Source organism: Curtobacterium sp. MCSS17_006 (assembly GCF_003234215.1).
Lineage (GTDB): Bacteria > Actinomycetota > Actinomycetes > Actinomycetales > Microbacteriaceae > Curtobacterium > Curtobacterium flaccumfaciens.
Genome location: NZ_QKSO01000014.1, coordinates 1 through 55,038 on the forward strand (window position 1 = coordinate 1; position 55,038 = coordinate 55,038).

The 55,038-nt window shown below is 71.9% G+C and carries 55 protein-coding genes, 1 pseudogene and 1 riboswitch (1 of these 57 only partly in view); of the genes and pseudogenes, 33 read left to right on the top strand and 23 right to left on the bottom strand.

The window, feature by feature from the left end; translation table 11 throughout:
- Positions 1-107 precede the first annotated feature (107 nt).
- Positions 108-203: riboswitch (TPP riboswitch) on the top strand.
- The 3 genes from thiM to thiD all read left to right on the top strand — a co-directional run bounded on the left by thiM (position 192) and on the right by thiD (position 3,312).
- Complete coding sequence (gene thiM, locus DEJ21_RS13405) at positions 192-1,055, top strand: hydroxyethylthiazole kinase (RefSeq protein ID WP_181435889.1); 864 nt, start codon at positions 192-194, stop codon at positions 1,053-1,055. Its footprint overlaps the riboswitch before it by 12 nt.
- Positions 1,052-1,801: a thiamine phosphate synthase gene (gene thiE, locus DEJ21_RS13410; protein ID WP_111224906.1), complete on the top strand. Its 750-nt coding sequence runs from the start codon at positions 1,052-1,054 to the stop codon at positions 1,799-1,801. Before thiM ends, thiE begins: the two co-directional genes overlap by 4 nt.
- A complete protein-coding gene (gene thiD, locus DEJ21_RS13415) occupies positions 1,798-3,312 on the top strand; it encodes a bifunctional hydroxymethylpyrimidine kinase/phosphomethylpyrimidine kinase (protein WP_111224907.1) in 1,515 nt (504 codons plus the stop codon). The genes thiE and thiD overlap by 4 nt, the downstream gene beginning before the upstream one ends.
- Here the strand turns inward: thiD and DEJ21_RS13420 are convergent.
- From DEJ21_RS13420 to DEJ21_RS13435, 4 genes are all read right to left on the bottom strand, one after another.
- Positions 3,309-3,818, bottom strand: a complete 510-nt coding sequence (locus DEJ21_RS13420) for a metallophosphoesterase (protein ID WP_111224908.1) — start codon at positions 3,816-3,818, stop codon at positions 3,309-3,311. The genes thiD and DEJ21_RS13420 overlap by 4 nt on opposite strands.
- Positions 3,815-4,285 carry a MarR family winged helix-turn-helix transcriptional regulator gene (locus DEJ21_RS13425; protein ID WP_051596672.1) on the bottom strand — a complete coding sequence of 157 codons (471 nt, stop codon included), beginning with the start codon at positions 4,283-4,285 and terminating at the stop codon, positions 3,815-3,817. The genes DEJ21_RS13420 and DEJ21_RS13425 overlap by 4 nt, the downstream gene beginning before the upstream one ends.
- Positions 4,286-4,368: 83 nt before the next feature.
- Entirely contained in the window at positions 4,369-4,830 is a 462-nt protein-coding gene (locus DEJ21_RS13430) for a VOC family protein (protein ID WP_111224909.1), read from the bottom strand.
- A gap of 21 nt (positions 4,831-4,851) precedes the next feature.
- Positions 4,852-5,148 carry a GNAT family N-acetyltransferase gene (locus DEJ21_RS13435; protein ID WP_111023751.1) on the bottom strand — a complete coding sequence of 99 codons (297 nt, stop codon included), beginning with the start codon at positions 5,146-5,148 and terminating at the stop codon, positions 4,852-4,854.
- Between the two features lie 75 nt (positions 5,149-5,223).
- Between DEJ21_RS13435 and DEJ21_RS13440 the strand changes: the two genes are divergently transcribed.
- Together DEJ21_RS13440 and DEJ21_RS13445 are read left to right on the top strand one after the other, a co-directional pair.
- Positions 5,224-5,859 (top strand): NADPH-dependent F420 reductase, encoded by a 636-nt coding sequence (locus DEJ21_RS13440; RefSeq protein ID WP_071405392.1) that lies wholly within the window; start codon positions 5,224-5,226, stop codon positions 5,857-5,859.
- Between the two features lie 304 nt (positions 5,860-6,163).
- Positions 6,164-7,390 carry a hypothetical protein gene (locus tag DEJ21_RS13445; RefSeq protein ID WP_146247777.1) on the top strand — a complete coding sequence of 409 codons (1,227 nt, stop codon included), beginning with the start codon at positions 6,164-6,166 and terminating at the stop codon, positions 7,388-7,390.
- Positions 7,391-7,557: 167 nt separating this feature from the next.
- Here DEJ21_RS13445 and DEJ21_RS13450 read toward each other — a convergent pair whose 3' ends face one another.
- Positions 7,558-8,415: a LysR substrate-binding domain-containing protein gene (locus DEJ21_RS13450; RefSeq protein ID WP_111224911.1), complete on the bottom strand. Its 858-nt coding sequence runs from the start codon at positions 8,413-8,415 to the stop codon at positions 7,558-7,560.
- Between the two features lie 136 nt (positions 8,416-8,551).
- Here DEJ21_RS13450 and DEJ21_RS13455 point away from each other — a divergent pair, with 136 nt between their 5' ends.
- The gene (locus DEJ21_RS13455) at positions 8,552-9,874 is read left to right on the top strand and encodes an MFS transporter (protein ID WP_110865086.1); all 1,323 of its coding nucleotides are present in this window, start codon (positions 8,552-8,554) and stop codon (positions 9,872-9,874) included.
- A gap of 179 nt (positions 9,875-10,053) precedes the next feature.
- Here the strand turns inward: DEJ21_RS13455 and DEJ21_RS13460 are convergent, their stop codons facing one another.
- Positions 10,054-10,701: an NAD(P)-dependent oxidoreductase gene (locus DEJ21_RS13460; RefSeq protein WP_111224912.1), complete on the bottom strand. Its 648-nt coding sequence runs from the start codon at positions 10,699-10,701 to the stop codon at positions 10,054-10,056.
- Between the two features lie 271 nt (positions 10,702-10,972).
- Between DEJ21_RS13460 and DEJ21_RS18685 the strand changes: the two genes are divergently transcribed.
- Both DEJ21_RS18685 and DEJ21_RS13470 read left to right on the top strand, forming a co-directional pair.
- Positions 10,973-11,173, top strand: a complete 201-nt coding sequence (locus tag DEJ21_RS18685; RefSeq protein WP_309146991.1) for a helix-turn-helix domain-containing protein — start codon at positions 10,973-10,975, stop codon at positions 11,171-11,173.
- Between the two features lie 50 nt (positions 11,174-11,223).
- Positions 11,224-12,255: an NADPH:quinone reductase gene (locus DEJ21_RS13470; RefSeq protein WP_111224913.1), complete on the top strand. Its 1,032-nt coding sequence runs from the start codon at positions 11,224-11,226 to the stop codon at positions 12,253-12,255.
- A gap of 121 nt (positions 12,256-12,376) precedes the next feature.
- On the opposite strand, the gene DEJ21_RS13475 is transcribed toward DEJ21_RS13470, so the two are convergent.
- On the bottom strand, positions 12,377-12,562 hold the full coding sequence (locus DEJ21_RS13475; RefSeq protein ID WP_111093138.1) for a hypothetical protein: 186 nt from the start codon (positions 12,560-12,562) through the stop codon (positions 12,377-12,379).
- A 41-nt stretch (positions 12,563-12,603) separates the two neighbouring features.
- Positions 12,604-13,413: a GAF domain-containing protein gene (locus tag DEJ21_RS13480; protein WP_146247778.1), complete on the bottom strand. Its 810-nt coding sequence runs from the start codon at positions 13,411-13,413 to the stop codon at positions 12,604-12,606.
- A gap of 113 nt (positions 13,414-13,526) precedes the next feature.
- On the opposite strand from DEJ21_RS13480, the gene DEJ21_RS13485 reads away from it, so the two are divergent.
- Positions 13,527-14,423: a patatin-like phospholipase family protein gene (locus DEJ21_RS13485; RefSeq protein WP_111104663.1), complete on the top strand. Its 897-nt coding sequence runs from the start codon at positions 13,527-13,529 to the stop codon at positions 14,421-14,423.
- Positions 14,420-16,486, top strand: coding sequence for an alpha/beta fold hydrolase (locus tag DEJ21_RS13490; RefSeq protein WP_111224915.1), 2,067 nt, complete (start codon positions 14,420-14,422; stop codon positions 16,484-16,486). Before DEJ21_RS13485 ends, DEJ21_RS13490 begins: the two co-directional genes overlap by 4 nt.
- Before the next feature lie 21 nt (positions 16,487-16,507).
- Here the strand turns inward: DEJ21_RS13490 and DEJ21_RS13495 are convergent, their stop codons facing one another.
- Positions 16,508-17,689 carry an acyl-CoA dehydrogenase family protein gene (locus tag DEJ21_RS13495; RefSeq protein ID WP_071405382.1) on the bottom strand — a complete coding sequence of 394 codons (1,182 nt, stop codon included), beginning with the start codon at positions 17,687-17,689 and terminating at the stop codon, positions 16,508-16,510.
- A gap of 59 nt (positions 17,690-17,748) precedes the next feature.
- Between DEJ21_RS13495 and DEJ21_RS13500 the strand changes: the two genes are divergently transcribed.
- Together DEJ21_RS13500 and DEJ21_RS13505 are read left to right on the top strand one after the other, a co-directional pair.
- Entirely contained in the window at positions 17,749-18,357 is a 609-nt protein-coding gene (locus DEJ21_RS13500; RefSeq protein WP_071247243.1) for a QsdR family transcriptional regulator, read from the top strand.
- Entirely contained in the window at positions 18,354-18,797 is a 444-nt protein-coding gene (locus DEJ21_RS13505) for a thioesterase family protein (protein WP_111039501.1), read from the top strand. Before DEJ21_RS13500 ends, DEJ21_RS13505 begins: the two co-directional genes overlap by 4 nt.
- A gap of 5 nt (positions 18,798-18,802) precedes the next feature.
- Here the strand turns inward: DEJ21_RS13505 and DEJ21_RS13510 are convergent, their stop codons facing one another.
- Complete coding sequence (locus DEJ21_RS13510) at positions 18,803-19,243, bottom strand: VOC family protein (protein ID WP_111224916.1); 441 nt, start codon at positions 19,241-19,243, stop codon at positions 18,803-18,805.
- A 224-nt stretch (positions 19,244-19,467) separates the two neighbouring features.
- Entirely contained in the window at positions 19,468-22,932 is a 3,465-nt protein-coding gene (locus DEJ21_RS13515; RefSeq protein ID WP_111224917.1) for a bifunctional proline dehydrogenase/L-glutamate gamma-semialdehyde dehydrogenase, read from the bottom strand.
- A gap of 105 nt (positions 22,933-23,037) precedes the next feature.
- Here DEJ21_RS13515 and DEJ21_RS13520 point away from each other — a divergent pair, with 105 nt between their 5' ends.
- The 4 genes from DEJ21_RS13520 to DEJ21_RS13535 all read left to right on the top strand — a co-directional run bounded on the left by DEJ21_RS13520 (position 23,038) and on the right by DEJ21_RS13535 (position 28,614).
- A complete protein-coding gene (locus tag DEJ21_RS13520) occupies positions 23,038-23,940 on the top strand; it encodes a LysR substrate-binding domain-containing protein (protein ID WP_071405378.1) in 903 nt (300 codons plus the stop codon).
- 190 nt (positions 23,941-24,130) lie between these two features.
- Positions 24,131-25,981, top strand: a complete 1,851-nt coding sequence (locus DEJ21_RS13525) for a hypothetical protein (RefSeq protein WP_111224918.1) — start codon at positions 24,131-24,133, stop codon at positions 25,979-25,981.
- Positions 25,982-26,235: 254 nt separating this feature from the next.
- Positions 26,236-27,840 (top strand): putative Ig domain-containing protein, encoded by a 1,605-nt coding sequence (locus DEJ21_RS13530; protein ID WP_111224919.1) that lies wholly within the window; start codon positions 26,236-26,238, stop codon positions 27,838-27,840.
- Between the two features lie 141 nt (positions 27,841-27,981).
- Positions 27,982-28,614: an FMN-dependent NADH-azoreductase gene (locus tag DEJ21_RS13535; RefSeq protein ID WP_111224920.1), complete on the top strand. Its 633-nt coding sequence runs from the start codon at positions 27,982-27,984 to the stop codon at positions 28,612-28,614.
- A 21-nt stretch (positions 28,615-28,635) separates the two neighbouring features.
- Here the strand turns inward: DEJ21_RS13535 and DEJ21_RS13540 are convergent, their stop codons facing one another.
- The gene (locus DEJ21_RS13540; protein WP_181435890.1) at positions 28,636-29,679 is read right to left on the bottom strand and encodes an MBL fold metallo-hydrolase; all 1,044 of its coding nucleotides are present in this window, start codon (positions 29,677-29,679) and stop codon (positions 28,636-28,638) included.
- Between the two features lie 108 nt (positions 29,680-29,787).
- Between DEJ21_RS13540 and DEJ21_RS13545 the strand changes: the two genes are divergently transcribed.
- From DEJ21_RS13545 to DEJ21_RS18300, 4 genes are all read left to right on the top strand, one after another.
- Entirely contained in the window at positions 29,788-30,279 is a 492-nt protein-coding gene (locus DEJ21_RS13545) for a hypothetical protein (protein WP_111224922.1), read from the top strand.
- A 161-nt stretch (positions 30,280-30,440) separates the two neighbouring features.
- Complete coding sequence (locus tag DEJ21_RS13550) at positions 30,441-31,484, top strand: ATP-dependent DNA ligase (RefSeq protein WP_111224923.1); 1,044 nt, start codon at positions 30,441-30,443, stop codon at positions 31,482-31,484.
- A gap of 143 nt (positions 31,485-31,627) precedes the next feature.
- Positions 31,628-31,789, top strand: a complete 162-nt coding sequence (locus tag DEJ21_RS18295; RefSeq protein WP_163343780.1) for a hypothetical protein — start codon at positions 31,628-31,630, stop codon at positions 31,787-31,789.
- The gene (locus DEJ21_RS18300; RefSeq protein ID WP_155896788.1) at positions 31,786-31,929 is read left to right on the top strand and encodes a hypothetical protein; all 144 of its coding nucleotides are present in this window, start codon (positions 31,786-31,788) and stop codon (positions 31,927-31,929) included. The genes DEJ21_RS18295 and DEJ21_RS18300 overlap by 4 nt, the downstream gene beginning before the upstream one ends.
- 55 nt (positions 31,930-31,984) lie before the next feature.
- On the opposite strand, the gene ligD is transcribed toward DEJ21_RS18300, so the two are convergent.
- Positions 31,985-33,007, bottom strand: a complete 1,023-nt coding sequence (gene ligD, locus DEJ21_RS13555) for a non-homologous end-joining DNA ligase (RefSeq protein ID WP_111224924.1) — start codon at positions 33,005-33,007, stop codon at positions 31,985-31,987.
- 77 nt (positions 33,008-33,084) lie between these two features.
- On the opposite strand from ligD, the gene DEJ21_RS13560 reads away from it, so the two are divergent.
- The 3 genes from DEJ21_RS13560 to DEJ21_RS13570 are packed head-to-tail and all read left to right on the top strand — an operon-like array spanning position 33,085 to position 35,741.
- Positions 33,085-33,921: a DUF429 domain-containing protein gene (locus tag DEJ21_RS13560; RefSeq protein ID WP_111224925.1), complete on the top strand. Its 837-nt coding sequence runs from the start codon at positions 33,085-33,087 to the stop codon at positions 33,919-33,921.
- A gap of 9 nt (positions 33,922-33,930) precedes the next feature.
- Positions 33,931-35,133 (top strand): glycosyltransferase, encoded by a 1,203-nt coding sequence (locus DEJ21_RS13565; protein ID WP_111224926.1) that lies wholly within the window; start codon positions 33,931-33,933, stop codon positions 35,131-35,133.
- A complete protein-coding gene (locus tag DEJ21_RS13570; RefSeq protein WP_111224927.1) occupies positions 35,130-35,741 on the top strand; it encodes a uracil-DNA glycosylase in 612 nt (203 codons plus the stop codon). Before DEJ21_RS13565 ends, DEJ21_RS13570 begins: the two co-directional genes overlap by 4 nt.
- 49 nt (positions 35,742-35,790) lie before the next feature.
- Here DEJ21_RS13570 and DEJ21_RS13575 read toward each other — a convergent pair whose 3' ends face one another.
- Entirely contained in the window at positions 35,791-36,219 is a 429-nt protein-coding gene (locus tag DEJ21_RS13575; RefSeq protein ID WP_052481637.1) for a DUF6892 domain-containing protein, read from the bottom strand.
- Positions 36,220-36,316: 97 nt separating this feature from the next.
- Here DEJ21_RS13575 and DEJ21_RS13580 point away from each other — a divergent pair, with 97 nt between their 5' ends.
- The 3 genes from DEJ21_RS13580 (at position 36,317) to DEJ21_RS13585 (ending at position 38,704) form a co-directional block, all read left to right on the top strand.
- Positions 36,317-37,771 (top strand): APC family permease, encoded by a 1,455-nt coding sequence (locus tag DEJ21_RS13580; RefSeq protein ID WP_071404196.1) that lies wholly within the window; start codon positions 36,317-36,319, stop codon positions 37,769-37,771.
- Positions 37,771-37,893, top strand: coding sequence for a hypothetical protein (locus DEJ21_RS18605; protein WP_258372851.1), 123 nt, complete (start codon positions 37,771-37,773; stop codon positions 37,891-37,893). The genes DEJ21_RS13580 and DEJ21_RS18605 overlap by 1 nt, the downstream gene beginning before the upstream one ends.
- A gap of 190 nt (positions 37,894-38,083) precedes the next feature.
- A complete protein-coding gene (locus DEJ21_RS13585; RefSeq protein ID WP_111224928.1) occupies positions 38,084-38,704 on the top strand; it encodes a hypothetical protein in 621 nt (206 codons plus the stop codon).
- A gap of 4 nt (positions 38,705-38,708) precedes the next feature.
- Here DEJ21_RS13585 and DEJ21_RS13590 read toward each other — a convergent pair whose 3' ends face one another.
- The 3 genes and pseudogenes from DEJ21_RS13590 to DEJ21_RS18610 all read right to left on the bottom strand — a co-directional run bounded on the left by DEJ21_RS13590 (position 38,709) and on the right by DEJ21_RS18610 (position 40,089).
- A complete protein-coding gene (locus DEJ21_RS13590) occupies positions 38,709-39,143 on the bottom strand; it encodes a hypothetical protein (RefSeq protein ID WP_071404198.1) in 435 nt (144 codons plus the stop codon).
- Positions 39,144-39,238: 95 nt separating this feature from the next.
- Positions 39,239-39,742: pseudogene (locus DEJ21_RS18485) on the bottom strand (DUF6264 family protein); the annotation flags it as partial.
- Entirely contained in the window at positions 39,709-40,089 is a 381-nt protein-coding gene (locus tag DEJ21_RS18610) for a hypothetical protein (protein WP_071404200.1), read from the bottom strand. The pseudogene DEJ21_RS18485 and the gene DEJ21_RS18610, both read right to left, overlap by 34 nt.
- Before the next feature lie 90 nt (positions 40,090-40,179).
- Between DEJ21_RS18610 and DEJ21_RS13605 the strand changes: the two genes are divergently transcribed.
- On the top strand, positions 40,180-40,512 hold the full coding sequence (locus DEJ21_RS13605; RefSeq protein WP_128779638.1) for a hypothetical protein: 333 nt from the start codon (positions 40,180-40,182) through the stop codon (positions 40,510-40,512).
- Positions 40,513-40,605: 93 nt separating this feature from the next.
- On the opposite strand, the gene DEJ21_RS13610 is transcribed toward DEJ21_RS13605, so the two are convergent.
- Positions 40,606-41,106 (bottom strand): DUF427 domain-containing protein, encoded by a 501-nt coding sequence (locus DEJ21_RS13610; protein ID WP_071247210.1) that lies wholly within the window; start codon positions 41,104-41,106, stop codon positions 40,606-40,608.
- Between the two features lie 185 nt (positions 41,107-41,291).
- Between DEJ21_RS13610 and DEJ21_RS13615 the strand changes: the two genes are divergently transcribed.
- On the top strand, positions 41,292-42,704 hold the full coding sequence (locus tag DEJ21_RS13615; RefSeq protein ID WP_110865115.1) for an amino acid permease: 1,413 nt from the start codon (positions 41,292-41,294) through the stop codon (positions 42,702-42,704).
- A gap of 40 nt (positions 42,705-42,744) precedes the next feature.
- Here the strand turns inward: DEJ21_RS13615 and DEJ21_RS13620 are convergent, their stop codons facing one another.
- Entirely contained in the window at positions 42,745-43,746 is a 1,002-nt protein-coding gene (locus DEJ21_RS13620; protein WP_146247780.1) for an AraC family transcriptional regulator, read from the bottom strand.
- Positions 43,747-43,862: 116 nt separating this feature from the next.
- Complete coding sequence (locus DEJ21_RS18615; protein WP_258375068.1) at positions 43,863-43,991, bottom strand: hypothetical protein; 129 nt, start codon at positions 43,989-43,991, stop codon at positions 43,863-43,865.
- A 191-nt stretch (positions 43,992-44,182) separates the two neighbouring features.
- Between DEJ21_RS18615 and DEJ21_RS13630 the strand changes: the two genes are divergently transcribed.
- The 5 genes from DEJ21_RS13630 (at position 44,183) to DEJ21_RS13650 (ending at position 50,698) form a co-directional block, all read left to right on the top strand.
- The gene (locus DEJ21_RS13630; RefSeq protein WP_146247781.1) at positions 44,183-47,611 is read left to right on the top strand and encodes a DEAD/DEAH box helicase; all 3,429 of its coding nucleotides are present in this window, start codon (positions 44,183-44,185) and stop codon (positions 47,609-47,611) included.
- A gap of 70 nt (positions 47,612-47,681) precedes the next feature.
- A complete protein-coding gene (locus tag DEJ21_RS13635; RefSeq protein WP_220036579.1) occupies positions 47,682-48,473 on the top strand; it encodes an HNH endonuclease family protein in 792 nt (263 codons plus the stop codon).
- A 77-nt stretch (positions 48,474-48,550) separates the two neighbouring features.
- Positions 48,551-49,216 (top strand): GPP34 family phosphoprotein, encoded by a 666-nt coding sequence (locus DEJ21_RS13640; RefSeq protein ID WP_111224932.1) that lies wholly within the window; start codon positions 48,551-48,553, stop codon positions 49,214-49,216.
- 157 nt (positions 49,217-49,373) lie between these two features.
- A complete protein-coding gene (locus DEJ21_RS13645) occupies positions 49,374-50,177 on the top strand; it encodes an SDR family oxidoreductase (protein ID WP_111224933.1) in 804 nt (267 codons plus the stop codon).
- Positions 50,178-50,272: 95 nt separating this feature from the next.
- On the top strand, positions 50,273-50,698 hold the full coding sequence (locus DEJ21_RS13650) for an SseB family protein (RefSeq protein WP_146247782.1): 426 nt from the start codon (positions 50,273-50,275) through the stop codon (positions 50,696-50,698).
- Positions 50,699-50,729: 31 nt separating this feature from the next.
- On the opposite strand, the gene DEJ21_RS13655 is transcribed toward DEJ21_RS13650, so the two are convergent.
- The 3 genes from DEJ21_RS13655 to DEJ21_RS13665 form a co-directional block, all read right to left on the bottom strand.
- Entirely contained in the window at positions 50,730-51,587 is an 858-nt protein-coding gene (locus tag DEJ21_RS13655; RefSeq protein ID WP_111224935.1) for a nuclease-related domain-containing protein, read from the bottom strand.
- A gap of 148 nt (positions 51,588-51,735) precedes the next feature.
- The gene (locus tag DEJ21_RS13660; protein WP_111224936.1) at positions 51,736-51,945 is read right to left on the bottom strand and encodes a hypothetical protein; all 210 of its coding nucleotides are present in this window, start codon (positions 51,943-51,945) and stop codon (positions 51,736-51,738) included.
- A gap of 17 nt (positions 51,946-51,962) precedes the next feature.
- On the bottom strand, positions 51,963-55,038 hold the 3' portion of the coding sequence (locus tag DEJ21_RS13665; protein ID WP_111224937.1) for a TM0106 family RecB-like putative nuclease. It continues 434 nt past the right edge of the window; only the last 3,076 of its 3,510 coding nucleotides appear in the window; the start codon falls outside the window, past its right edge; it ends in the stop codon at positions 51,963-51,965.

Sequence of the window (55,038 nt, forward strand, 5' to 3'; positions counted from 1 at the left end):
AGACAGGGGTGGGGGCCCGGGGGGCGTTGCATCTGGCACGGTCCAACCCTGGCACACGGTGCCCGGAGCGGGCCTCGAAGTGGTCACCGGGCGTCGTGTACGGTGTCGCTCGAGACACGGGGTGCCGCATCCAGCGGCTGAGATCACACCCGTCGAACCTGCTCGAGCTCGTACTCGCGAAGGGATCGTCCATGGAGACCGTTGCGCCCTCCCCTGCCTGGGCCCACCGAACCGCCGAACTGCTCGAGGCCGTGCGTGCCCGGGCGCCGCTGGTGCAGTGCATCACGAACACCGTCGTGCAGAACGTCACGGCGAACGTGCTGCTCGCACTCGGGGCCTCGCCCGCGATGGTCGACGTGCCGACCGAGGCGGGGCCGTTCGCCCGCGTCGCCGATGCCCTGCTGGTGAACACCGGTACCCCGCACGCCGAGCCGCGGGTCGCCGCGCTCGAGGCCGTGCACGCTGCCCGTGACGCGGGGACCCCGTGGGTCCTCGACCCGGTGGCGGTCGGCTCGCTGCCGGTGCGCACCGCCCTGGCGCGCGATCTGCTCGCGCTGCACCCGACGGTGCTGCGGGGCAACGCGTCCGAGGTGCTCGCCCTGCTCGGCGATTCGGCCGGTGGCCGCGGGGTCGACAGCACGGTGGGCACGGAGGACGCCCGGGTCGCGTCCGTCGCTGCTTCGGACGGGAGGCTCGTGGCCGCGGTGGCCGTGTCGGGTGCGGTCGACCTGCTGGTCGCGCCGGGCATCGGTGTGGTCCGGGTGGCGAACGGGACCGACCTGCTGACACGCATCACCGGTGGTGGGTGTGCGCTCGGCGCGGTCGTGGCCGCGTTCACGTCGGTCGCGCCGGAGGACGCGGGTGCCGCTGCCGTCGCCGCCACCGCCGTGCACACGATCGCCGCGGAGCTCGCGGCGCGGGATGCCGGTGGGCCGGGGACCTTCCAGCCGCTGTTCCTCGACCGGTTGGCGTCGCTGACCCCGGAGGACGTCGTCCGCGAGGCCCGGATCACGGTCGAGACCGCTCCTGTCGGTGCCCGGGCGGTGTCGGCATGAGCGGGCTGCAGTCCGCCGGGTTCGGCGTCTACCTGGTGACCGACGGTGCCCTGGCCGACCGGCACGGCATCGGGGTGCTCGGGGTCGTCCGTGCCGCCGTGCACGCCGGGGTCCGGATCGTGCAGGTACGGGACAAGGGCGCCTCGGCGCGTGACCTGCTGGCACTCACCGCGGCGGTCGCCGACGCCGTCGGGGACCGTGCAACGGTGGTGGTCGACGACCGGCTCGACGTCGCCCTCGCCGCACGGCACGCGGGACACCGGGTCGCGGGCGTGCACCTCGGCCAGTCCGACGTCCCCGTCACCGCCGCCCGTGCCCTGCTCGGCGCGGACGCCCACGTCGGCCTCACCGCGAACACGCTCGCGCACCTGGCTGCCGTCGAACGGCTCCCCCGCGGCACCGTGGACCTGCTCGGCGTCGGGGTCGTGCATCCCACGACGACGAAGGCGGACCACCCGCCGGCGCTGGGCCACGACGGGTTCGCCCGGCTGGCCGCCGCGACCGACGTGCCGTGCGTGGCGATCGGCGGGGTGACCCTCGACGACGTCGTGCCGCTCCGGGCTGCCGGTGCCGCGGGGGTGGCGATCGTCTCGGGCATCTGTGCCGCGGCCGACCCCGGATCCGCGGCGGCAGCCTACGTGGCCGCGTGGGGCCCTGGACCCGGCCACGGGGCGGAGGCGGGGCCGTCAGGTGCTGGCAATCCGTCCCTCCAGGCCGACATCACGCACCACGGGGCGGACGCATGAGCGTCCCACGGGTGCTGAGCATCGCCGGGACCGACCCGACGGGCGGGGCCGGGATGCAGGCGGACCTCAAGGCGATCGCCGCGCACGACGGGTACGGGATGGGGGTCGTGACGTCGCTCGTCGCGCAGAACACGCACGGGGTGCGGTCGGTGCACGTGCCGGACGTCGGGTTCCTGCGGGAGCAGCTCGACGCGGTGTCGGACGACGTCGTGGTCGACGCGGTGAAGATCGGGATGCTCGGCACCGCCGACGTCGTGCGGGTCGTGACGGACTGGCTGCGGGAGCACCGGCCGCCGGTGGTCGTCGTCGACCCGGTGATGGTGGCGACGAGCGGGGACCGGCTGCTCGACGAGGACGCGGCCGCAGCCATGGGGGCGCTGTTCGCGCTCGCCGACCTGGTGACGCCGAACCGGGCCGAGCTCGTGGTGCTGGCGGAGCTGGCCGGGTCCGGTGTGCCCGGTCGTGGTGCGTCGGCGTCGGCTTCGTCGCTGGCGGCGGCGCGTGCGGTGGCGGCGCGCTGGGATGTCCTGGTGCTGGCGAAGGGCGGGCACGACGAGGGGCCGACCTCGGACGACGTGCTCGTGGCACCGGACGGCACCGTGCGGGTGTTCACCGGTCCCCGGGTCACGACGACGAACACGCACGGCACCGGGTGCTCGCTCTCCAGTGCGGTCGCGACGCTCGCCGCGCGGCACGGCGACTGGGAGCTCGCGGTCGGGGTGGCGAAGGAGTGGCTGACGGCGGCGCTGCGCGGGGCCGACGCTCTGGCGGTCGGGAGCGGCAACGGTCCGGTGGACCACGGGGCGCAGACGCGGGCAGCCCTGCCGGCGCTGTCGTACACGGACGTGTGGTGGGCGGATGCGGCATCGGTGCTGCAGGAGACGATCGACTGCGCGTTCCTGGTGGGACTCCGGGACGGGACGCTCGAGCCGGAGGTGTTCGCGGGCTACCTGGCGCAGGACGTCCACTACCTGCGGGCGTACGAGCGGCACCTGGCGGCGCTCGGGGTCGGTGCTGGTGCTGGCGCTGCTGCTGGCGCTGGCGCTGGCGCTGGCGCTGGCGCTGGTGATGCTGCTGCGTTCTGGGCGGCGGCTGCGCAGGGGTGTGCCGACGAGGCGCGCGACCTGCACCACCGCCGGCTGACCGGTTCGCACGCCGACGATCCCGTGCACCCCACGTGCGCCGGGTACCTCGCGCACCTGCAGGAGGCCGCCGACTCCGGCTCCCGTGCGGTGCTCGCCGCCGCGGTGCTGCCGTGCTTCCGGGTCTACGCCTGGGTCGGGTCGCAGCTCGGGGTCGCTCCGGACGGGCACGCCTTCGCGGACTGGATCACGGCGTACGGGGACCCGGGGTTCGCGGCGTCGAGCGCCGAGGCGACCCGGCTCGTCGAGGAGGCAGCCCGTGCGGCGACACCCGACGAGCGCGGGAGGATGGCGCGGGCGTTCCGGCATTCGACGGAGTGGGAGCTCGCGTTCTTCCGGATGCCGACACAGGCCGACGACCGGGGCTAGCGGGCGACCGGCGCCAGCCGCACGAGTTCGACGGACAGCTCGGCACCGGTGACCGTGCCGCGCATCCACGTGTGGTCGGGCTGGCGACGGCGGTCGGTCGGCGAACCGGGGTTGAGCAGGCGCATCCCCGACGGCGCCACGGTGTCCCACGGGATGTGCGAGTGGCCGAAGACGAGCACGTCGGTGTCCGGGTACTCGGCGTCCATCCGGCGCTCCCGACCGGTCGACGCCCCGGTCTCGTGCACCAGGGCGAAGCGCAGGTCCTCGACACCGAACCGGGCGACGAGCGGCAGCCGGTCGTCGAACTCCGGACCGTCGTTGTTGCCCCGCACGCCCTCGAACCGGCGGGACCGCGCCTGCACGGCGTCGAGGGTGGCCAGGTCGACCCAGTCCCCCGCGTGCACCACGAGGTCGGCCGCGTCGACGTCGGCCCACAGCCCGGGCGGCAGGTCCTTCGCGCGCTTCGGCAGGTGCGTGTCGGACAGCAGGACGAACGACGTCGTCACGACTCGGTGGGTGCCGGCATCGGGAGCCCGGCCTCGTCCGAGGCGCCGAGGCGCTCCAGCAGCCCGGCGAGCAGCGCGATGTCGTCGTCCGACCAGTCGGCGAGCCGTTCGTCGAGCGCGTCGCGGTGCAGCTGCACCGAGCGCTCGAGCGCTGCACGGCCGGCGTCGGTCGCCTCGAGCGGCTTCGCGTTGCCGCTGCCACCGTCGGTCGTCCGCACCAGCCCGGTCGCGAGGAGCCCGGACAGCTGCCGCGAGATCGTCGACCGGTTCAGCCGCAGGTAGCGGGCGATGTCGATGGCCATGCAGCCCGGGTGCTGGACGACGAAGTCGACGAGGGACTGGTCGACGACGCTCAACACCTGGTCCGAGCCCCGGGCACGGATGCTCGCCCGACGGGTGATGCGGGCGAGCTCGGTGTACGCCCGGCTGATGTCGCTGTTGCGGACCCTCGAACTCGGGTGGTCCATGGTGGCTCCAGCCTGTCTGTGCCGGCGCCGGCCGGCGGTCTTCTCGTCCGGTCACACTACCGGCGGGTCCGCGGAGAGTGGGGTCAGCGACCGGAGGCCGCGGCCTGCAGCGCGGGGATGTCCAGCTTGACCATCTGCATCATGGCCTCGAACACGCGGGCGTTGGCCTCCGGATCACCCGATCCGCTCATCAGCTCCCCCAGCATCGACGGGGTCACCTGCCACGCCAGACCCCAGCGGTCGGTCAACCAGCCGCACGCCATCGGGCTCCCGCCGTCGGCGAGCAGTGCGTCCCACAGCCGGTCGAGCTCGTCCTGCGTGTCCACGTCGATCTGGAACGAGACCGCGTCGGTGTGCGGGTGCCCGGGGCCGCCGTTCATCGCGCGGTACGGGGCGCCGAGCAACGTGAACTCCACGACCAGGGCACGGCCGTCGGGCATCCGCCTGACGCTGTCGACGCGACTGTCGGGGAACAGTCCGACGTAGTACTCGGCCGCTTGCTCGGCCTGGTCGTCGTACCAGAGGAACGGGGTGATGGTGGGCACGGGAGCCCCTTCGTTCGGTGCTCAGTCCGCGGCGCTGCGGCTGAGCAGGTCGGCTTTCTCGGGGTGTTCGTCGAACCACTTGCCGACGAACCAGCACATCGGGACGATGCGTTTCGTGGTCGACGACTCGACGTCGGCGACGGCGTACTCGACGAGTTGCGCCGCGTAGCCGTGGCCGCGGTGCTTCGGGACCGTGTACGTGTGCGGGAACGCCACCGCGTCACCGTTCACCCGGTAGTCGAGCACGCTCACGAGCTCGCCGCCGACGTACATCGCGTAGCGGTCCTGGTCGGTCTCGTCACGGAACTCGGGGTCCATGCCGCCATCATGCTCCCGGCGGGGCGTTCGTGCCCCCGGGGAATGCACGACGGCGGGCAGCGTTGCAGGGACACCATGACAACCATCGGAATCATCGGCGCCGGCAACATCGGATCCCAGCTCGCTCGACTCGCGGTACGGAACGGCCACCAGGTCGTCATCGCGAACTCCCGCGGCCCGGAGACCCTGACCGACCTGGTCACGGAACTCGGCGACGGCGCACGCGCAGCGACCCGCGACGAGGCAGCCGCAGCGGGCGAGATCGTCGTCGTGACGGTGCCGCTCGCCGCGATCGAGACGATCCCCGTCGAGCCCCTCGTCGGCAAGGTCGTCATCGACACGAACAACTACTACTGGGAGCGCGACGGCCACATCGCCGCCCTCGACGACCAGTCCACGACCACCGCCGAGATGCTGCAGGACCACCTGCCCGGCGCCCGTGTCGTGAAGGCGTTCAACCACATCGGCGCCGACGACCTGACCGGCCACGCGACGCCCGCCGGCACCCCTGATCGTCGTGCCCTCGTCATCGCCGGCGACGACGACTCCGCCAAGCAGACCGTCGCCGAGCTCATCGACGCGTTCGGCTTCGACGTCGTCGACGCCGGGCCGCTCGCCGAGGGCTGGCGCATCCAGCGGGACACCCCCGGCTACGGCCCGCGGATGACCGCCGCCGAGCTGCGCGACGCCTTGGCCGCCGCGACGCGCTAGCGCCGCGCCGCCGCTGGCGCCGCGCCGCCGCACCGCCGCACCGCCGCTGTACCGCGCCGCCGACGCCGTTTCGCGCTGAGCGACGCCCCACGGGCTCCGCTGCCCGTGACCTGTCGCTCAGCGCGAAACAACCGGGCGCGAAACGAGCCGACCCGGCGCGAAGGCCCGCTCAGGCCCGGTCGAAGATCGTCGTCATGTCGGTGATGTCGTCCTCGGTCGGCGGCGACCCCGAACTGGGGCTGCGATCCGCCCAGCGGTTGCCGCTACAACTGAGCATGGATCAGTCGACGGAAGGAGCGCCGCAGTGGCAGCGCATCGCATGCCCGAATCGGACCGGCCCCGTCGGCCCGTCCCGGCCTGGGTGACCGCGCCGCCCGTCGACGAGGTCGCGCCCGAAAGGGTCGCCGCCGCCGGTCACGTGAACGCCTCAGGCCGGGAGGCCCGCCCCACCCCCGCCTTGTCACGCGCCGCCCACGCGGCGCCGGTCCCACCGACCACGGTCGCCCCGGCAGGGAACGCCGCGGCTGAGCAGGCACCCGCGGCGCACGCTCCGACGTCCGAGCCGGCGTCGATCGCCGCCCTGGTCGAGGCCGACGCCCCGGTACCCGACTTCCCGCCGCAGCAGGAACTGTTGCCCCCGGCCCCGACATCACCGAACGTGCACACCGTGCCGTTCGAGACGCCCGCGGTGCCGCCGTCGTCGGTCGTCCCCGCCTCCGGGCTCGTGGTGCCGGTCTCCCCGGTCGCCGCCGCACCCGCGTCGGCGGACGCCGCACCACTCGTCGCAGCACCGCTCACCACCCCCTCGCCGGAGGCCTCCCCGGCACCACCGACCGCCGTGCCCGTCGCCGGACAGCCCCGGTTCTCGGTGCCCGGCCTCGAACACGTGGTCGTCGAGGGCACCGAACCCGAGCCCGTCGGCCCGATCGGCTACCGGACACCCCGACGTTTCGCCCACCAGCAGGCCGCCGCACGGTCGGCAGCACCCACACCCGCAGCCGCGGGGTCGTTCGACGCCGTGCTGCACGCGGCGCCCACCACCGCCGCTCCCGGCGGCACCGCCGTCGCGACCCCGAAAGCCCGGGCGACCACGGCCCTGGTCGCACCCACCCCGGTGCCGCAGGGTGCTGGCGGGGGCGAGGCGGGCCTCCCGACCGAACTGCTCGACCAGCCCGTGACCGCAGGCGCCGTGCCGGGGCCACGCCGTGCGCTCGGCGCGACCGCCGGTGCGGTGCTCGGTGCCGTCGCCGGGATCGCGACGATCGGTCTGGCGGCCTGGTGGTTCACCGCTCCGGCGACCGTGCACGGCGTCGGCGTGGTGCTCGGACTGCTCGCGTTGGTGCTCTCGATCGTGACACTGCGCGACCGCACGGCCACGTGGCAGCGACCGGTCGCGCTGCTCGGTGCGGTGCTCGGCGGTGTCGGCACGGTCGTGCTGCTGTGGGCGGTCGCGGCGGCGTTGCTGCCGCTCGCGGGCGTGACGCTGCCGGACGTCACCGGCACCGGCACGACCCCGACGCTCGCCCCGTAGCGCGGCGAGCGCTCAGACGCCGTCGTCTCGGCAGGACGCCGCGTCGACGTCGAGACGCCCCGAAAGTCGCGGCGTCTCGACGGCTCGGCGGTGTCGAGACAACACGCCGGCGTCTTGCTGCGGACACCAGCCCGAACACGCCGGCGTCTCGCCGCCGATGCACGCGCTCAGACGGCGCGGACGACCCCGCGGGACAGGATCGCGTTCGTCAGCGCGTCGATCAGTTCCCGCTGCACCGTCGGGTTCGCGATGAGGACGTAGTCCACCGCAGGCAGGTCCGGCAGCCCGAGCCGCTGCGACACCTTCACCAGGTCGGCCGGGATCAGCGAGTGCGGGAACACCGCGACGCCGATGCCCGCGCGCACCGCGGCGAGCACCCCGTTGACGTCGCGGGTGTTGCAGGTGATCCGCCAGGTGCGGCCCGCGGCCTCGAGGGCGTCGATCGCCATCTGCCGGCTGATGCTCGGCGCCTGGTACGCGATGAGCGGGACGGGTTCGCCGGGTTCCAGGGCGATGCCGTCCTGCGCCATCCACACCATCTGGTCGGTGGCGACCCGGGTGCCCTCGGCGGACTCCCCCGCCGTCTGCTTGATGAACACCAGGTCGAGCTGGCCGGCGTGCACCCGGCGGAGCAGCGGTGACGACTGGTTCACCGTGAGCTCGAGGTTCACCTGCGGGTGCAGCCGTCGGAAGTCCCGCAGGATCCGCGGCAGCTGGGTGATGGCGAGGTCGTCCGCCGCCCCGAACCGCAGCCGCCCGCGGGTGGCCGCGCCGGAGAAGTAGGCGTCGGCGGTGGCGTGCGCGGCGAGGATCGTCCGTGCGAACCCGGCCATCGCGTCCCCGTTGTCGGTCAGGGCGACGCCGCGGGTGTCCCGGGCGACCAGGGTGCGCGCCACCGCGGTCTCGAGGCGCCGGACGTGCTGCGACACCGTCGGCTGGCTGATGCCGAGCCGGGTCCCGGCCTGCGTGAAGCTGCCGGTCTCCGCCACGGCCAGGAACGTCTGCAACAGGACCGGATCGAGCACGTCGCGCCTTCCGTCGGTGCGACCTCATTCGACATCGCAATGGAGTGATAGCCACCATAGGGGTATCGAATGGCCCGGCGCCACGTAGTTTCGTTGGGGTACCAGATCCACACCGACGTCCGGAGAACCCCGCACCGTGAGCGCGTCACCGACGACCCTCCCCCCGCCCACCGAACCGCTCCCGATCCAGGCCACGCGACCGCCGTGGCGCCACACGCTGATCGCCCTGTCCGTGCCGAACTTCCGGCTGTTCACGGCGACGAACCTGGTGGCGATGACCGCCGGCTGGATGCAGCGCATCGCACAGGACTGGCTCGTGCTGCAGCTGACCGGGTCGGTCGCGCAGGTCGGCATCACGGTCGCCTGCCAGTTCGCGCCGATGCTGCTGTTCGGGCTGCTCGGGGGCGTCCTGGTCGACCGGTTCTCGAAGCGCGCGCTCATGATGATCACCCAGGGAGCCTTCGCGGTGCTGTCCGCGCTGCTCGCCGTCCTGACGCTCGCCGGCGTCGTCGAAGCGTGGCACATCTGGGTGATCGCGTTCCTGGTCGGCATGGTCACCGTCATCGACAACCCGGCACGGCAGGTGTTCGTCACCGAGATCGTCGGGCACAAGCACCTGCGGAACGCCATCAGCGTGAACTCGTCGGTGTTCCAGCTGGGCGGCATGATCGGTCCGGCGCTGTCCGGGGCCCTGCTCGTCGCGGTCGGTGCGGGGTGGTCGTTCGGGGTGAACGCGATCGCCTGCGTCGCCGTCGTCGTGACGCTCGGGTTCCTGAAGGTCTCCGAACTGCACCGCACACCACCGGCGCCCCGCGGCAAGGGGCAGCTCGTGGAGGGCCTCCGCTACGCCGTGCACAAGCCGACGATCATCGTGCCGGTGATCCTCGTGGCGTTCTTCTCGGTGTTCGCACTGACCATGCCCGTGCTGCTGTCCGCCTTCGCGTCACAGGTCTACGACGTCGGTGCGGGCGGCTACGGGGTCTTCAACTCCGCCGTGGCGATCGGCGCCCTGGTCGGTGCACTGCTCTCCACCCGGAGGGCCGTCGTCCGGCTCCGCACCATCGTCGGCGGGGTGTTCTGGACGGGCGTGCTGCTCGTCGTCTCGGGGTCGATCCCGGCGATCGCACCGTTCACCGTCGCGCTGGTTGCTGTCGGGATGTCGCAGCTGCTGTTCCAGACCGCGTCGAACTCGCTCGTGCAGCTGTCGTCGAACGTGGCGATCCGCGGCCGGGTGATGTCGCTCTACGTCCTGGTGCTGCTCGGTGGACAGGCGATCGGCGGGCCGCTGATGGGCCAGATCGTCGACCGCTTCGGTGCGCACGTGGGGATGATGGTCGCCGGAGGCGTGCCGGCCGCGGCCGCCGCCGTGATCGCGCTCGTGCTCGCCCGCCGGGGCGGCCTGCACCTGGCGGTGCGGATGCGCCACCACCTGCCGGTGCCGGCGATCGTCGCGCACTGACGCGGGGGCCCTGGCGGTGACCATCCGCCGGCCTGGAGGCTCGTGGCGGCTCCGTCCCGCGCCTCCCGTCCGCCCGTTGGTCGCGCCCGGCGGTGCGCAAGACACCGGTGTTCACGCTCGACGCCGCGGGATCCCGCGGTGCGTTGCGTGAACACCGGTGCCTTGCGAGGGGCAGTGCCTCAGTAGGCGACGCCGAAACGCGTCTGGTGGTGCGCCGGGGTGACGATCTCGTCGACGAACGCGATCGCGTAGTCGGCGCCGGAGATGTCCGAGTTGCCCTCGGCGTCGGCGAGTAGAACCTCGTCCGAGGCGCGGTAGGTGCCGCGACGCTCGCCCGGGTTGTAGCCGCCGAAGGCCGCGGCGGGGCTCACGTAGAACCAGTCGACCTCGGTGTCCGACGCACGGAGGGCGTCGAGGATCTGCGCGTGGCTCTTCGCCTCGCCCTTGAAGGCGTCCGGGAAGCCGTCGGTGTCGAAGAGGCGGGGGCCGTCCTCGGACACGCGCATCGAGCCGGCACCGCCGACGATGCCGAGCCGCGCACCGGCCGCAGCGGCGGCGTCGACGAAGTGCTGGAACTTGTCCTTCAGCTCGCTGCCGTCGGCCTGCACGGCGTGGAGCGAGACGATGACGACGTCGGCACCCTTGGTGACCTCGGACACGAAGTCGGCGTCGAACGCGTCACCCTGCGCCAGGGTCAGGCCCTCGGCCGGCTCGAGCTTGCTCGTGTCGCGGGCGACCGCGGTGACGGTGATGCCGCGGGACAGTGCCTCGTGGGTGATGGCGGAGCCGGCGTAGCCGGTGCCTCCGAAGACGACGATGTTGGTCATGGTGTTCCCTTCGTGGACGTGCTGGGCGTCAGTGACGTTGACAGTCACCGTACAAGAGTTACTCTCTTTGAGTAAGTAGGCACCTGGCGGTGCGTGACGGAGGACACCATGTCAGCACTCGAGTACAGCCCCTACGCGGCGGACTGCCCCAGTCGGCAGCTGCTCGACCGCATCGGCGACCGCTGGAGCGTGCTGACGATCGGCGCCCTCGCCGACGGTCCCGCACGGTACTCGGCGGTGGCGGCCCGGGTGCAGGGGGGTCTCCCAGAAGATGCTCACCCAGACGCTGCGGGCCCTCGAGCGCGACGGCATGGTGACGCGGACGGTGTTCCCCGAGATCCCGCCGCACGTGGAGTACGAACTGACCGAGCTCGGGCGATCGCTGCGCACGGTGCTCGTGCCGCTGGAGGACTGGGCCACCTCGCACATGCCCGACGTCGCCGAGGCGCGCGAGGGGTACGACGCGCGCTGAGCGACCCCGCACTCGGAATCCCCGACGGCGACGAGTGGTTGCCTGGGGACATGCGATCGATCGTCTACACGAAGCCCGGTGCCAGCAGCGTCCTCGAACTCGTCGAGCGGGAGGTCCCGGAGCCCGGTGCCGGTGAGGTCCGCGTCCGCGTCGTCGTCTCCGGCGTCAACCCGACCGACTGGAAGGCCCGTGCCGGCGGCACGTACGGCGACGGACTGCCCTTCCCCGAGATCACGCCGAACCAGGACGGGGCAGGTGTCGTCGACGCCGTCGGCCCCGGAGTCGACGGGTTGACCGTCGGTGACCGCGTGTGGCTCTTCATGGCGGCGGCGTCACGGCCGACCGGCACGGCACAGGAGTACACGGTCGTGCCCGAGTCGCGCGTGGTCCCGCTGCCCGACGGCGTCTCGTTCGACGTCGGCGCCTCGCTCGGCGTCCCCGCGATGACGGCGCACCGGGCCCTCACCACCCACGAGGACGGCCCCGCACGCCTGGGGCCCGGAGCCCTCGACGGCTTCACCGTGCTCGTCGCCGGCGGCGCCGGTGCCGTGGGGCACGCCGCCATCCAGCTCGCCCGCTGGGCCGGAGCGACCGTCATCACGACGATCAGCTCGGACGCGAAGGCAGCCCTTGCCACGGCAGCCGGCGCCCACCAGGTCGTGAACTACCGCGAGGAGGGCGCCGCCGAGCGCATCCGGGCGATCGCGCCGGACGGTGTCGACATCGTCGTCGAGGTGTCGATCCCGCAGAACGCCGCGCTGGTCGCCGACGTGCTGGCGAACCACGGAGTCGTGTCGATCTACGCGAACAACGGCGGCGACGAGGCGAGCCTGCCGATCCGCCCGAACATGAGCGTGAACGCCCGCTACCAGTTCCTGCTGCTCTACACGATCGGCGACGAGGCGCTGTCCGCGGCGGCCGAGGACGTCACCGAGGCGCTGCACGACGGTGTACTGCCGGTCGGCGAGGACGCCGGACTCCCGCTCACCCGCTTCACGCTCGGGCAGACCGCCCAGGCGCACGACGCGGTCGAGCAGGACACGGTCGGCAAGGTGCTCATCGACGTGACCGAGGCGCCGTAGCTGCGACAACTGATCCGGCTCGGGCTCCGGCTCCGGCTCCGGCTCCGGCTCCGGCTCCGGCTAAAACGAACGGCTCCCACGCACGCGTGGGAGCCGTTCGTCGTGGACGTTGCGGGAGGGGTCAGCGACCCAGTCGCGCGGCGATCGCTGCGGTGACCCGGAGCCGGGCTGCAGCGCGCTCGCGTTCGATGTTGGCGGCGATGACGTCGAGGTCTTCGTAGTCGGCGTCGGTGGTGGTGTCGTTCCAGTTCGGCGAGGAGATCCGGGCACGCCCGAACGACGGCGGAGCAGGGTTCACGGTCGTCATGGGGGCATCGTACGTCGAGCGTCCGACAGAGCGTGTGAGCATCACGGGCCTTTCCTTGGATTGCGGTCGCGCTCGGGGAACGAGTAGGTCAGCGAGAACGCGACGGCCATGAACGACGCCATCATCGCGATGTTCTTGGCGTCGAGTTCGGTGAAGGCGTCGGGGACCGGAGAGTCGACGGTGAGCATGCCGAACGAGTACTGGTCCGACCGGATCACCACCGAGACGTACGAGGTGTACCGCGGCTCGAAGCCCGGCAGGTCCTGGTCGACGTCGACGTCGGCCGAGCGGTCACCGACGATCCGGGGTGATCCGCCGACCAGCACCCACTCGAGGTTGCGGTCGCCGTAGGGCGTGCCGGCGCGGAAGACCCCGGCGGTGTCGCCGGCCCCACCGTGACCGATCGGCTCGAGCGCCCGCAGATCGGTGGACAGCTGGTACACGTTGGCGCGGACGTCGGGCACCTTCGGCAGCAGGTAGAACGCCAGGGCCACGGCGACGCGGTCGGCGACGACCGAGAGTTCGCCGTGGCGCTCGGACCGGGGCAGCTCGGTGAACCGGACGAGCCGGGTGGCGATCTGGCCGAACGCGTACCGGACCGCCGTCGACTGCTCGAGCTCCGCCGCGGTGGCGTTGTCCTCGGCCACCAACCGAGCGGCGTCGCTGCGCCGGGTCCGGACCACCTGCACGGTCACGGCGCCGACGAGCACGACGAGCCCGAACGCGACGAGCGACAGTCGGACCGCCGGCGTGACGAACAGGTTCGGCAGCTGGAACGCCGCGGTGGGCGCAGCAGCCACCACGATCGGCCAAACGACCGTGCCGACCCGTCCTGAACGCTGGTTCCCCATGACCACGACGCTAGGTCACGCCACCGACGCGGACGGAGTTGTCCACAGGCGGGTTCTCCACAGGATCCATCGGCCTCCACCGGCCCGTCGCACGCAGCTGGTAAGCAGGACCCATGACCGACGTCAGCACGCCCGTTCCCGGATCCAGAGCCCTCGTCCTCGGTGGCGGAGGTGTCGCCGGCATCGCGTGGGAAGTCGGCGTCCTCGTCGCGCTGCAGGAAGCCGGCGTCGACCTCGACGCCGCCGACCTCGTCGTCGGCACCAGCGCCGGCAGCGTCGTCGGCGCGTTCGTCCGGAACGGTGCCGTCCAGCAGGCCTACGACCAGCAGCACACCCCGGCGCCGACCACCTACGAAGAGCCGGCCCCCATCGACGTCGAGGCCGTGCAGCAGCACATCGGCGCAGCACTGCAGGGTGCGACCGGCGAGCAGGACGCCCGGGCTCGACTCGGCCAGGCCGCCCAGCAGGTCGTCGGTGGTCAGAGCGACGACGAGCGCACGGCGACCTTCGGCGAGACGCTCCCGTCCACCGAGTGGCCGGAGAAGCCGCTCGCCGTCACCGCGGTCGACGCCACCGACGGCACCTTCCGCCTGCTGACGGCGGCCGACGGCGTACCGCTCCCCCGTGCGGTCGCGGCCAGCTGCTCGGTGCCCTTCGTCTGGACCCCGGTCACCATCGACGGCCGCCCGTACGTCGACGGTGGTGTCCGCTCGGGCACCAACGCCGACGCCGCCGCCGGGTACGAGCGCGTGCTCGTCATCGCCTGCGGCCCCGAGGGCCCGTCCCCGTGCGGGCCGTGGCTCGACGTCGCCGTCGAGGCCCTGCGCGCCGGTGGTTCGTCGGTCGAGGTCGTGGTGGCGGACAGCGCGTCCCAGCAGGCCTTCGGCACGAACTCGCTCTCGCTCGCCACCCAGGCACCGTCGGCCGAGGCCGGCCACGCCCAGGGCACCGCGGTCGCCGAGCAGGTCGCCGCCTTCTGGGCCGAGGACCTGGCGAGCGTGCACGCATGAGCACCCCGTTCTCCGACCTCGACCAGTACGTCGCGCTCCCCCGCGTCGACGGCATCGACATCAGCCCCGACGGCACCCGCGTCGCCCTGACGGTCAGTGCCCTCGACCCCGACGGCACCGGGTACCGCCGGTCGATCTGGCAGGTACCAGCAGCCGCGGCCGAGGACGCGGACGACGCCGGCACACCCGCCGCACGCCCGGTCCGCCTCACGCGCTCCGCCAAGGGCGAGGGCGGCATCGCCTTCACCCGCACCGGCGACCTGCTCTTCGTCTCCGCCCGGCCCGACGCCGACGCCACCGACCTCGAGACAGCCCAGCTCTGGGTGCTGCCCGCGACCGGTGGCGAGGCCCGTCCGCTCACCCGCCTGGCCGGCGGCGTCGGTGGGGTCCTGGCCACCGCGGCCTCGTCGGACGTCGTGGCGCTGACCGCCGACCTGCTGCCGGGGGCCGGCTCCGACCCCGCGACCGTGCTCGAGGCCGACGCGGAGCTCCGGAAGAGCCGGAAGGACAAGCAGGTCCGCGCGATCCTGCACGAGACCTACCCGGTCCGGTACTGGGACCACGACCTCGGGCCGGCCCAGACGCACGTGCTGACGCTCGACACGGCCGACACCGGCAGCGACGCCGTCGGCGCCAGCGCCGAGCCCGTCCAGCCCGTCGACCGCACACCGGCCCCCGGTCGCTCGCTCGACCACGTCAGCGGGGCGCTCACGCCCGACGGCTCGGTCCTGCTGGCATCCGTCGGCGTCCGGGAGGCCCGTGGGGACCGCTCGACGCTCGTCACCGTCGACCTGTCCAGCGGCCACCGCACGGTGCTGTTCGACGACGTCGACGTCGACCACGAGATGCCGGCGCTCAGCCACGACGGCAGGACGATCGCCTGGGTCCGCACCGTCCGCTCCACCCCGGCCGGCGCGAACCAGCAGGAGGTCTGGGTCGCCCGCATCGACGGCTCCGACGCCCGCCGCGTCGCGACCAACTGGGACCGCTGGCCGAGCGAGCTCGTGTTCGAACACGGCGACCGCGCGCTCCTGGCGGTCGCCGACCAGGACGGCCGCGCGCCGGTCTTCCGCATCCCCCTCGACGGCGGCGCCGTCGAGCAGCTGACGCACGACGACTGGGCGTACTCGAGCCTGCGCGTGGCGGCGGCGACGGGCGTGGTCGTGGCGCTCCGGGCCTCCTGGGCGGCCCCGCTGCACCCGGTGCGGATCGCGACGGACGGCACGGTGACCGCGCTGGCGACGCCGGCGCCCCTGCCGGACGTGCCCGCCCACCTGGAAGAGGTCGAGACGACCGCTGCCGACGGTGCCCGTGTGCGCGGCTGGCTGGTCGTACCCGAAGGCGACGGGCCGCACCCGCTCGTCCTGTGGATCCACGGCGGACCGCTCAACTCGTGGAACCAGTGGTCCTGGCGCTGGAACCCGATGCTGCTCGCAGCCCGCGGGTACGCCGTGCTGCTGCCGGACCCCGCGCTGTCCACCGGCTACGGGCTCGACTTCGTGAACCGTGGCTGGAACGCCTGGGGCCAGGCGCCGTACACCGACCTGGTGGCGATCACCGACGTGGTCGAGGCGCGGGCGGACATCGACGCGACCCGCACCGCCGCGATGGGCGGGTCGTTCGGCGGGTACATGGCGAACTGGGTCGCCGGGCACACCGACCGGTTCCGCGCGATCGTCACCCACGCGAGCCTGTGGGCGCTCGACCAGTTCAACGGCACGACGGACTCGTCGCAGTACTGGTCGTCGATCTTCGACGCCGAGGGGATCGCGGCGAACGACCCGCACCGGTTCGTGGCCGACATCACGTCACCGATGCTCGTCATCCACGGCGACAAGGACTACCGGGTGCCGATCGGCGAGGGGCTGCGGCTCTGGTCCGAACTCGCGGAGCACCACGCGGCACCGGACGGCTCGATGCCGCACCGGTTCCTGTACTTCCCGGACGAGAACCACTGGGTGCTCGCTCCGCAGCACGCGGTGGTCTGGTACGAGACGGTGTTCGCGTTCCTCGGGCAGCACGTGCTCGACCAGGAGTGGGAGCGGCCGGCGCTGCTCGGGTAGCGCGGCGGGCCGGGCTGGCCGCTAGACGAACGCGGCCTGCCCGGTGATCGCCCGCCCGACGATCAGGGTGTTGACCTCGCGCGTGCCCTCGTACGAGTAGATCGCCTCGGCATCGGCGAAGAACCGGGCCACGCCCTTGTCGAGCACGATGCCGTTGCCGCCCTGTACTTCGCGGCACCAGGCGACGGTCTCCCGCATCTTCGCGGTGGCGAACGCCTTGGCCATCGCCGAGTGCTCGTCGCCACCGACCCCGGCGTCCTGCATGGCCGAGGCCTGCGTGCACAGTGCGATCGAGGCCGTGATGTTCGACAGCGACTTGACGAGCAGGTCCTGCACGAGCTGGTGGGCGGCGATCGGCTTGCCGAACTGGATCCGCTCGCGGGCGTAGGCCAGCGCGGCCTCGTACGCACCGACCGCGATGCCGACGGCCTGCCAGGCGACCTCGGTGCGGGTCAGTCGGAGCACCTCGGCGGTCGAGCGGAACGACGTCGCGTTCTGCAGCCGACGCGACTCGGGCACCCGGACGTCCTGCATGACGATGTCGGCGTTCTGCACGCCGCGCAGCGCGATCTTGTCCTCGATCTTCGTCGCGGTGAAGCCCGCGGTGTCGGTGGTGACGAGGAAGCCCTTGACCTGACCGTCGGCGACGTCCTTCGCCCAGATCACGACGACGTCGGCGAACGTGGCGTTGCCGATCCAGCGCTTCTCGCCGTCGAGCACCCACTCGTCGCCCTCGCGCCGGGCGGTGGTGCGCAGACCCTTCGCGGAGTCGCTGCCCGAGTACGGCTCGGTGAGCCCGAACGCCCCGACGATCTCACCCGCAGCCATGCGGGGCAGCCACTCGCGCTGCTGTTCGTCACTGCCGGCGACCGCGATCGAGTTCATCGCCAGGCCGGACTGCACGCCGATGAAGGTGGCGACGCTCGCGTCCACGCGTCCGAGTTCGAGGGCCGCCCAGCCGCGGTACACGGCCGAGTTCTCGAACTGCCGCACGAGCGGGACGCCGGGCCCGTACATGCCGAGCTCGGCGAGCGGCGCGATCACCTGCATCGGGAACTCGGCGCGCGCCCAGTACGCGTCGGCGATGGGCGCGACCTCGCGCTCGAGGTACTGCCGGAGCTGCCCGAGCGACGCGCGCTCCTGCTCGGTGAGCTGTTGCTGGAAGCCGTAGAAGTCCGATTCGAGCAGGGGCGTCGCGGGCATCGTCGTTGACATGGGAACCACGATGCATCATTCTCGAAAACGTTGCAAGAGAGGATCGCGTGTACACATCAGACTCTGCGCTGCGCGCCTTCCGGGAGGCCCGTCACACCTTCATCGCCGGCTCGCGGATCGACATGGGGGCGTTGGCTGCCGCACTCGGCGTCGACCGCACGTCGCTGTTCCGCTGGGTCGGCAACCGTGACCGGTTGCTGTCCGAGATCCTGTGGTCCCTCGCAGTCCCGACCCTCGACGGGGCCACCCACGCCGCCGACGAGATCGGGGCGACCGGAGCAGCCCGGCTCGTCGTCGTGCTCGACCGGTTCACCGCCGACCTGATCGACGCCCCGTACTTCCGGGCGTTCCTGACGCGCGAACCCGCTCGGGCGATGCGTCTGCTCACCACCTCGGACAGCGACGTGCAGAGCCGCTTCGTCGCCCGGGTGACCGCTCTCATCGAGCAGCAGGAGTCGTCCGGTACGTTCGATCCGGCACCGTTGTCGGCTGAGGAGCTCGCACGGCTGCTCGTCCGGATCTCCGAGTCGTTCACCTACGCCGAGTTCATCTCCGGTGAGACCCCTGATCCCGACCGGGCCCGTGCGGCGTTCGAGTACGTCCTGCGGCCCGACGCGGTGCACGCCACACCCGCACCACCGATCGGAGACCGATGACCATCGACGAGTACCCGTTCCGCCGCTCCTACCCCACCCGGTGGAACGACAACGACATGTTCGGGCACGTCAACAACACGATCTACTACTCGGCGATGGACAACGCGTCGACGTACTGGTTCCGCGAGGCCGCCGGGCTCGACCCGTTCTCGTCGGAGTGGATCGCCGTGCTGGTGTCGTCGAGCTGCCGGTTCGTCGAGTCCGCCGTCTGGCCGGACGTGATCGAGGTCGGGATGCGCTCGAAGCACCTCGGCACCACGAGCCTGTCGTGGGAGTTCGGTCTGTTCCGTCAGTCCGACGGCGCCCTGCTCGCCACCGGTGAGTTCGTGCACGTCATCATCGACCGCGAGGGCGCCCGCCGTCCGATCCCGCTGCCCGCCGAGCTCCGCGAGCTCGTGACCGGCTCGATGGTCGCGCAGCAGCCCGCCGTCGCCGACTGACGACCTCAGCCCTTGAGGGCTGCCAGCTCGAGGTTGATGTCGTCGGGGTCCTGCACGGACAGGATCACCATGCCGGCGTCGCCGAGGTCGGTGACCTCGCCGTGCTCGACACCCGCGGCATCGAGTCGGGCGGCCGCCTCGTGCAGCTCGTCGACCGAACCCACGACGAAGCTCACGTGGTCGAGGCCGACGGTGTCCGGATCGAACGTCTGCCCCGCGGGAGCGACCGGACGGAGTCCGAACACCTGGTCACCGAGCCGGAACACCGATCCGCCGTAGAAACGCTCGCGGTCCTCGCGGACACCCGGCTCGTCGACCTGGTCGCTGAAGTCGATCGCCGGATCCGTGCCGAGCAGCAGCTGGTAGAAGGCCTTGCTCCGGTGGATGTCGGTCACGGTGACACGGACGTGGGCCAGGGCGGTCGGGTGTGCGAACGGCTCGGTCATGGTGGAGCTCCTCAGGGGTTGCGCGCCGTGGTTGCGACGCGCACCCGAGGCAACGCTCGGTCCCTCCGAAGCACCCGAGGCGGTGCGGCGACCGGACAGCCCCGTGCACGGCGTTCCGCACGCCGCACAACCGAAGTGCCCCCGAACCACGCGATCGCGCGGTTCGGGGGCACTTCGGTTGTGCAAGCGGCGCTGGACCCGAACGCCAGCGCCGCAGTCCGGGGTCAGATCAGGTCGTCGGTCAGGTGGTTCAGCGTGCCGAAGCGGTGCGCCGTGATGGACACCGCCTGCTCGCGGACGAACGGCAGGATCTCGAGCCGACCGGCCTCGGTCACGGGGCCTCCGTAGACCGCGATGTCCGGACGACCACCGACGGCCGAGTACAGCGCCGAGGTGTCACCGCCGATGAGCCGCACCCGGGTCGAGGGACCCGAGGCGACCGAGCTCGCGAAGGCCGCGTCGGACACCGTCTGCGACAGCGAGCGGACGATCGGCAGCGCACGGATAGCCGAGGCGACGGACGACGGCAGCGTCGCCGCCGTGGAGACCTCGATCGCCGTGCCGGCACGGAGCGCAGCGGCGACCACGCGGACGAGCTCAGGGACAGCATCCTCGTCGGCAGAAGCCAGCCGCACCTGCACCGACGGGAACGGCAGGTACCGGGCGATGTTCCGCTCGGCAGAGAGCGCCGAGACGTCGGTCGCGGTGCCGAAGAGCGTCGACCACGCCTGCTCGTCCGACGCCAGCGCACGGTCGAGCATCGGCGCCGCGACCTCGGCAGCCCGGGCGAACGCCGAGACCGGACCCGACACGGCGACACCGGACGCAGCGACCGCCGGTGCGGGCGTCCAGGACCCGAGCCCGAGCAGGTAGTTCAGCCCACCCGCCTTCGTGCCGGCGCCCACGGCCGACTTCTTCCACCCGCCGAACGGCTGGCGGCGGACGATGGCGCCCGTGATGCCGCGGTTGACGTAGAGGTTGCCCGCCTGGATCCGCGACAGCCACGTGCCGATCTCGGCCGGGTCGAGCGAGTGCAGGCCCGAGGTCAGGCCGTAGTCGACCTCGTTCACGATGTCGATCGCCTCGTCGAGCGAGTCCGCGGTCATCATGCCGAGGATCGGGCCGAAGTACTCGGTGCGGTGGAACTCCGAGCCGCGGCGGACGCCCTGTCGGACACCCGGGCTCCAGAGCTTGCCGGTCTCGTCGAGCTGCTTCGGCTCGACGGCCCAGGACTCCCCCGCGCCGAGCTTCGTCAGGCCGTCGAGCAGCTTGCCCGAGGCCGGCTCGATGACGGGCCCCATCTGCGTCGCGGCGTCGGTCGGGTAGCCCACCGTGAGCGAGGCCACCGCGTCGAGCAGCTGGTTCCGGAAGCGCTTCGACTTCGCGACCGAGCCGACCATGACGACGAGGGACGCGGCCGAGCACTTCTGACCGGCGTGCCCGAACGCCGACGCGACGACGTCCTTCACGGCGAGGTCGAGGTCGGACGACGGCGTGACGATCACGGCGTTCTTGCCCGAGGTCTCGGCGAGCAGCGGCAGGTCGGGGCGGAACGAACGGAAGAGCTCGGCCGTCTCGTACGCACCGGTGAGGATGACCTGGTCGACCATCGGCGACGCGATGAGCTGCTGCCCGAGGTCGTTCTCCGACACCTGCAGGAACGCGAGCACGTCGGCCGGGGCCCCGTGGGCGTCGAGCGCGGTCTCGATGATCGAGGCGAGCACGGCCCCGGAGCGCTCGGCGGGCGGCGCGGGCTTCAGCACGACGGCGGACCCGGCCGCCAGCGCGGCGAGGGTCGATCCGGCGGGGATCGCGACGGGGAAGTTCCACGGCGGCGCGACCAGGGTCAGCGCCGCGGGGGTGAAGGTCGCACCGTCGACGTCGTCGAGCGAGGACGCCAGGGTGCCGTAGAAGTGTGCGAAGTCGATCGCCTCGGACACCTCGGGGTCGGCCTGGTCGATGGTCTTGCCGGTCTCCGACGCCATGACCTCGATGAGGGCGGCGCGGTTCGCCTCGAGTGCGTCGCCGACGGCGTGCAGCACGGCGCCACGCGCACCACCGGACCAGGTCCCCCAGACCGCACCGGCGGCCTTGGCGCGGCCGAGCGCGGTGTCGAGCGCCGTGGCGGAGTCGACCCGGGCCTCCTGGACGGCGCGGACGCCGAGCGTCGACGAGGCGACCCGCGCGGTGATGGCGTCGCCCCAGGCGCGGACGGCGCCGACCGAGGGGTCGCTGTCCGGGGTGTTCTCGAAGTGGCCGGGGCCGGGGCGGCCGACGGCGGCGTAGCGGTCGGCGACACGGTGGGAGACCGGCGCTTCGAGGCCCTCGGGCGTCGCGAGCGGTACCAGGGACGCGCGGAAGCGCTCCTCTTCACGGGCGAACAGCGGCGGCGAGGACACCAGCGAGAAGACCGCGGACATGAAGTTGTCCTGCGACGCACCCTCTTCGAGACGGCGGATCAGGTAGGCGATCGCGACGTCGAACTCGCCCGGGTGGACGACCGGCGTGTAGAGCAGGAGCGACCCGACGGTGTTCTTCACGGCCGACGCCTGACCCTGCGCCATGCCGAGCAGCATCTCGAACTCGATACCGTCCCGCACGCCGCGCTCACCGGCGAGCAGCCAGGCGTGGGCGACGTCGAACAGGTTGTGCCCGGCGACACCGACCCGCACGTTCGCGACGCGGTCGGGGGTGAGCGCCCAGTCGAGCACGCGCTTGTAGTTGGTGTCCGAGTCCTGCTTGGTGTGCCAGGTGGCGAGCGGCCAGCCGTGCACCGAGGCCTCGACCTGCTCCATCGGCAAGTTCGCGCCCTTCACCAGACGGACCTTGATGCCGGCACCGCCGCGGGCACGGCGGGCGGCGGACCACTCCTGCAGCTCCTGCATCGCGGCGAGCGCGTCGGGCAGGTACGCCTGCAGCACGATCCCGGCCTCGAGGCCGAGGAACTCCGGCTCGTCGAGGAGCTTCGTGAAGACCGCGATGGTGAGGTCGAGGTCCTTGTACTCCTCCATGTCGAGGTTGATGAACTTGGCCGGGGTGGCGGCTGCGGCACGCTGGAAGAGCGGTCGGAGCTGCTCGACGATGTCGTCCACCGCGTGGCCGAACGCCCACGGCGAGTGCGGGTGCACGGTCGAGGACACCTTGATGGAGACGTAGTCGACGTCGTCGCGGGCCAGGAGCTTGTGCGTGCCCTCGAGTCGGCGGGCGGCTTCGCGCTCGCCCAGGACGGCCTCGCCGAGCAGGTTGACGTTGAGGCGGACGCCGTCGCGCTTGATGCCGGCGATGGCCGGGCCGAGCTTGGAGTCGGTGGCGTCGACGATCAGGTGGCCGACCATGTTGCGGAGGACGCGTCGGGCGATGGGGACCACGACGTTCGGCAGCATCGGGGCCATGGCGCCGCCGAGCCGGACGAGTCCGCGGAGCGCGGCGGGCAGGAACCCGGGGGCGTCCGGGGCGATCTGGCGGAGCTTGCGGGCGGCGACGGCGAGGTCTTCCGGTCGCACGACCCCGTCGACGAACCCGACGGCGAAGTCGAGTCCGGCGGGGTCGGCGAGCACGCCGGCGAGCTGCTTCGCGGAGCCGTCGACCGGGTAGGACTCGGCCTCGGCGAGCCACTGTCGGACGAGCGCGACGGACTGGTCCGCCAGGGCGTCGTGGTCGATGGCGGAGTCCTCGTGCAGCGTCGTCATGGGTTCAGTGTGGAGGTCCGGGATGCGGTAGCGGAAGTGAGCGTTCCTGATGGATACCGTTCAGTTGCGCTACCGTTCCGGTCCCGATCCGGCTAGCGTCGGACCATGCTCGACGTCCGCCGTCTCGTGCTCCTCCGTGAGCTGTCCATCCGTGGCACGATCGCGGCCGTCGCCGAGGCCGTGAACTTCACTCCGTCGGCGGTCTCGCAGCAGCTGAGCGCCCTGGAGCGGGAGGCCGGCGTGCAGCTCCTGCGCAAGGCCGGGCGTCGGCTGCAGCTCACCCCGCAGGCGGAGGTGCTGGTGGCCGCGGCGGGCCAGGTGCTCGACGTCCTCGAGCACGCGCAGTCCCAGGTGGAGGAGACCCTGTCGTCCGTGCAGGGCCGCGTGCGGGTCGCCGTGTTCCAGTCCGCAGCCCTCGCCCTGATGCCGAGCGCCCTGCACGAGATGGCCACGGAACACCCCGACGTCCGGGTCGAGATGGTGCAGCGGGAACCGGAGACCGCACTGAACGAGACGTGGGCTCGTGACTTCGACATGGTCATCGCCGAGCAGTACCCGGCGCACGCCGCTCCGCACCTGCCCGGGCTCGACCGCTCCGACCTGACGACCGACGCCGTCCGGCTCGCCCTGCCCCCGCTCGACACTGCCCTGCGCCCGGTGTCGTCGCTCGAAGACGCCCGCACCATGCCCTGGGTGATGGAACCCCGCGGCACCGCGTCGCGGCACTTCGCCGAGCAGGTCTGTCGGCGCTGGGGCTTCGAGCCCGACGTCCGGTACGAGACCGCCGATCTGCAGACGCAGATCCGTCTGGTCGAGTCGGGCAACGCGGTGAGCCTGATGCCGGACCTGATGTGGACCGGTCGGACGACGACCTGTCGACTGCTCGAGCTGCCGGAGGGGCCCCGACGCACGATCTTCACCGTGGTGCGGTCCGCGGGGTCGTCGTCCCCGGCGGTGCGCGCACTCCGTGACGCGCTCGAGCGTGCGGCGGCGGCCGTCGGCGACTGATCCGCCAGCGCGTACGCCATCCAGTGCACGCCAGCCGGCACGCACACCATCCAGCGCAGGCCATCCAGCGCGCGCCGTCCGGCGCCGTGACCGGATCGAGACCTGGGCATCCGTCAGGATCTCGTCGGTGCAGACATCTCCTGGATGAGGGCACCTCCCGGTGCCCCGACCGGCATCCGAGGGGGATCCCATGAACCAGCCCTGCACCTCCACCACACGACGGGTCGCTGCCATCGGCGCAGCCGTCGCCATCGTCACCGCGTCGTCGGCGTTCGGCATCGGCGCCGCGACCGCCGTGGCGGCCGAGCCCACGACCGCCACGAGCACGGCCACACCCGGTACGCCGGCCGAGCCCGGTACGCCGGCCGAGCCCGCCGCGCCCGTCACGACGGTCGACACCGACGAGCAGCCGGGAGGCCCGTCCACCGATCCGACGCCGACTGCGGTCCCGGAAACGGCGACACCAGAGCCCACGGCACCCGCCGCACCGGCGACATCTGCGGCACCCGCGGCACCCGCGGCCGACGACGGCAGCGACCTCGCCTTCACGGAACCGTCGACCGCCGAGGACCCGATCGAGCTCACCGCCACCAGCGGCACGCCCTTCACACGCACCTTCGAGACCACCGGCGGCGACGGCACCGTCGGCTACGCCATCCAGGACGCCCCGTCCTCCGACTACTGGGTCAACGTCGACACCGGCGTCCTGAGCGGCGACCCGAAGGAGGCCGGGACCTTCCGGTTCCAGGTCGTCGCCCTGAGCGGCTCGACCGAGATCACACAGTACGTCGAGCTGACGGTCGCACCCGGCGACCCCGTGGGCGTGACGTTCGGCGTCGCCACCCCCGACTACAACGGGCTGTGGCAGGTCGAGACCGACGGCACGATCTGGGAACAGGCCGCCGGTCAGGGCCGCGTCCGCATCGTGCCGAGCATCCCCGTCGCTGAGGACACCCCCCTCACGCTCGCCGGGCTCGCGGTCGACGCGTACGGCAACCGGACCACGCCGGGTCCGGACTACCCCCGGTCGACGGTCACGAGCACGGACGACTCCGACTCGGCGGTGTGGAACGACGGGGACTCCTCGAACACCGTGACCTTCGGCGGCACCGGCACCCGGACCGTGACGGTCTCCGAAGGGGGCGTCTCCACGTCGTTCGAGGTCGTGGTCGGCGCCGAGGACACCGACGAACCCGCCGCCCCGGACACCATCACGTTCACCGAGCCCTCGACGCCCGAGTCACCCATCCGCATCGAGACCACCGCGGGCGAGCAGATCGAGCGCACCTTCACCGCGACGGGGTCGTCGACGGAGCTGCACTACGTCCTGCTGACCGGCCCGACGGCGTTCCCCGTCCCGGGCAACGAACACCCGATCGCACCGCTCGGCCTCGCCGTCGGTGACACGAGCGGGGTCCTGAGCGGCGCCCCGACGGTGGCCGGCGAGTACGACTTCCAGGTCATGGCCATGAACGGGTCCCGCGCTGCCACCCAGTACGTCCACTTGTCCATCCGTCCCGCCGCGACGAAGGAACTCAGCCTGCTCGTCGGCACGATCGGCTCCCCGAAGGCGTGGCTCCGTGACGCCGAGGGCCTGCGCGAGATCTTCGCGGAGAGCCCGAAGTCGATCCCGGTCGACGCCGTCCCCGTGACTCAGGGGGCGACGATGGTCGTCCGGGTGACGGCCCTCGACGCGTTCGGGAACAGCACGAAGGAGTCCGACGGCGCCCAGCCCGTCGTGACGAGCAGCGTGGCCAGCGACGAAGTGACGCTGCCGCACGGCGAGTGGGCGCCCCGCGTCGGGTTCCCGCACGCCTCGCCGCACACCATCACGGTCGCCCTCGGTGACGTCTCGACCACGTTCGACGTGGACGTGCGGCCGTCGGTCGCGACCGTCGGCGACACGACCCCGACGGCCGGCGGCGGCGGGCACCTCGCCTACACGGGCGCCGACGCCTCCGGGCCGCTCGCGTGGGCTCTCGGCCTGCTCGCCGCCGGCGGCGGCCTGCTGGTCCACCGGCTGCGTCGCCGTCGCGCCTGAGACGCGACCCCGCAACGGACGGGAGGCGCGGTGCGGGCCCGCACCGCGCCTCCCGTCCGTCCTTCCGCACCCACAGGGCGCGCCGCGCGTGCGGGGGTCAGGCGGTTTCCCGCACGCACCCCCAACCCGGGTCACATTCCGGTGAATCGTCACAGCCCGGCAACGTCATCCCGCTACGATCCGAGAACGCCGACATTCTCGGCAAATTCACATGATCTGGGCGATGAGCCCGGACCGAATCCCTGGGGGATCCCGTGCACCGCAGCACCTCCACTGTCCGTCGCGCCTGCGCCGTCGGCACCACCGTCGCCCTGGTCGGCCTGACCACCGGCCTCGGCATCATGACCGCGACGGCCGCCAACGCCGAGACGCTCGACACCACGCAGCCGATCGTGGCCGCCGAGACGCCCGCTCCGGTCGTCTCCGACGAGACGCCCACGCCGACGGACCCGCCCGTCGAGACCGCGCCCGAGACCCCGGCTCCGGTCGAGGAAGCCCCGGCGCCCACCCCCGAGGCCACCGAGCCCGCCGCGCCGGAGACCACCGCGCCGGCCGCCACCGAGGCTCCGAAGCCGACCGAGACCCCGAAGCCGGACGTCACGGCCAAGGCCGCCGACGCCACCGTCACCATCGAGGGCACGGCCAAGGTCGGCACCCGACTCGTCGCCGTCGTCACCGGCTTCGACGACGAGGCGGGGTACAAGTACTCGTGGACCGACCAGGACGGCAACGTCCTGTCGAAGGCCGCGAGCTACGTCGTCGACCCGACCGACGTCCGCAAGACCATCACGGTCGCCGTGACGGGCACGCTGCCCGGCGCGACCGAGACCTCCACGGTCGAGTCCGAGGCCACCGCCGCCGTGACGCAGACCCCGGCGTTCCTCGGTGAGGACGGCCAGCCCACCAAGGCCGGTGCCACGCAGGACAGCCCGCTCGAGCTGAGCACCGCCGCCGGTGACGCCTTCTCGCACACCTTCCGTGCGCAGGGCTTCCCGGAGCCGAAGTACAGCCTCGCCTGGTTCGACGAGGACGACGCCGAGTACGCCGAGGAGTTCCCGGAGGACGAGATGTCCCCCGCGGACCAGCTCCCCGACGGTCTGACCTTCGACGCCTCGACCGGTGAGCTCAGTGGCGTCACCACCGAGGCGTGGGACTGGACCTTCGCCGTCACGGCAACCAGTGGCACCGAGACGACCACGCAGTACGTTTCGCTCAACGTCGAGGCCGGTGCGCCGCTCGGCCTGTTCGTCTACACGACCGACCGCGCCGGAGCCTTCGACTTCGACGAGAACGACACCAAGAAGCGCACCACGTGGATCATCGACCCGGACGGCAAGGTCTACACCGTCATCACGCAGGGTGACGGCGACGGTGGCCAGGTCGGCACCGAGGTCGACGGCGGTCGCCCCACGATCAAGCAGGGTGGGACGCTCATCGTGACCGGCACGGTCGTCGATCGGTTCGGCAACGAGGTCCTGGGCGAGGACGACGAGTCGATCACGCCCACCGTGACGTCGGACGTCTCGACCGACGTCATCGCCGCAGACCCCGAGATCGGTGAGTTCGGCTTCATCGGCGTCACGTTCCCGCACGCCTCGATCCACAACCTCACGGTCGCCGCCGGCGATTTCGCCACCTCGTTCGCCGTGGACGTCCAGCCGACCGCGGTCGCCGGCATCGCCGACCCGACCCCGGTCGCGCCGGCAGCGGCCCCGGTCGCCCCGGTCAACACCGGCGGCCAGCTCGCCTACACCGGTTCGGACACCACCGACGCACTGCCGTGGGCCCTCGGCCTGCTCGTCGCCGGTGCCGGCCTCATCGGCGCCCGCTTCGCGCGTCGTCGTCGCGCCCAGCGCTGACACCCTGAGACGTCTCCCGTCCGTCGCGTGCCCGCGCGGTGGACGGGAGGCCCGTGACGGCCCCGCCTGCTCCTCCACCGGAGCAGGCGGGGCCGTTCCGCATCCGCGCCCGGCCGGGTCCGCGCCGGTAGCGTTGGCGACATGCCCACGCTGCTGCACATCGACTCCTCGGCCGACCTGTCCCACTCCCGCTCGCGCGCACTGACCGCGGCCTTCGCCGACGCCTGGCGCGCCCGCGGCCCGGAGTACACGGTCGTCCGACGGGACCTGCACGTCGACCAGCTCCCCCACCTGGAGAGCTCGGCGCTGCACTGGGCCGCCGCCGACCGTACCGCCGAGGAGACCGTTGCGCCCGAGGCCGAGGCCCTCCGTCAGGGGGTCATCGACGAGCTCCTGGCCGCCGACGTCGTCGTGGTGGGTGCGCCGCTGTACAACTACACCGTGCCGTCGACCCTGAAGGCCTGGATCGACCGCATCCACGTGCCCGGCATCCTGACCGGCGGCGTGCAGCCCCTGGCCGGACGACCCGTCGTCACCGTGGTGAGCCGCGGCGCGACCTACGACGCCGGCACCCCGACCGAGGGCTGGGACCACGGCTCCCCCGTCCTGCACATCGTGCTCGGCACCGCGCTCGGCATGAAGCTGTACCCGATCACCGTCAGCGCGACCCTGGCCGACCGGCTGCCGGACCTCGCACCGCTGGCCGACCACGCCGCCGCGGAGTTCGCCGACGCGAAGACGACGATCGAGCGCCTGGCGACGACGCTCGGCTGACCCGCGCGGCCGCGGCGCTCGTCAGGCGGGCCGGATCTCGCCGGCCCGCCCGAGCAGCTCCGCGTGGAAGGCCGTCTGCGTCAGCGCGCTCGCGAGCAGGAACCCGGTCATCGACTCGATCCCGCCACTGAAGGGCACGCGGGCGGCGACCTCGAACAGCGTCGGACGGTCCAGCGCGTCGAGGGCGGCGGCGACGTGGCGCGAGCGTTCCTCCCGGTGCCGGGCCAGCGTCTGCGCGCGGGTGACGATGCCGCGGAACCGGTACTCGTGCCCCGGGCAGACCTCGAGGTCGCCGTACGGGTCGAGCCGCGCGAGGGACGCCAGGTAGTCGCCGAGCGGGTTCGTGCCGGTTCGGCCGCCGAGTCCGATGCCGGAGTTGATCCGCGGCAGCACGTGGTCGCCGGAGAACAGCAGCCCGTCGGCCTCGTCGAGGAAGCACACGTGCCCGCTCGTGTGCCCCGGGGTCCACAGCGTGCGGATCGTCCGACCGGGGATCGGCAGCAGGTCGCCGTCCTCGAGCGGCACGTCGGCGTACGGCGCCTCGATCCGGCCCATCCCGATCCGGCGTCCGCTGCCCCACGCCTCGACGACCCCGGCCTGCAGGTGCTCGGGCAGCCCCCACGTCGCGATGTCCGCGTCGTTCCGCTCGGCGTCGGCGCGTTCCCGTTCGAGCGCGCGGACCTCGAGGCCGTGCATCGCCACGCGCGCACCCGTCGCCCGGCGGATGGCCGCCGCGGCACCCAGGTGGTCGGCGTGCAGGTGCGTCACGGCCACGAGCGACACGTCGTCCAGGTTCCGGCCGATCGTGGCGAGCCCGTCCCGCAGCTCGGCGAGCCCGCCGTCGGCAGACCACCCGGGGTCGATCACCGCGAGCGAGCCGTCCGCCGCCTCGACGACGTAGACCAGGGTCGCGTCGGGCACCCCGAACCGGAACGGCACCGCGAGGGTCCAGATGCCCGGCCGGACCTGCTCGACGGGTGGCAGGACGCCGTCGCGGAGCGCGGCGGCCTGCACGGGGCTGATCGGTTCCGGGGCCGGCGCTGCCGGCGGGGGCACGGTCGTCACGCTCGCCACCATACCGACGCCATCGACATCGACGAGGCGGGCCACTTTCTGAAATGCATTGTTTCACCCATTGCATTCCAGTAACGTCTGATCGGTCGAGAGGAACCCATGCGCAACAAGTGCACTGCTCCGGTTCTGGGCATCGCTCTGGCTCTGAGCATCACCTCGTGCACACCGTCGACGAACGGACCGCTGCGCTTCACCGACAGCGGCACCGTCTGGTGCCAGAGCGCCCGCCTCGATGGTTCGATCGGCATCCCGATCGACAGGGAGAACGGCCCGTCCATCGTGGTCACCGGCATCAGGACGCCGGAGCAGACCGGCGTGACGACGCACGAAGTCCTGTTGGTTCCGGTCTCCCCGTACAGCAGGACCGGATCGGTGTCGTGGCCGCTGGCGGAGGAATGGGGCGACCCGAGGTCCGCGATCGGCCGGTCTGTTCCAGCAGGCGAGCACTTCGACCTCGCCATCCACCTGTCACGCGACAAGGGAACATCAGGTACGACAGGACCCATCTTCATCGACTACCAAGCCGAAGGCCGCTCGTACACCGCCAACACGCACACGCAGGTGGAGATGGAGCCGGACTGCCGACGCTGAACACGCTTGCGGTGCATGGTGAGCAGAAATGGTCGGGTCCGGGCCGTCGACCCGACCATTTCTGCTCACCGAACGCACGTGCCGGGCGGAGCACGGGCCTCCAGGCAGACGGCACAGGCCGCGCCGACAGCCCCGCCGACGCGCGCGAGTAGACAGGGCCCATGGAGATCGCACCGATGCTCGCCAAGGCCGTCGCCACCGTCCCCGACCCGGACAGCACGAAGGGCGGGCTGCGGTACGAACCGAAGTGGGACGGCTTCCGGGGCATCGTGACCATCGACGGGGACGACGTCGAGATCGGCAGCCGCGGCGCCAAGCCGCTCACCAGGTACTTCCCCGAGCTCGTCGAGGCCTTCCGCGCGCAGTTCGGCGGCCGCGACCACCCGGTCGTCCTGGACGGCGAGGTGATCCTGCGCGCTGGGGAACCCGGTGCCGAGCGCCTCGACTGGGAGGCCCTGTCACAGCGCATCCACCCGGCGGCCTCACGGATCACCAAGCTCAGCGTCGAGACACCGGCGCAGTTCGTGGCCTTCGACCTGCTGGCGGTGGACGGCGAGGAGCTGGTGGACCGCCCCTTCGACGAGCGTCGCGAGCGCCTGGAGCAGCTCGGCGACGCGATGACCGATCCGCTCTTCGTCACCCGCACCACGCTCGACGTCGAGCAGGCGCGCGAGTGGCTCACCACGTTCGAGGGCGCCGGGCTCGACGGCGTCGTCGCGAAGCCGCGAGCGCGGCCGTACGAACCGAACAAGCGCTCGATGCTCAAGATCAAGCACCACCGCACCGCCGACGTCGTCGCCATCGGCTACCGCGTGCACAAGAGCGGCTCCGGCGTCGGGTCGCTGCTCGTCGGCCTGTACGACGCGGACGGCGAGCTCCGCCAGGTCGGCGGCGTCTCCGCCTTCTCCGACAAGCGCCGGGCCGCGTTGGTCGACGAGCTCGAGCCCGTCGTGCTCCGCGATGCGGACGGGAGGCCCGTCACCGGTGACGGGGGACGGTCGCGGTTCTCGTCGGGTCGCGACACGTCGTTCGTCCGGCTGGCGCCGGAGCTGGTGCTCGAGGTCCGGTACGACCAGATGGAGGGCGACCGGTTCCGGCACACCGTGCAGTTCGAGCGGTGGCGGCCCGACCGGGAGGCGACGTCGTGCGGGTTCGAGCAGCTCGAGGTGCCGAGTGCGTACAACCTGAACGACGTGCTGTCCTGACGACGGAACGCACTGCGGTGTCCGTTTGTCGCTGTTCTGTCACGTTCGGGGAAAAGTAGTTAGCCGAACTAGCGAAGCCGTGCCAGGATGATCTCAGCAGCACGAGGCGTCCAGTCCGGGCGCCCGGATCGAAAGCGGTCGACATGAGCACCAGCACGCTTGTCCGCCACCCTCGGCGGAGCCCCTTCACAGAAGTCCGAGAGGCACGGCGCCAGCGCGTCCTGCAGCTCAGCGCGGTCATCAGCGCCATCGCCGGCGTGACCGCCACGGCGCTCGCACTCGTCACGGTCGGACTCGGCTCGTGATCGTCGACGGCATCACCGACGTGCACCGCGGCACCTGGTCGCGGCTCACCCGCCTGCACACCGCCAGCATCGGGCTGCCGACGCACACCACGCGCGTCGAGGACCCGGACCGTCAGCGGGACGTCTCCTCCGCAGCCTGAGCCGCGGCTGTTCGGCATTCGGCCGCCGGTTGCTCGGCCGCTCGGCCGCTCGGCCTCAGCTCGGCTTCTTCGCCCGCGACGGCTGCACGCGCGGCGGCTCCCCCGGCATCTTCGGGAAGTCCGGCGGGAACGGCAGCTCACCCTCGCCGTTCGCCAGGTCCCGCTCCCACCACTCGAGCAGCGGCGCGATGCTGCCCGGCTGCTCCCCCATCGACTCCCACGGGTCGCCGGTGGTCCGCAGCCGCTCCGGCACCGTGCGGATCGTGAAGGTCGTCGGGTCCGCGGTGCGCAGTTCGTCCCACTCGATCGGCGTCGACACCGAGGCGTGCGCCAGGGCCCGGGGGCTGTATGCACCGGCCATCGTGCGGTCACGGTTCGCCTGGTTGAAGTCGACGAAGATCCGCTGCCCCCGCTCCTCCTTCCACCACGCCGTCGTGACCCGGTCCGGCATCCGTCGTTCGAGTTCGCGTGCCGCAGCGATCACCGCGTGCCGCACCTCGAGGAACTCGTGCTCGGGGCGGATCGGCGCGAACACGTGCAGGCCGCGGTTGCCGCTCGTCTTGATCCAGGTGGTCAGGCCGACCTCGTCGAGGACCTTCCGGAGCTCCTCGGCCACCGGCACCGTGTCGCCGAAATCGGTCCCGGGCTGCGGGTCGAGGTCGATGCGGAGCTGGTCCGGGTGGTCGCTGTCCTCGGCACGAGAGGCCCACGGGTGGAACACCACCGTGTTCATCTGTGCGGCCCACACCGCCACGGCCGGCTCGTCGATCACGAGCTGCGGGTGCGACCGGGCACTCGGGTAGGTCACCGTCACCGAGCGGACGTAGTCGGGCGCCCCCTTGGGTGGGTTCTTCGAGAAGAACTGCTCGCCGTCGACGCCGCCGGGGAACCGCTGCAGCGAGATCGGCCGGTCCCCGTTCGCCCGGACGAAGGCGTCGCCCACCGTGACGAGGTACTCCGCGAGGTCGAGCTTCGTGATGCCCGCCTCGGGCCAGAGCACCCGCGAGGGGCTGCTGATCCGGACCTCGCGGTCACCGTCGGGCCCCGGCACCCGCACCGTCGTCGCTTCGCTCGCCATGCAGCGGACCGTACACGCGTGGCGGCCGCTCGCCCGCAGCCCGGCCCGCCCGTGCTCCCGCACGGCAGGATGGGCGGGTGAACGCGTACCTCGGCATCGACCTTGCGTGGGGGCTCGGCTCCGAGCGGAAGGCCGCGAACGAGACCGGGCTGGTGGCGATGGACCAGGACGGCACGATCACCGACGCCGGGTGGGCCCGCGGGGTCGACGCCGTCGCGGACTGGATCGCCGAGCACCTCGGGCCACGATCCCTGATCGCCGTGGACGCCTCGCTCGTCGTGACGAACCCGACGGGCATCCGCGAGTCCGAACGGCAGGTCGGGCAGCGGTACGGCCGGTGGAAGGTCGCCGCGAACCCGACCAACCAGGCGTCTGCGGCGAGCGCTGGCTCAGCGCTGCTCGACCGGCTGACCGCGCTCGGCGTCGGGTACGTCTCCGACACGGACGCCATGCGGGCACGCACCGGTCCGGCGATGTTCGAGTGCTACCCGTACACGACCCTGGTCGGGGTGGAGGAGCTCGGCTACGACGTGGAACGACCCCGGTACAAGCGGCTCGACCTCCGGATCCCCGCCGCCGAGGCGCGTGCCCGTCGCGCCGAGGCGTTCGACGAGCTGGTCCGGCGGCTGCGCGAGACCCCGCTCGACCCGCCGCTGCTGCTGGACTCCCACCCGCTGACGCAGCGGCTCGCCGACCCGTCGGTGCTGCACGGTCCGACGCACAAGCACCGCGAGGACCTGCTCGACGGGGCGCTGTGTGCGTGGACGGCGGCGTTCTGGGAGCGACACGGCGACGAGCGCGTGCAGATCCTGGGAGGTGATCCGGCCCTCCTGTGCGACCCGCCGGACGAGGCGGGCCGTCGGCCCGTCGTGGTGGCACCCGCGCGCCCGTCGCAGCGGAGGCCGCGCGGCTAGGGTTGAGCGGTGAGCTCGACGACCGAACCCCTGCACATCGGGCTGGTGTCGCTGCACACCTCCCCCGGAGACGAACCCGGTTCGGGCGAGGTCGGCGGCATGAACGTCGTCGTCCGACACCAGGCCGAGGCGCTGGCCGACCTGGGCCACCACGTGGACATCATCACGCGCCGGTCTGCCCCGACGCAGCCGGACTCGGTGTCGCTCGTGCCGGGCGTGTGCCTGCGGTTCCTGTCCGCGGGGCCGGCCGAGCCGGTGCCGAAGGGCGAGCACGACGCGTTCATCGAACCGTTCCGCCACGAGCTGGAGCAGCTCGGGCCGTTCGACGTCCTGCACTCGCACCACTGGTTCTCCGGCGCGGCCGCGCTGCCCGTCGCCCGTGAGCGCGGCATCCCCCACGTGCAGTCGTTCCACTCCATCGCCGCCGACCCGGCCACGCCGCTGTCCGAGGGCGAACGACCCGAGTCCGCCGGCCGCATCGCCGGCGAGGAACTGCTCGCACGCGAGTCGGACGCCGTCGTCGTGGTCTCCGAGGCAGAGGCCTCGACCGTGCGCACCCGGCTCGGCGGCGACGACGCCCGCATCTGGATCGTGCCGCCGGGGGTCGACGGGTCCGTCTTCCGCCCCGCCGCCGTCGGCGCGCGCCGCGCCGCCACTCCCTACGTCGTCGCAGCGGCGCGCGTGCAGCCGCTCAAGGGCCTGGACCTGGCGATCGAGGCGATCGCGGACATCAGCCTGGAGGCCCGCCCCACCTTGGTCATCGCGGGTGACGTCTCGAGTGAGGCGGGCGACTACGTGGACGAACTGCGTCGGCTCGCCGACGCGCGTGGCATCGCCGACCACGTCACCTTCATCGGGCCGCAGTCGCGTGCCGACCTGGCGTTCCTGTTCCGTGGCGCGGCAGCCGTGCTCGTGCCGTCCCACTCCGAGACGTACGGGCTCGTCGCGCTCGAGGGTTCCGCTTCCGGGGTGCCGGTCGTGGCCGCCGCTGCCGGGGGCCTGCGTGAGGCCGTGGTCGACGGGGAGACGGGCGTCGTACTCGAGTCCCGTGACCCGCAGGAGTGGGCGGCCGAGATCGAGCGGATCCTGACCGATGGTCCGTACGCTGCAGGGCTCGCCGCTGCGGGGCGGGAGCACGCGGAGCGTCTCAGCTGGGAGCGGTCGGCCGCGGGGCTCGAGGACGTCTACCGCCGGGTGCTCGGGCGCTCGTGAGCGGGACGGGCGGGCGGTTCGCGGCGTTCTTCGCCGCGCTCGACGCCGTGCCCGTCGAGTCAGACGCCGAGGCGCTCTACGAGGTCGGATCGGCCGAGGGACGACTGCGGCGGGCGAACCTGACGCGGTACCTGGAGCGGTCCGGGCCGGGAGCCGACACGTTGCTCGTGGCCGAGGCACCGGGGTGGCGCGGCATGACGAACACGGGTGTGCCGTTCACGAGCATGCGCGAGCTCGGACCCGAGTACGTCGTGCCACCGGAGCCCACGGCACCGTGGGAGGCCTCGTCGCGCGTCGTGCACGCTGCGCTGGAGGGCTGGCGCGGTGCCCTCCCCGTCGCGTGGGCGATCTTCCCGCACCACCCCTTCGTGGCACCGGACCGGCTGACGAACCGGACGCCCCGACCCGCCGAGGTCCGCTCGGGAGCGCCCGTCGCGCTCGCGCTGCTGGAGGCCCTCGGCGGCGTGGACCGGGTCCGGGTGGTCGCCGTCGGTCGGAAGGCGCAGGGAGCGCTCGCCCTGGCCGGCATCGAGGCGATCGCCGTGCGGCACCCGGCACAGGGCGGCGCGAAGCAGTTCACCGAACAGCTGCGGGCGCTGGACCGCTAGCCGTCCGTCCGCCCCGGTGCGTCCAGGTCGCGTCCCGGTCGCGTCCCGCTCAGGCGGAGCGGACCTCGACGCCCTTGGTCGCGAGCCGCTCGGCGACGTGGGCGGGCAGTGGTGCGGCGGCGTACACGGTGCGGAGCTCCGGCAGGTCGAGTAGATCGTCCCAGTTCTGCGGGTCGAAGCGGTCGTCCGAGCCGTCCCAGCCGGGGTGGACGTCCTGCAGCACCTCGAGGTCGGAGTCCACGGTGATCTCGGTGACGAGCGACAGGTGCGACGGCAGCAGGTCGAGGTCGTCGTAGTACTCGCGCGCCCGGTCGTCCTGCCCGTCGACGTCGAGGTCCTCGTCGGTCTCGTCCTCGGCGTCCGGGTCGTAGGGGTCGAGGACGTCGAGGTCGTAGCAGAGGACGTCGAGCACCAGGAGCTTCGCGTTGAAGTCCGCGAACTCGATGGGCTCCTCGGTGGTGTTCGACTGCTGGTCCATGGCCGGAGCGTATCCGTCGCCGAGCGACCGTGTTGCGATCGCGAGAAACCTTCCTGTGGGACTGGACAGAAAGGCATCCAGCGCGCAAGGGTGACGCATGGCCACCACCAAGACGGACCGCCCACAGCAGGAGCAGCACGAGCTCCGCCGAGTCATCGGTCCCAAGCTCCTGCTGCTCTTCATCGTCGGCGACATCCTCGGCACGGGTGTCTACGCGCTCACCGGCCAGGTCGCGGCCGAGGTCGGCGGGGCAGCGTGGCTCCCCTTCCTCATCGCGTTCGCGGTCGCGCTGCTGACGGCCTTCTCGTACCTCGAACTCGTGACGAAGTACCCCCAGACCGCCGGTGCCGCCCTCTACGTGCACAAGGCGTTCGGCATCCACTTCGTCACCTTCATCGTGACGTTCATCGTGATGTGTTCCGGGATCACATCGGCGTCGACGGCATCGCGGGCGTTCGCGGCGAACCTCGGCGCCGGGTTCGGCATCGAGCTGCCGAACGGCGTGGTGATGCTCATCGCGATGGGCTTCATGCTCGCGGTGATGTTCATCAACTTCCGCGGGGTGAGCGAGAGCGTCAAGACGAACGTCGTGCTGACGCTGGTCGAGCTGTCCGGTCTCGTCATGGTGATCCTGATCGGGTTCTGGGCGATCGCGGGCGGCAACGCGGACTTCTCGCGGGTCGTGATGTTCGAGACGCCGGAGGACAAGTCCCTGCTGCTGTCGATCAGCACCGCGACGTCGCTGGCGTTCTTCGCGATGGTCGGGTTCGAGGACTCGGTCAACATGGCCGAGGAGACCAAGGACCCCTCGCGCATCTTCCCGAAGATCATGCTCACCGGTCTCGGCATCACGGCCGTGATCTACGTGCTCGTGTCGATCTGCGCCGTGGCCGTGGTACCGATCGGTGAACTGGCCGGCAATGAGACCCCGCTCGTCACCGTCGTGCAGACCGCCGCGCCGGACTTCCCGATCGCCGACCTGCTGCCCTTCATCTCGATGTTCGCCGTCGCCAACACCGCCCTGATCAACATGATGATGGCGTCGCGCCTGCTCTACGGCATGAGCAAGCAGGGCGTGCTGCCGGGCTTCCTGTCCCGCATCTCCCCCGCCCGTCGCACCCCGTCGACCGCGATCGTCTTCACCACGCTCATCTCGCTGCTGCTGATCGGGTGGGTCTCGCTCGACCCCGACTCCCCCATCGTCGTCGTCCTCGGTGGCACCACCTCGCTGTTGCTGCTGACGGTGTTCGCCGTCGTGAACGTGACCGTGCTCGTGCTCCGCCGCGACAAGGTCGACCACAAGCACTTCCGCGCGGGCGTCATCATCCCGGTCATCGGCATCATCACGTGCCTCTGGCTCGTCCTGCCGTTCTCGTCCGGTCGTGACCCGCAGCAGTACCAGATCGCCGGCGCACTGCTGGCCCTGGGCGTGCTGCTCTGGATCCTGACCTGGTTCACCCACGGACGGAAGCAGGCCGAGAAGGCCCCGACCGGTCTCGTGACGGAGCCGACGAAGGTGCAGCGGCCGCCGCACGACCACCGCGACGTCTGATGGACGCGACCAGTGTCATCTGGACCGTCGTCATCGCGGTGATCGCCGCGCTGTCGCTGTCCGCCGGGGGCTGGCGCCTGCGTCGGGGCCGGGGTCGACAGGACGGTCGACGCGAGCGCTGACCGCCGTGCACGAACGGCCCGTGACGGTTCTGGTTCGCGAAGCCCTGCGCTTCGTGCACCAGAACCGTCACTCGTGAAGCGTGCGTTCACGGCGGGCCGTCGCACGCTTCCCAGGAGGCGCCCGTACGCTCGTGCTGCTCTTCCCGCTCCGCCCGCCCAGCACCCGCCCAGCCCCTCGAGAGGTCCCGTCATGCGCCGTGTCGGCATCACCCTCGCCTCGGTGTTCGGCGCCGGGATCGTTGCGGTCGGCATCGGCGTGGTCGTCCTCGTGGTGATCGCGGTCAACTCGCTCGCCGGCATCGCGAAGTCGAGCGCCGCCACCCCGACGCCCGCGTGCCCGGCCGTCGTCTCGAAGACGATCGGCGGGATGGTCGTGCCGGCCGGCCCCGTCGGTGGTTTCTGCCAGGACCGCCTGGTGAACGCCGCACACGTGATCGAAGCCGCCCAGGCGCTCGGCATCGGCCCCCACACGCAGGCCGTCGGGGTGATGACCGCGATCGGCGAGTCGAGCCTGGTGAACCTGGACCACGGCGACGCCGCGGGCCCGGACAGCCGCGGCCTGTTCCAGCAGCGCGACAACGGCGCCTGGGGTACTTACGAGCAGCGGATGGACCCGTACACGGCCGCGACGATGTTCTACACGAAGCTCGTGAAGGTCCCCGGCTGGAAGACGATGAGCCCGACGCAGATGGCGCACGCGGTGCAGATCAACTCCGACCCGGACCACTACGCGAAGTCGTGGCCGCAGGCGAAGGCGATCGTCGAGGAGCTCACCGGCCAGGACGTGCCGGACGCCGCTCCCCAGGGCTGACCGCTCACGAGGCCACCGCCTGCGTCTCCTCGTCGAACTCGACGATCGCGGCTCCGCCGGAGTGCACGACGACCTGGGCGCGGAGCCGGACCGACTGCTCGTCGAGGGCACAGGCACAGGCGTCGACCCACTCCCAGTCCACCGGGTAGAGCCGGTCGGCGTCGGGGCGTTCCCACACGAGCACGACGTCGACGGCCCCGAGCTGCGCCACGATGTCGGCGATCAGGGCCGCGAAGTCGTCGACGTGTTCGTCCGGGGAGTACGGCAGGTCGGCGATCGGCAGCAGGAACGGGATCGACATCCCGCGGTCGTCGAGGAACAGCACCCAGCACTGCCGGCGCAGCGGTCGTTCGACGACGGCTTCGACGAGTCGGACGACGTCGTCGTCGGTGCGGACGGGTTCACGGATCAGGCGGTCGAGCATCTCGGTGTCAGGCATGGCTCCAGCGTGGCGAACCGGGAGCCACCGCCCGAGGCGCGATCTGGGTCTGTGGACAACCGCTCCACGAACCCAGCCTGTGAGGGAAGAGTCCCTCAGATGCCGTGTGTGACCGAGCTGTCGACGAGCAGCAGCGAGGCGAAGAACACCGCCACGATCGCCGCCATGCCGACGAGCACCACCGGCCAGGTCAGCCGACGCCGCACGAGCCGCAGCACGCACACCACGATCGTCGCGACCAGCACCGCCGCCACGATGATCGGTCCCACGACGACGACCGAGTCACCCAGCGTCTCGTTGCAGGTGTTGCCCGGCGCCGCACACGACACGAACGCCAGCGACATGAGCTTGATCCCCCACCCCGCTGCCAACGCACCGACCGTGAGCACCACGAGCAGGGCGGTGGAGGCGACCACGTCTGCGACGCGAGCGCGTCCTGCCAGGGGGTGCCGGGCCTCCCGACCGAAGCGCGCCGGACCGGACCCGAGCGGATCCGGACCCGACGCAGGTCCCGACCCGGGGCCCACGCCGGGGGCCGGGCCGGACTGCCGCGCGGGCGCGCCCATCAGGAGCGCCGGCCGCGCGTCGACCAGAGGGCGAGCGCGATGAGGACGGGCTGACCGAACAGGCGGACGAAGCGCTTCTCGTCGCTGTCCAGGCCGAAGGCGTCGCGCCGGTTGACCCACTGCGACAGGTTGCCGGGGAAGATCACCGTGAAGAACAGCGCCGCGACCGAGCCGACGAAGCGGCGGGCCGGCTTCGGGGCGAGCACGAGGGCCGAGCCGAGCGTGATCTCCGCGACCCCCGATGCGAGCACCGTCGTGTCGTCGTCCAGCGGGACGAACTCGGGGACCTGCGCCGTGAACTCCTTGCGCGCGAAGGTGAGGTGACTCGTGCCCGCGACGACGAGGGCCAGGCCGAGCAGGACGCGGAAGAAGGAACGCATGCCTCCATGGTGCCCGTTCCCGCGACCGGGTGCCCGCGCTGCGCGACTCGGACGTATTCGAAGCGAGGTTCACTCGCTAACATGCGGTCCATGGGAGCAGTCGCTCGAGACCACGAACCGCCGGCAGCCCCTGCGACCTTCGCGGTGGTGCTCGGACCGGTCGCGTTCTACCTCGGCATCATCGTGCCCGCACAGTCGACCGTGCAGCACGTGCTGCTCGGTGCGGTGTTCGGGCTGGTGTGCGTGCTCAGTGGCTGGCGGGCGATCCGGATCGCCGGTCGTCGCCGGGCCGTGCAGGTGTGGTCGTGGATCGGCATCGTGATCGGGAGCGTCGGGCTCGTCATGCTCATCTGGCAGGTGCTGGTGATCGTGACCGGGGGCACGTTCCCGCCGCCGTTCTGGTCGCCGTACGCCAACCGCTGACGCGGTCCGGCCGGGAGGTCCGGGTCGGGTCCGCCCCGTCGCGTGCGGAACGGGTCGGTCCGGGTCAGGGCCGCCCCGCCCGACGACGCCGGGTCACCAGCCGAGCGTGCCGGGCGCGCCCTTGAACGGTCCGACGATGTCCGCCGTGATCCAGCCGCCGTAGAAGTCGCCGTCCTGCGCCTGGACCCGTTCGCCGCCGACCTCGCACGAGTCCATCGCCGACGGGTAGATCGCGACGCGTTCCCGCAGCGACTCGTAGCCCGGGACGGGCGTCGGGTAGTTCCAGGCGGCACGGCTCGCGACCGTCCCGTCACCACCGACGACGTCGAAGTAGCGCGCCAGGCCCTTGAACTCGCACATGCTCGAACCCGGCGCCTTGACCAGCGCACCCTCGGCGAGGTCGGCCATCGGCAGGTAGTAGACCGGCGGGTGCGAGGTCTCGAGCACGCGGACGGCGTCGGTCGTGTCGGCGACGACCGTGCCGCCGAGACGGACGACGACGCGTGCGGTGACCCGCTCGACGGCGGGTGGGCGGGGGTAGTCCCAGACGGACTCCTGGCCGGGGCCGGGCTCGGTCCTCTTCGGGTGGCGCATGCTCCAGGTGTACGCCCGGTGCCTGCGGTGCAGCCGCGTGCGTGCGGCGAGGGCGCTCGCGTGCGTGCGGGTCGGGCCGTTCTTTCGCGCTGAGCGACAGTTCACGGGCTCGGCGGCGCGAGAAGTGTCGTCCAGCGCGAAACTCCGCCCGTGCGCGGAATCGCCTCCGGGTGCACCATGGGCGGGTGACGACGACGACACGCACCCTGTTCCGACGGAAGCCCATCGACACGATCGATGACGAGGCCGGGGGCGAGGGCGGCCTGAAACGGCACCTCGGTCTGTGGCAGCTCACCGCGATCGGCATCGGCGGCATCATCGGCGCCGGCATCTTCACCCTCGCCGGCACCGTCGCGAACGGTGTCGCCGGCCCCGCGGTGCTGATCAGCTTCCTGGTCGCCGGGGTCGCGAGCGCCGCCGCTGCCCTGTCGTACGCCGAGTTCGCCGGGCTCATCCCGAAGGCGGGCAGCGCGTACACGTACGGCTACGCGGTGCTCGGCGAGATCGTCGGGTGGTTCATCGGCTGGGACCTGCTGCTCGAGTACACGGCGATCGTGGCGGTGGTCGCGATCGGCATCTCCGGCTACGTGGGGTTCCTGGTCGGTCAGTTCGGCATCGACCTGCCGGCCTGGATGCTCGGCGCCCCGGGCACCGGTGACGGCCACGTGATCGACGTCTTCGCGATCGCGCTGTGCCTGCTGACCGCGTTCGTCCTCACGCGCGGCATCCGCAGCGCCGCTCGGTTCGAGTTCGTCGCCGTCGGCATCAAGGTGGCGCTCGTCGTGCTCATCGTCGTGCTCGGCGTGTTCCACATCAACAGCGCGAACTACTCCCCGTACTTCCCGTTCGGCTTCGGCGGCGTGATGACCGGTGCCGCCACCGTGTTCTTCGCCGTGTTCGGCTACGACGCCATGTCCACCGCGGCCGAGGAGTCCACCGACGCGCGCAAGCACATGCCGAAGGCGATCCTGCTGTCCCTCGGCATCTCGATGGTGCTGTACGTCCTGGCGACCCTCGTGCTCACCGGGATGCAGAAGTACACCGACATCGACCCGGCGTCGGGCTTCTCGTCGGCGTTCGCGTCGGTCGGGCTCGGCGGTGTGGCCAACGTCATCGCGATCGGTGCCATCGTCGGCATCGTCACGGTGCTGGTGACGTTCATGCTCGGTGCCTCGCGCGTCTGGTTCTCGATGAGCCGCGACGGCCTGATGCCGAAGTGGTTCGCGAAGACCGACCCGAAGCGGCACGTGCCGACACGGGTGACCTGGATCCTCGGCATCGCGTCGGCGATCCTGGCCGGGGTGCTGCCGATTGGTGTCGTCGCGGAGCTCACGAACATCGGCATCCTGCTCGCGTTCGTCGTGGTGTGCTCGGCCGTGGTGGTGCTGCGCTACCGGCAGCCCGACCTGGACCGCCAGTTCCGGCTGCCGTTCATGCCGGTCATCCCCATCATCGGCGTCATCGCGTCGCTGTGGCTCGTCACGTTCCTGCAGTGGGAGACGTGGGTGCGGTTCGCGATCTGGTTCGCGATCGGGCTCGGCGTGTACTTCGGGTACTCGCGGAAGCACAGCAAGCTGGCCGAGCCAGCGAAGCGCTGAGCGCGGCAGCCGACGCCGGCAGCGCCCACGCCCACGCCCCTCAGCGCCGCAACGTCTCCCGCGGGTACTCCCCGAACCGGTTCGCGTACACCGAGGCGAACCGCCCCATGTGCGCGAAGCCCCACCGCCGGGCGACGTCCGCCACCGAGGTCGCCTGCGGGTCGAGGATCCGCAGTTCCTCGTGCACCCGTCCGAGCCGCACTTCGCGCAGGTACGTCATCGGCGAGCGCTCGAACGCCCGCTGGAACGACTCCTGGATCCCTCGGATGCTCAGCCCCGCGGCCTGCGCGATGTCGGCGACGGTGAGCGGCTCGTGGGCGTGCGCCTGGATGAACTCGACCGCGGCCCGGAGTCGTCCGTCGCTGCGTGTGCCGTAGCCCGCGGGGAACCGCTCGGCCTGCAGCGGGTACATGCGGAACAGGGCCCGGGCGACGTCGCGCTGCGCCTCGTGCCAGGCGAGGGACTCGTCGCCCTCCTCGCGCAGCGCACGGAGCGCGCCGGACACGGCGGTCCGCCACAGGCCGACGGCGGTCAGGTTCGGCGCGGCGGTGGTGTCGAACGCCATGGTGCCGTCGACCAGGTGGTCCTCGGCGGCGACGTCGAGCACCAGGTCCCGGCGCAGGTGCACCAGGCGCTGGTCCCAGTCCTGGTACTCCATCTCGAACCGGCGCTCGACGGGGAACAGCGTCGGGACGCCGGGCTGCATGCGCACCTCGTCGCGGCCGACGTCGACTCGGGCCTCGCCGCGTTCGAGCCACTGGACGACGACCTCGCCCTCGGTGGCGACGTCACCGCGCAGGTACCCGTGCATCTGGGAACGGCGGACACTCAGCCGTTCGTCACCGACACCGACGTACTTGAACCAGTAGTCCTGGTCGAGGGCCCGGGAGTACCAGGCCTTGCCCGCGTACATGCCGGCGAGCGAGCTGATGGCCTCGTCGGTGTCCTGACCGGCCACGGCGACGAGCGAGCGCGGCGGGGCCGGACGTGCAGCAGGCTCGGAACCCGGAGCTGGCGCCTGCGACTCGGTCGTATCGGTCACGGGAACACCTCTCTCTCGTCGAGCAGAGCGGTGTGACCACGTGCGTTGTGTTGCCGACCTGCCCTCTCACGCTAGGGAGCAGCGGGTGGTCCTACAACCAGGTTGCGTTCCGCGGCCTAACGGCCGGTCCAGCGCACCCAGCCGTGCACCTGAGCCGCCGCGCTCTCGAAGGACGAGTGCCCGCCGGTCAACGAGTGGTCCGGGGAATCGACGGTGTACGTGTCGGTCCGGGTGATGTCGCACACGACCTCAGCGTCGATCCACCCGTTCCAGTGGTCGGCTGAGTCGCGTACCCACCGCAGTCGGTCCGGCATGCGTTTCCAATCGGTTCCGTGGACCGCAGTCGTCGCGCTCCGAGTTGGACGGTAGTCCTGTCAGATGTCCGTCGCACAGGGTGGCGGCCCGGATCGTCGGTGGCGACTGGCACGATGGTCCCGTGCCTGCTGCCCCGATGATCGACGCCGTCGACGTCATCCGCTTCGTCGGGCCGCAGACCTTCGGCCGCGCACGCGACGTCGTCCGCGCCGGCCTGGTCGACGACGCCACCTGGCACGACGACGACGGCACGGTCACCGCGGTCGTGTCCGGCACCGCCGACGACCCGTACGAACTCCGCGTCGACACCACCCCGGCGCGCGGCGACTTCGTCCGCCCGGTCCGCAGCACCTGCAGCTGCCCGCTCGGCGGCGACTGCAAGCACGTCGCGGCCGCGCTCCTCACCATCAACGCCCGCGCCCTCGCCGCGAACGCCGGCCCACGCCCGGAGACGCCGGCTCCGCCGCCCTCGGATTGGAGGCACGACCTCGCCCGCCTCGCCGGTGACGACGAGCGGGCGCCCACCCCGCAGGGCACCCGGATGGGACTGCAGTTCGAGTTGCGTGACGCGGTCCCCGCCAAGCTCGCCTCGCGCGCCCGTGCCGCCGGCCGCGCCCTGCCGGCGCCGTCCCGCAGCGTGCGGCTCGGGGTCCGGCCGGTGACCCGCAGTGACGCCGGCAACTGGGTGCGCGGGCAGCTGACGTGGGGCACGCTCCCCTACTCGCAGAACCGGCTCGGCGTCGGTGCAGAGCAGCACGCCTGGTTCCTGCAGCTCGCCGCCCTGCACCGCGCAGGGCAGCTCGCGGGCCTGCCGGGTGAGAGCGACTGGCTGCACCTCGACGACTTCCGGAGCCCCTTGCTCTGGCCGCTCCTGCAGCAGGCAGCGGCGCTCGACATCGCGTTCGTCACCGGCAAGCGCGAGGGCGGTGCGGTGCTCGGCACGCAGGCCCAGGTGCTGCTCGACGTCGCCCGGCACGACGACGCCGTGGTGATCGGTGCGAGTGCCGTGCTCGACGGCCGACCCGTGGTGCCCGGAGCGGCGCGGATGATCGGCGACCACGGCGTCTACGTGTTCCGCGAGAGCCCCGAGTTCACGGTCGCCGTCGCACCGACCCCGGCGCCGGTGCCCGAGGACCAGCGCCGGATGCTCGTCGAGGGCACCCGGATCACCGTGCCGACCGCCGAGGTCGACGAGTTCCTGGCCGACTGGTCGCCCCGTTTGCGCGGTGCCCTCGGGCTGGTCAGCTCCGACGGTTCGGTGGAGCTGCCGGAACGCACCCCGCCCGAGCTCGTGCTCACCGCGACCTTCGAGCCGGCCCGCGCCCCGCGCACCGACGACCGCGTGCACCTGCACTGGCGCTGGCACGTCGACGGCCGGAAGGACCCCGTGTCCCTGCACGGCCCGCTCCCCGACCTGTCCGGGCTCCGTGCCGCCGACGATCCGACGGGCACCGACGACACTCCCGTCGCAGACCCGGCCGCGGCGGTGGAGCCGACCACGTCGACGACGCCGGCCGACGACGTGACGCAGGCCGGGCCTCCCGTCCGCGCTGCCGGACCCGGTGGCGGACTGGACTGGTTCCAGGACGGCACCATCGACGGGGCCGACGTCTCGGTGTTCGCGAACGAGTTCCTGCCCGAGCTGCCGTCGCTCGGCGTCCGCACGGTCGTGCAGGGTGAGCGGCTCGACTACGAGCGGCTGAGCGGGCGGCCGCACATCCGTGTCACGACGATGCCGTCGGACAAGCACGACTGGTTCGACCTCGGCATCATCGTCAGCGTCAACGGCAAGCAGATCCCCTTCACGCCGCTGCTCACCGCGCTCGCGGGTCGGCAGCGACGGCTCAAGCTCGTCGACAACTCGTACCTGTCGCTGGCCGACCCCGCGTTCGATCGGCTCAAGGAACTCATCGACGAGGCCCGCGACCTGGACGAGTGGGAGCCCGACCAGCCGATCGCCGTCACGCCCCTGCACGCCGGGCTGTGGTCGGAGTTCGACCTGCTGGCCGACGAGACCTCGCACGACGAGCGGTGGCAGGCGATCGCCTCGGGGCTGCTCGGGGCGAATCCCCCGGGTGACATCCCCGTGCCGGACACCGTGCACGCCGACCTGCGGCCGTACCAGCACGCCGGGTACGCATGGTTGTCGTTCCTGGTGACGCACGGCATCGGCGGGGTGCTCGCCGACGACATGGGCCTCGGCAAGACGCTGCAGGTGCTCGCGATGGTCGCTGCCCGTCGTGCCGCGGAGCCCGACGCGCCCCCGTTCCTGGTCGTCGCACCGACCTCGGTCGTCGGCAACTGGGCCGCCGAGGCCGCCAAGTTCGTGCCGTCGCTGCGGGTCGCGACCGTGACCTCGACGTCGTTGAAGGACCCCGGACTCGTCGCCCGGACCGCCGCTGCGTCGGACATCGTCGTCACCTCGTACGCGCTGCTCCGGCTCGACGCCCGCGCCTGGACCGACCTGCCGTGGTCGGCGCTGGTGCTCGACGAGGCCCAGTTCGTGAAGAACCCGCAGTCCCAGACCCACCGCGTCGCCTCGGAGCTGCAGGCCCCGGTGAAGTTCGCGATCACCGGCACACCGCTCGAGAACGGCCTGACCGACCTCTGGGCACTGTTCCACATCGTCGCGCCGGGGCTGCTGTCCACCTGGACCCGGTTCGGCGACGACTACGTGAAGCCCCTCGCCTCGCCCGAGCTCCGCGGCGAGGCCCGGCAGGAACTCACCGGGCGGCTGCGCCGACGGATCCGGCCGCTCATGCTCCGCCGCACCAAGGAAGCCGTCGCGGCCGACCTGCCGCCGAAGCAAGAACAAGTCGTCCGGGTCACGCTCGACCCCGCGCACCGGGAGCTGTACGAGCGCACCCTGAACCGGGAGCGCCTGAAGGTCCTCGACCTGATCGACGACCTGTCGAAGAACCGGATGATCGTGTTCCGGTCGCTGACGCTGCTGCGGATGCTCGCGCTGTCGCCGGCGCTGGTGTCGTCGGGGGCGTCTTCATCGTCGTCGGACTCGGACGTCACGTCGGGATCGACGCCGATCCCCTCCGCCAAGCTCGACCTGCTGCTCGACGAACTCGAACAGCTCGCGGCGGAGGGCCGTCGCGCCCTGGTGTTCAGCCAGTTCACCTCGTTCCTGCGGATGGTGTCCGACGCCCTCGACGCCCGGGGCATCGGCTACGAGTACCTCGACGGCTCCACCCGCAAGCGCCCGGAGGTCATCGAGCGCTTCCGGCAGGGCGCCGCTCCGGCGTTCCTCATCTCGTTGAAGGCCGGCGGGTTCGGGCTCACCCTGACCGAGGCGGACACCGTGTTCGTGCTCGACCCGTGGTGGAACCCCGCCGCCGAGTCCCAGGCCGTGGACCGCACGCACCGCATCGGGCAGACCCGGTCGGTCAGCGTCCAGCGGTTCATCGCCGAGGACACCATCGAGGAGAAGGTCCTCGCCCTCGCCGCCCGCAAGGCCGAGCTGTTCGCCACGATGATCGACGACGACGCACTGTTCGCCGACGACCTCACCGCCGACGACATCCGCTCCCTGCTGACCTGACCCGCCGTTCGACCCGCACCACGTTCCGCCCCGCACCACGTTCCGCCCGCACCACCTGGAGTCCCACCGCATGACGTCCCGCCGACGCCGCAGCCGCATCACCCTGACCTCCGTCCTCGTCGTCCTGGCCCTCGCCGTCGGCGGGTACGCCCTCGACACCACCGGTGTGCTCGGGCCGGACGCCGACGCGGCGGGCACGACCGCTGCGGGCGGCCCCACGGCCGGGGAGACGACCACGATCGGACCGCAGCAGGCGCCGTCGGGGGCGAGCCCAGCCTCCAGTCCGACCGTCAGCCGCGGCACCGACGCCGACGCGGTCCGCGCACGCACCCAGCTCGCCGACCTGCCCGTGAAGGGCAAGGCCGCCGGCACCGGCTACGACCGCACCGGTGACTTCGGCAGCGCCTGGCTCGACGTCGACCGCAACGGGTGCGACACCCGGAACGACGTCCTCGCCCGCGACCTCGCCGACATCACCCGCGAGGGCCGCTGCAAGGTGCTCACCGGCACCCTCGTCTCGCCGTACACGGGTGCGACGGTGGACTTCGTGCGCGGCAGCACGACCTCGACCCTCGTGCAGATCGACCACATCGTCGCGCTCGAGAACGCCTGGCGCACCGGGGCCCAGCGGCTCACAGAGGCCGAGCGGCAGGCGCTGGCGAACGACCCGGTGAACCTGTTCGCCGTCGACGGCCGATCCAATTCGCAGAAGGGCTCCGGCGACGCGGCGACCTGGCTCCCCGCGAACAAGGCGTTCCGCTGCACCTACATCGAGCACCAGGTCACGGTGAAGGCGAAGTACCGGCTGTGGGTGGCTCCGGCGGAGCGGGACGCGATGGTGCGGGTGCTGGACGCCTGCTGACGTCGGGCGGGTCCGGCGCCGCTGGGTGTCGGCTCGGAAGCCCGGCGCACCTCCGCCCCGCGTGGCAGGCTGCGGGCATGGCTGAGCAACTCACGGTCCCACAGGCATTCGCGCTCCTGCAGGTCGAGCCCGACGGCCGCAAGTCCCTCGACGGGCAGACGCTGGACACCGGTCTCGCGGGCGCGGTCCTCGCCGACCTCGCACTCCGCGGTGTCCTCTCGCTGCAGGGCGGGCTGGTCACCGTCGTCAACGGCGCCGCCACGGGCGACCCGGTGCTCGACGGCGTCGTCGGGTCGATCGCGGCATCCGGTGCACCGCGCAAGGCGAAGTGGTGGGTGAGCCGACTCGGCAAGCAGCGGCTGCGCGACGACGTGTTCGCCGGCCTCGTCGCCAGGGGCATCATCAGCGTCGAGCAGGGCAAGGTGCTCGGCCTCTTCCCCACCACGAAGCACCCGGAGCGGGACGGAGCCCCGGAGGCGCTGCTGCGATCCGGCATCGGGGACGTGCTGGCTGGCCGGGCAGGACCCACGCCGTTCTCCGCCGCGGTCATCGGCCTGCTCGACGCGACGAACACCCTGCGCAAGCAGTTCGGCGCCGTCGACAAGGACCTGGTGAAGGAGATCACCTCGGGCACCTGGGCGAGCCCGGCGGTGAAGGCCGTGCTCGAGGAGATCGAGGCCGCGACGATCGTCGTGATCATGGCTGCGACCATGGCAACGACGACGTCGATCGTGACGAGCTGAGGCCGGCAGCGTGATGGGGCGCCCGGACGCCTGCTGTTTCCACTCTTAAACGACAGGTGTAGTCTAGGGATCTCGATGCAGATGCATCGATCGGACTCGCTGCCCCACCGCGGACCCCGAGCCCTTCACCGTCGAAGACCTCAGGAGGCCTCCCACCATGCCCGAAACCACCACCGGCACCACCCGCTTCGGCGACCGCGTCGTCCTCATCACCGGCGGGGGCTCGGGCCTCGGCCGCGCGACCGCCGTCCGCCTGGCAGCCGAGGGCGCTGCGCTCTCCCTCGTCGACGTCTCCGAGCAGGGACTCGAGGCGACGAAGGGCGCCGTGCTCGAGGCCACCCCGGACGCGCAGGTCCTGACGACCGTCGCCGACGTGTCCGACGAGGCCCAGGTCGACGCCTACGTCACCGCCACGACCGAGCGCTTCGGCCGCATCGACGGCTTCTTCAACAACGCCGGCATCGAGGGCAAGCAGAACCCCACCGAGTCCTTCACCGCCGCCGAGTTCGACCGCGTCGTGTCGATCAACCTCCGCGGCGTGTTCCTCGGCCTCGAGAAGGTGCTCAAGGTCATGCGTGAGCAGGGCTCCGGCATGGTCGTGAACACCGCGAGCGTCGGCGGCATCCGCGGCATCGGCAACCAGTCCGGGTACGCGGCCGCCAAGCACGGCGTCGTCGGCCTCACCCGCAACTCGGCCGTCGAGTACGGCCGCTACGGCATCCGCATCAACGCCATCGCCCCCGGAGCCATCTGGACGCCCATGGTCGAGAACTCGATGAAGCAGCTCGATGCGGAGAACCCGCGCAAGGCCGCCGAGGAGTTCATCCAGGTCAACCCGACGAAGCGCTACGGCGAGGCCCCCGAGATCGCCGCCGTCGTCGCCTTCCTGCTGTCCGACGACGCGTCCTACGTCAACGCAACGGTCGTCCCGATCGACGGCGGGCAGTCGGCCGCGTACTGAGTCCGTCACCTCCGACGCCCGGCGCACGTCCGCGTGCGCCGGGCTTCGGCCTGGAGGCGCGGCTCGGCCCCGCCGTGTCCGCCGACCGTGACAGCATGGCTGGTGTGAGTACCGATCAGACCAACGGATCAGCCTTCGGCCGAGGGGTCGACAAGGCCCCGCCGACCGCGGCCGCCGAACTGCGACGGAGGATGGCCGCCTCGCCCGCGGGCTTCCTGCGCAGCGCGGCGTGGGTCCCCTGGAAGCCGGCGGGCACTCCGGAGGCCGGCAGCGTCGCCCACGTCATGATCCGGGACAAGCCGTTCGTGCCCGTCTTCACCGACCCGGGCGAGCTCGCCGCCGGTCTGCCCGACGCCGAGGGGCGTCCGGTGCCGATGTCCGAGCTCGTGTCCGCGCTCCCCGAGGAGTTCGGCATCGTGGTCGACCCCACGAGTGCGGCCGAGGCGAACTTCCTGCACGCCGATGTCCTCGCCCAGATGCGGGTGCAGATGCAGGGCGGCGTCCCGACCAGCGACGACTGATCGCTCCGTCACAGGCTCGGCGCGATCGTCGTCAGGCAGCCGCCATCGCCGCGGCTGCGACGGCCCACCAGTACCCGAGCAGACCGCCCGCCGGAACCGCCAGGACCGCGAGGACCCGTGCCCGACGCATGAGGCTGCGGCGGGAGCGAGCGTCGGCGATCTCGCGTTCGAGTCGCTCGAAGCGCTGGACGTGGCGGAGTGTGTCGTTGATGACCACGGCATCGACGTGCCAGGTGCCCCGTTCCTCCGCCAGCATCGACAGGAAGCGCACGGCTTCGTCGGAGTGCGCACGTGGGAGGCCGCGGATCCAGCTCCCCACACGCTCGGGCTCGAGGACCACGGCGGCCGGCGGCTTCTTGCCGAACCGGAGTTCGGCAGCCTCGACCACCAGGATCGGCTGCACGAGGATCGGACCGCCCGCTGCGGCCGACAGCAGGGCAGTCGCACGCTCCCCCTCGGCCAGCGCGCGGTGCAGGTGCGGCGTCCGCTGGCCGTTCACCATCAGTGTGCGTCCGCCCGCCCAGACCGCGTGACCGGAGTGGTTCTTCGTGTTGATCGAGAAGACGCCGGTCGGACCGACCACGATGTGATCGATGTCCGTGCTGCCCTTCCCGATCGGGACGGCGTGCAGGACCGTGAAGTCCGGGCCGAGTTCCTCGAGCTGCGCCGCGACCTGCCGCTCGCCGATCGCCCCCTTGAACCACGAACGGGCTTCCGGCCGGAGCGGGTCGTGCCCCCAGAACCGCTGCCAGGTCGTCAGCGCGCGGCCGTCGGCCTGGACCGCGAGACACTGCTGCATCACGGCGTACCCGGGCTTGCGGGCGCGGAGTGTCAGCGGCGCCGTTCCCTTGGGGCTCGGGCGGTCTGCGTTGATCGTGTGCTCCCCCATGCCTCCACCGTTCCAGGACGACGCCTGGTCCGGCCAGCCCTCGTTCTGGCGTCACGGCGCGGCGGGTGGGTCCGAGGTTTCGCGCGGTTGACGGTTCTGGTTCACGATCCCCGGGCTTCGCGAACCAGAACCGTCAAGCAGCGCTGACTCACCCGGTGTGCTCCGCGACGACCACCCAGGTCACGGACACCACGATCGCCATGACGGTCGCAGTGCCGACGGCGAACACCCACCCGATGAGCACAGCGGCGACCCCAGCCAGCGCCGTCGCGACGAACAGCGAGACGGTCACGACGAGGTCAGCCGTGGATGCCCGAGAGCGCCACGGCGACGGGCGGCTCGCCCAGTCCTCCAGCATGTCCCTCGCCTTCGCGGTCAGGCTCGGACGGCCTGCGGGCGGGGCTCGACGAGCTCGATGAAGCGGGACAGCAGGGACAGGCCCGCGATCGACGGGGGCAGGCCCGTGGTCAGCGATGGCGAGTGCACGAGGTACGCCGCCCACTTCGCCCGCGAGATCGCCACGTTCAACCGGTTCGGCATGAGCAGGAAGTCGAGGCCGCGCGGGATGTCCGCCGCACTCGACGCTGCCAGGGACACGATCGACACGACGGCCTCGCGGCCCTGGAACAGGTCGACCGTGCCGACTTGCGTGCCGGTGAAGCCAGCGCGGTCGAGCTCCTGCCGGATCAGTGCCCCCTGCGCGTTGTACGGCGCCACCACGATGACGTCCTCGTCGGTCAGCGCACGGGTTTCGGAACCGTCGGTCCAGGTGCGCCCGACGACGTCACCGACGAGGGCGACGACCCGGGCGGCCTCTTCAGCAGAGGACGTCGTGTTGCCCGCGTGGACGACCGGCACGGGGTGCACACCCGCGTCGATGCCGTCGAGGTGCCGGCCGGAGACCATCGAGGCGAGCTTTCCGTCGTAGGACAGAGCGGAGACGGACTCGGTCAGCGCGGGGTCCATGCGGCGGGTTCGGGCCAGGAAGTACCCGAACTCCGACGGCAGGACGTGCTGGCCGTCGGCGAGCCAGCCCAGCGCGGACTCGTCGACGGGCTCGGGGTGCGAGCCCTGCGACACCTGGGGCAGCTGCTGGGGATCACCGAGCAGCAGGAGCCGGGTCGCGGCTACCGACGACGCGATGGTCGGAGCGAGGGAGAACTGTCCGGCCTCGTCGACCACGAGCAGGTCGAGGGATCGACGCTCGATCGTCGACTCGTTCGCGACGGTCCACGCCGTGCCACCGACGACACCGCCGGTGCCGGAGGCCTCGCACGACGACAGGAACGCGGCGACCGCGGCACCGTTCTTCACCGGGGTCCAGGCCGCGGCGTCGAGCTCGTCCTCGGTCGCGCCGGACTTCGGCACCTTCACGACCCGGTCCGCCGGGACGCCGGCCTTGACCACCGAGGCGAGGAAGTTCTCCGACGTCGCGTGTGACTGGCCGACGACCCCCACGCGCCAGCCGTACTCGCGGACGAGCCGGGCGACGACGTTCGAGCCGACGTAGGTCTTGCCCGTGCCGGGAGGGCCCTGGATCGCCAGGTACGACCGGTCGAGGTCGAGCAGGGTCGAGACGACGGCCGACACCGCGTCGTCGCCCTGCACCGGGACGATCGGGCCACGCGGGGGCACTCGGCGCAGCAGGTCGAGCGCAGGATCGGGCAGCATCGCCGGCAGCTCGTCGAGCACGGCCTGACCCCACCACGCGATCGCCTCGGGCTGGGGCTTCGCGCGGGGCGGTGCCGACGGGGCGAGGGCCACGGGGAACTCGTGGTGCGGCTCGCCGCCGACGGGCAGTCCCTCTTTCACGAGGACCTCGACGGCATCGCCGTTGTCCCACACGTCAACGATCACGGCGCGCGACGATGCACCCTTCGACCCGGGGCCCGGAGACGCGACCGATGGCGGGAGTGGGTCGTCGTAGACCAGGTGGGGCGTGCCTCCAGGCCGCAGCCGCGAGCCGGGCGCGAGCGTCCCCGACAACCGGAGTTCCCGCGACTGCGAGCGGGCACGCGGCAGCGTGTCCCAGTCGCGCTCGACGGACGCCCGCTCCACGACCAGGACGTCGCGCGTGTCGGCCCAGTCGTCGACCGGGTTCCGCAGGCGGTCGAAGTGGTCCTGCCAGAAGGTCTTGGCCTCGCGGCGGTGGTAGTCGATCGCGGCTGCGGCGAGCGCCAGCGCGGTCTGGTCAGGGGTGCGGTCGAGGGCGTCGACGTCCTCGAGCTCGGCGGCCAGGGCGACGGACACCGGGTTCGGCTCACGCTCGACGGGGATCGGCGGGACCTCGAGCTCGAGCGCCGGGTCGGCCGCGTCGGGGTCGTCGGTGCGCAGCGAGCGGAGCCAGTCGCGCAGGCGCAGGGTCGAGCGGCAGTCGTAGGCGTTGTAGTCGGCGACCTGGTCGAGCATCCGCTGCCCCTCGGCGGCGTCGCCGTTCCGGAGCTCCTCGATCGCGTCGACGTAGGCGGTGATGCTGTCCGCGGCGTTCGTGACGTCGCTCTCGCGCAGGTCCGAGCCCATGTACAGCGGTTCGAGCTTCTTGATGGAGTAGCTGTGGCTGCCGACGACCAGGGCCTTCCGGACGATCGGGTACAGGTCGACCAGGACCCCGGCTCGCAGCAGGTCGTCGACGGCATCCTCGCCCACACCGTGCCGGGCGGCGAGCGACAGTAGGTGCGTCCGCTCGTAGGCCGCGTAGTGGTAGATGTGCATGCCCGGGTACTGCTGCCGCCGGGCCTCGATGAACGCGAGGAACTGCTCCAGCGCAACTCGTTCGTCGCGGATGGTGTGCGCCCAGAACGCGGTGAACTCGGCGCAGTCGTCGACCAGGCCGAACAGGTAGTCGAGGCCCCAGTGCACGCCGTCCTCGGTGTGCAGCGGGTCGCCCTCGAAGTCGAAGAACACGTCGCCCGGGTCGGGCGCCGGGATCGCGTCGAGCGCACGGGCGTCGAGGACCTCGAAGCGCGGCTTGACGGGCTGGCCCGGCCCGTCGGCGCCCTTCCGTCGGGCGTCTTCCGACTCGATCTGGAGGCTCGCCTGACGCACCAGCCGATCCTGCGTCGCGCGGGACAAGCCCGGCACTGCCCGGGTTCGGACCGCCAGGTCGTCGATCGTCCGCACCTCGTGCTTGATGAGCTTCGCCCGTTGGTCGAGGCGCATGCCCGCGACGAGGACGAGGTCGCGGTGCTCGGCGACCTGGGTCGAGCAGACGGCGCAGCGGCCACACGACGAGTAGCGCGGGTCACCCCACTGCAGGGCCTCGTCGGCGGCGATGCGCTCGGCGATGACCCGCTGCAGTTCGGCGCGCTGCGTGCGGTACACCGGCGCGATGTCGGCGAGGTCGTGCGTGGTGGTCGTCCGGTCGCCGAGCACCAGGTGCACCTGCTCACCGGTGGGGATGCCGTGCGCCTCCATCTGCTCGGCGTACGCGGCGAGCTGCAGCAGGGCGCTG

Bases quoted from the DNA above. Each gene is read 5' to 3' on its own strand.
- DEJ21_RS13515 (WP_111224917.1), bottom strand. From the start codon at position 22,932: ATGACGACGCTGCACGAGGACTCCGCCATCGACCACGACGCCCTGGCG.
- DEJ21_RS13640 (WP_111224932.1), top strand. From the start codon at position 48,551: ATGGCTGAGCAACTCACGGTCCCACAGGCATTCGCGCTCCTGCAGGTC.
- DEJ21_RS13475 (WP_111093138.1), bottom strand. From the start codon at position 12,562: ATGACGACCGTGAACCCTGCTCCGCCGTCGTTCGGGCGTGCCCGGATC.
- DEJ21_RS13525 (WP_111224918.1), top strand. From the start codon at position 24,131: ATGAACCAGCCCTGCACCTCCACCACACGACGGGTCGCTGCCATCGGC.
- DEJ21_RS13535 (WP_111224920.1), top strand. From the start codon at position 27,982: ATGCCCACGCTGCTGCACATCGACTCCTCGGCCGACCTGTCCCACTCC.
- thiD (WP_111224907.1), top strand. From the start codon at position 1,798: ATGAGCGTCCCACGGGTGCTGAGCATCGCCGGGACCGACCCGACGGGC.
- DEJ21_RS13660 (WP_111224936.1), bottom strand. From the start codon at position 51,945: ATGCTGGAGGACTGGGCGAGCCGCCCGTCGCCGTGGCGCTCTCGGGCA.
- DEJ21_RS13610 (WP_071247210.1), bottom strand. From the start codon at position 41,106: ATGCGCCACCCGAAGAGGACCGAGCCCGGCCCCGGCCAGGAGTCCGTC.
- DEJ21_RS13490 (WP_111224915.1), top strand. From the start codon at position 14,420: ATGAGCACCCCGTTCTCCGACCTCGACCAGTACGTCGCGCTCCCCCGC.
- DEJ21_RS18605 (WP_258372851.1), top strand. From the start codon at position 37,771: ATGGACGCGACCAGTGTCATCTGGACCGTCGTCATCGCGGTGATCGCC.
- DEJ21_RS13650 (WP_146247782.1), top strand. From the start codon at position 50,273: ATGGCTGGTGTGAGTACCGATCAGACCAACGGATCAGCCTTCGGCCGA.
- DEJ21_RS13590 (WP_071404198.1), bottom strand. From the start codon at position 39,143: ATGCCTGACACCGAGATGCTCGACCGCCTGATCCGTGAACCCGTCCGC.
- DEJ21_RS13550 (WP_111224923.1), top strand. From the start codon at position 30,441: ATGGAGATCGCACCGATGCTCGCCAAGGCCGTCGCCACCGTCCCCGAC.
- DEJ21_RS13460 (WP_111224912.1), bottom strand. From the start codon at position 10,701: ATGACCAACATCGTCGTCTTCGGAGGCACCGGCTACGCCGGCTCCGCC.
- DEJ21_RS13575 (WP_052481637.1), bottom strand. From the start codon at position 36,219: ATGGACCAGCAGTCGAACACCACCGAGGAGCCCATCGAGTTCGCGGAC.
- DEJ21_RS13585 (WP_111224928.1), top strand. From the start codon at position 38,084: ATGCGCCGTGTCGGCATCACCCTCGCCTCGGTGTTCGGCGCCGGGATC.
- DEJ21_RS13645 (WP_111224933.1), top strand. From the start codon at position 49,374: ATGCCCGAAACCACCACCGGCACCACCCGCTTCGGCGACCGCGTCGTC.
- thiM (WP_181435889.1), top strand. From the start codon at position 192: ATGGAGACCGTTGCGCCCTCCCCTGCCTGGGCCCACCGAACCGCCGAA.
- DEJ21_RS13510 (WP_111224916.1), bottom strand. From the start codon at position 19,243: ATGACCGAGCCGTTCGCACACCCGACCGCCCTGGCCCACGTCCGTGTC.
- DEJ21_RS13485 (WP_111104663.1), top strand. From the start codon at position 13,527: ATGACCGACGTCAGCACGCCCGTTCCCGGATCCAGAGCCCTCGTCCTC.
- DEJ21_RS13495 (WP_071405382.1), bottom strand. From the start codon at position 17,689: ATGCCCGCGACGCCCCTGCTCGAATCGGACTTCTACGGCTTCCAGCAA.
- DEJ21_RS13580 (WP_071404196.1), top strand. From the start codon at position 36,317: ATGGCCACCACCAAGACGGACCGCCCACAGCAGGAGCAGCACGAGCTC.
- ligD (WP_111224924.1), bottom strand. From the start codon at position 33,007: ATGGCGAGCGAAGCGACGACGGTGCGGGTGCCGGGGCCCGACGGTGAC.
- DEJ21_RS13470 (WP_111224913.1), top strand. From the start codon at position 11,224: ATGCGATCGATCGTCTACACGAAGCCCGGTGCCAGCAGCGTCCTCGAA.
- DEJ21_RS18295 (WP_163343780.1), top strand. From the start codon at position 31,628: ATGAGCACCAGCACGCTTGTCCGCCACCCTCGGCGGAGCCCCTTCACA.
- thiE (WP_111224906.1), top strand. From the start codon at position 1,052: ATGAGCGGGCTGCAGTCCGCCGGGTTCGGCGTCTACCTGGTGACCGAC.
- DEJ21_RS13520 (WP_071405378.1), top strand. From the start codon at position 23,038: ATGCTCGACGTCCGCCGTCTCGTGCTCCTCCGTGAGCTGTCCATCCGT.
- DEJ21_RS13440 (WP_071405392.1), top strand. From the start codon at position 5,224: ATGACAACCATCGGAATCATCGGCGCCGGCAACATCGGATCCCAGCTC.
- DEJ21_RS13425 (WP_051596672.1), bottom strand. From the start codon at position 4,285: ATGGACCACCCGAGTTCGAGGGTCCGCAACAGCGACATCAGCCGGGCG.
- DEJ21_RS13480 (WP_146247778.1), bottom strand. From the start codon at position 13,413: ATGGGGAACCAGCGTTCAGGACGGGTCGGCACGGTCGTTTGGCCGATC.
- DEJ21_RS13435 (WP_111023751.1), bottom strand. From the start codon at position 5,148: ATGGACCCCGAGTTCCGTGACGAGACCGACCAGGACCGCTACGCGATG.
- DEJ21_RS18685 (WP_309146991.1), top strand. From the start codon at position 10,973: ATGCTCACCCAGACGCTGCGGGCCCTCGAGCGCGACGGCATGGTGACG.
- DEJ21_RS18610 (WP_071404200.1), bottom strand. From the start codon at position 40,089: ATGCGTTCCTTCTTCCGCGTCCTGCTCGGCCTGGCCCTCGTCGTCGCG.
- DEJ21_RS13605 (WP_128779638.1), top strand. From the start codon at position 40,180: ATGGGAGCAGTCGCTCGAGACCACGAACCGCCGGCAGCCCCTGCGACC.
- DEJ21_RS13635 (WP_220036579.1), top strand. From the start codon at position 47,682: ATGACGTCCCGCCGACGCCGCAGCCGCATCACCCTGACCTCCGTCCTC.
- DEJ21_RS13545 (WP_111224922.1), top strand. From the start codon at position 29,788: ATGCGCAACAAGTGCACTGCTCCGGTTCTGGGCATCGCTCTGGCTCTG.
- DEJ21_RS13655 (WP_111224935.1), bottom strand. From the start codon at position 51,587: ATGGGGGAGCACACGATCAACGCAGACCGCCCGAGCCCCAAGGGAACG.
- DEJ21_RS13505 (WP_111039501.1), top strand. From the start codon at position 18,354: ATGACCATCGACGAGTACCCGTTCCGCCGCTCCTACCCCACCCGGTGG.